Here is a 55,695-nt window from a genome sequence, read left to right as displayed (position 1 = left end):
GACCGTGCAGGGCGAGGAGTCCGTCACCGAGGTCGAAGCGAACGTGGTGGTCGCCGCCAGCGGTGTGTTCGCGACGCCGCGCGAGCTCTCGGTGGAGGGCGTCTCCGACTTCACCGGCCGGATCGTGCACACCGCCCGGTGGAGCGAGGACGTCGAGTACGCAGGCAAGAAGGTCGCCGTGATCGGCAACGGCTCGACCGGCGTGCAGCTGCTGTCGAAGATCGCCGAGAAGGCCGAATCCGTCACGGTGTATCAGCGCACACCGCAGTGGATCTCGCCGCGAACCAACTACGGGGTGCCGATCTCCGACGAGCTGCAGTGGCTGATCCGGAAGATGCCGTTCTACTGGAACTGGAACAAGTACGTCGCCGGCCTGGCCACGATCGACCTGCGCAACGTGCTCATGCCGGACGAGGAGTGGATCGCGAACGGCGGGCAGATCAGCAAGCGCAACGACATGCTGCGCGAGATCCTGGTCGGCTACATCTCGGCCCAGGTCGACGGCAGGCAGGATCTCATCGACAAGCTGATCCCGGACTACCCGCCCATGACGCGGCGTCCGGTGGTCGACAACAACTGGTACGCCTCGCTGACCAGGAACAACGTCGAGCTCGTCACAACTCCGATCGAGCGGATGACCGACACCGCGATCGTCACTGCCGACGGGGAGACCCGCGAGACGGAACTGGTCATTGCCGCGGTCGGTTTCCAGACGGAGAAGTACATCTGGCCGACGCAGTACTTCGGCCTCGGCGGGGTGACTCTCGAAGACGTCTGGACCGCGCAGGGTGCGCAGGCGCACCTCGGCATGACCGTACCCGGCTTCCCGAACATGTTCATGCTGTACGGACCGAACTCGCAGCCGGTGGCCAGTGGTGCGGGCCTGCCGGTGTGGTTCGAGGTCTGGACCGGCTACATCGCCGAGTGCATCGTGGGAATGCTCGAGAAGGGCCGGGCGTCGATGGTCATCCGCAAGGACGCCTTCGACGAGTACAACGAGCAGTTGCACGAAGAGGCCAAGAAGCTCATCTACCTGATGCCGAACTCGGCGATGGAGAAGAACTACTACGTCAACGAGTTCGGTCGGCTGCAGATGAACGCACCGTGGAGCGGCGAGAAGTACTACGAACTGTGCGAGAAGCCGGACGAGTCGCACTTCGAATTCACGGACGCGCAATAGCACGTCTGCCTCCGGGTGGCCGAGCGAGCCCGAACCGACTGTGCCGGAACCGCATACGGTATCCGCTGGCGACACAGGCGGTTCGGGCTCGCGTGCTCGTGCGGTCGTACGCGGTGTGCTCGTTCTCCGGGTGCGCCGACTCCGGTCGATCGAGTCCGTGCCGGAATTCGTCGCCGGATTCGGGAAGTGACCAGCGCATCCCGCCGGGGGTTGACGCCGAGGCGGACGGGGTGCACCCCGAGAGTGACCGTCGCCGCGTCGTGTGCTCATACCGCCGCGGAAATGTCAATGGACACTGCCGGGCTCTTCGGTTGCTCGCTCCTAAATGCTCGCCGGCAGTCGCTATTTCGCGGTCACAGCTGCGTCAGGCGATGAATGTCGGCACTGACCGAATTGTGCGGAATCGAATCGGACAGAGCTGTTGACGCAAACGTAGCCGATGGCTACAGTGAGTCCGGTCACAAAGCGGATGGGTATATGTCGTCGCTTACGGATTCGTTTCGTGCTCGGTTACCGACACGTCCCGAGCCGACCGACAACCACCCCGAACCTCGCTACCGAGGACACAAGTTGAGGAGTCGATGTTGAGCACGCGTAAGTCGAACTGGGGCCGCTGGGGCGAAGCGGATGAGCTGGGCGCCCTCAATCACCTCACGCCGGAGCGGGTGCTCTCCGCGCTCCGCCTGCCCAAGACGGGCAAGACCTACAGCCTCAGCATTCCGATCCAGCGATCGGGCGTGCCGAACCTCGAATACCGTGGCATCCCGCAGCGTCTCACCCTCACCAACCATCAGGACGAGGCGATGGCCCTCGCCAACGGCGGTGTCCCCGGTGTCGGTGCCAACGAGGACCAGCTCGTCATGCCGTCGCACACCTCGACGCACATGGACGCCCTGTGCCACGTGTACGCCGACAACAAGATCTACAACGGTTACCCGGCCGACCAGGTCACCCCGTACTCGGGCGCGGCCAAGTGCAGCATCGACAAGGTCGGTGGCATCGCCGGCCGCGGCGTCCTCATCGACGTCGCCGCCTCGAAGGGGGTCGATCTGCTCGAGCCCGGCTACGTCATCACCGTCGCCGACCTGCAGAAGGCGCTGGACGAGCAGGGCGTCGAACTGCAGACGGGCGACCTGGTGCTCATCCGCACCGGATGGCTCGAGGACTACCTGACCAACCAGGGCGAGATGATGCCGCAGCCGGGCATCGGCCTCGAAGCTGCCGCCTTCCTCGCCGAGAAGGACGTCGCGTTGGTCGGATCCGACAACGCGGCGATCGAGCCGATCCCGTTCGACCAGAACATCTACCTCGGCGGACACATCATCCTGCTCGTCGAGCACGGCATCTACCTGGTCGAGAACATGAACCTCGCAGAACTCGCCGCCGACCGGTGCTACGAGTTCCTGCTCACCATCGGCGCGCTGAAGATCACCGGCGGTACGGCGAGCCCGGTTACCCCCGTCGCCGTCGGCTGACCGTACCCCCTCACACGAACAGGATTCTCGGATGACTGCGAACACCGAAGCTGCCGCGCACACCTACCGCACCTCCCATGTCGGGCTGTGTGTCTCCGATCTCGCCAAGAGCCTTCGCTTCTACTGCGACGGACTGGGTTTCACCAAGATCATGGAATACGACATCGACGAGCAGATCCCCGAGGTGGATGCACCGTGCAGCCTCACCTCGACCTTTCTGGAGAAGGACGGCCTGCGTATCGAACTGCTGTCCTACCGGCAGCCCGGCGTGATCGGCACCCCGCCCACCCGCCGTAACCATCTGGGCATGACCCACCTGTCGTTCTTCGCCGACGACATCGACGCCGCGGCAGAGGCGTTGTGCGAGTATGGCGGAGCGCTGGTGCCGGAGACCCGCGCCGGTCTGGGCGATCCGACCGCCCCGCAGTTCGTGTTCGTGGCCGACCCCGACGGCAACCGCGTCGAGCTCATGCACATCCCTGCCGGCACCCCCTGGTGACCGGACCTGCGCCGGATCACGGCTTCCCCTCGAACTATCGCTGAATGCGTTGCGGCGACGAGCCCCCCGTCGCCGGATCGCACATTCCGACGCAGTGACGACCAAAGGACTTTCATGACCGCCCCCGACACCACCGCCCGCGATCCACACCTCTGGGAACCCCAGCGCAAGGTCGACGACCTCGAATGGTTCCGGAAGAAGTACGCCGAAGAGCGCGACAAGCGCCTGCCGAACACCGGTGCCGACACCTTCCAGGCGATCGATTTCGAAGGCAAGTTCGCGGACTTCGACGCCGACCCGCACGCGGACGGCCCGCGCACCACGCCGCCGCAGACCGCCGATCTCGACATGCTCGTCATCGGCGCCGGTTTCATGGGCATCAGCACCGGCATCGAGCTGAAGAAGATCGGCGTCACCGACTTCAAGATCCTCGACGTCGCAGCCGATTTCGGTGGCACCTGGTACTGGAACCGCTACCCGGGCGTGCGTTGCGACATCGAGTCGTACATCTACCTGCCGTACCTCGAGGAGACCGGCTACGTCCCCACCGAGCGATACACCCGCGGCAGCGAGATCTTCGCCTACACGCAGTCCCTCTGCAAGCAGTTCGGCCTGTACGAGCACGCCCTGTTCCAGACCCGGGTCACCGAGATGGAATGGGACGAGGACACCGCGCGGTGGACGGTGCGCACCGACGGCGGCGATGTGTTCCGCGCCCGCTTCGTCTCCACCCAGAGCGGCCTGTTCAGCCGTCCCCAGCTGCCCGGCATTCCGGGGATCGAGAAGTTCGCCGGCCACAGCTTCCACACGAGCCGGTGGGACTACGACTACACCGGTGGCGACGCCACCGGAAACCTGACCGAACTGCGCGACAAGCGTGTGGCCATCATCGGTACCGGTGCCACCGGTGTCCAGGCCATCCCGCATCTCGCCGAGCACGCGAAGTCGCTGGTCGTCTTCCAGCGCACGCCCAGCCAGATCGCGCCGCGCGAGAACGCCCCGACCGATGTCGAATGGTTCAAGTCCCTGCCCGCCGGCTGGCAGAAGGAGCGCCGCGTCTCCTTCGACAAGTGCGCGATGGACCGCGCCACCGCCGACTGCGACGTCGACGACGGCTGGATCAAGTTCGCGAAGTACCAGCTGCACGCGATCTACGAGGCCGGCGGCGCGGAGCCGACCCTCGAGCAGTACATGGACGCGATGGAGCGCTCGGACTACGAGTGGAACGAGATGCTGCGCGACCGTGTCGATGCTATCGTCACGGACCCGGTCAAGGCCGAGAAGCTGAAGACCTACTACCGCACCATGTGCAAGCGGCCGGGCTTCAGCGACGACTTCCTTCCGGTCTTCAACAAGGAGTCCGTCGACATCGTCGACACCTCCACCACGCCGATCGACCGGATCACCGAGAAGGGCATCGTAGTCGGCGACCGCGAGTACGAGGTCGACCTCATCATCTACGCGACCGGCTTCCAGCAGGGACGCACCTGGACCGACAAGGCCGGCTACGACGTGCTGGGCCGCAACGGCAACCGGCTGTCGAAGAAGTTCGCCGAGGGCGCCAGCACCTACCACGGCTTCCTCAGCAAGGACTTCCCGAACCTGTTCTTCCTGGGATTCGTTCAGTCGACGCAGGTTTCGAACATCTCCAACCTCATCGACAACCAGGCCCGGCACATGGTCTACATGGTCGGCAAGTGCCTGAACGAGGGCATCCGGGCGATCGAACCGACCACCGAGGCCGAGGCCGGCTGGAACGCGACCATCGCCGAGCACGTGGAGATGCGACGGGAATGGAACCTCTCGTGCACGCCGGGTCACTACAACAACGAGGGCCGCATCGACGACAAGCGCAGCATCCTCGCGGGCGGTCTGTACGGACCCGGCTACGAGTACTTCGAGATGCTCCAGAAGTGGCGTGAGGACGACACTTTCGACGGCATCGCCGCGACTCGCTGACCGGCGGCATACCGGCAGGAATTCTCGAGGACCGCGGGCAGCCGGCCTTCCGGCTGCCCGCGCGTCCGGTTCACGAAAGTAGGAGAGAGCAATGACGTTGACTCCTGTGCGACTCGGCTACGCACTGTTCACCATGGTGGATCCGTCGCGCGGTCACGAGGTCGAGTACAACCGCTGGTACGAGCGCGACCACCGCTACTCGGGCTGCATGGTCGGTCCGGGTTGGTTCGCCGGCAGCCGCTGGGTCGCCACGAAGGCCCTGAAGGACCTGCGCTTCCCGGCGACCGGACCGGTCGCGACCAGGACCGAGGACGGTTCGTATCTCGCGATCTACTGGGTTCACGAGCCCGATGCGGAGGTCGCCGACGCCTGGGCTCAGAAGCAGGTCGGCGAACTCTACGCTGCCGGACGCGGTTTCGCCGAGCGTGAGCACGTCCACACCGGCCAGTACCTGCCGGATTCCAATATCTCGGCACACGAGGACGGCGTCCCGCTCGAGCTTGCACACGACCATCACTACGGCGGCCTCGTCATCGTCATGATCGAGCCGGCCGACGGCGTCGACCGCGCCTCCGCGCTCGAGACCATCAACAGCGGTCCGGTCGAGAAGCTGCTCGCCACCGGTGCTGTCGATCTCGTGAGCAACTGGCGCATGAAGCCCTGGCCCGCCGACCACAACGTGCCGATGAAGATGGGCAACGACGGCGGATCCACCGAGCGCATCCTGCAGATGTGCTTCCTCGAGGGCAATCCCGCCGAGAGCTGGCAGCACATCGTCGACTACGCCGAGAACATCGAGAACTCCGGTGCCGGTCACGTCACCTTCGCCTCGCCGTTCATCCCGACCGTGGTCGGGACGGACAAGTACACCGACGAATTGTGGTGAGACCCGTGCTGAGCGGTGAGAAGATCCTGGTGACCGGGGTGACCGGTCAGATCGCCTTTCCGATCGCGAGGACACTCGCGGCCGAGAACGAGGTGTGGGGACTGGCGCGGTACAGCCGACCCGACGACCGGCAGCGGGTGAGCGACGCGGGGATCACCCCGGTCACCTGCGATCTCGGAAACGGCGACTTCGACGGTGTCCCTGCAGATTTCACGTACGTCGTGCACCTGGCTGCGAGCCTGGCTCCGGGATGGGATTACGACGCTGCGATCCGCGCCAATGCGGAAGGCACCGGACTCCTCCTGCAGCACTGCCGATCCGCCAAGGGCGCCCTCGTGATGTCGACCCATTCGGTCTACCGACCGCAGGACGACCCGATGTACGTGTTCACCGAGCAGTCGCCGCTGGGGGAGTGCAACAGCACCCACACCCCGACCTACTCGATGTCGAAGATCAGCCAGGAGGCCACCGCGCGATTCGCCGCACGCGCTTTCGGCGTCCCGGTGACGATCGCTCGGATGAACGCCTCGTACGGTCCCAACGGTGGGCTGCCGGCCATGCACGTCGACGCCCTCGCCGACGGCCGGCCGATCACCACCCGCTGGGATCCGTGCATGTACAGCCCGATCTACGAGGACGACATCAACAGCCAGGTCGGTGCCCTGCTCGAGGCGGCCGCCACGCCTGCGCTCATCGTCAACTGGGGTGGCGACGAACCGGTGAGCGTGCAGGAGTGGGCGGCCTACGCCGGCGAACTGATGGGGATCGACCCCGTCGTCGACGTGGCTCCGATCGAGGGAACGCTGCGCGGATCGATCGCGGACACCACGCTGCGTGCCTCCATCACCGGACCGTGCACGGTGGATTGGCGTGAAGGCATCCGCCGGACGATCGCCGCGCGCCATCCGGACAAGCTCGTCGAGGCCGCTCGCTCGTGAGAGTCCTTTCGTAGAAAACTATTTGGGAGACGACATGCCGACAGTGCACGATGCGCTGCCCGCCGAGCGGACCGGTGCGCCGGCGAGCCCGGAACTGCTGGAACGCCGCGCGCTGTTCGCCGCGACCGAGATCGACCCCGTGCTGGAGGTCACGGCGGGCGATGCGGACTTCGCGGGTGTGCCGTGCCGGACCATCCGCGCCGACGGCCGGGCGACCATCCTCTATCTGCACGGGGGCGGATACCGGATGGGCAGCCCGGAGGCGTACAACGCCTACGCGGCGAAGATCGCGGCGGGCGCGGAGGCGACGGTCGTCCTGCCGCGCTATCGGCTCGCGCCGGAGAACCCGTTCCCGGCCGGTCTGCGCGATGCCGTCGCGGTCTACGAGGAACTCGCCTCCACAACCGAGGGACCGATCGTCCTCGCCGGTGACTCGGCGGGCGCCGGTCTCGCCGCCGCGGTGATCGTCGCGGCGAAGGCGGGCGCTCTGCGCACTCCCGACGGGCTGATGCTGCTGTCGCCGTGGCTCGACCTGCACTGCTCGTCGCCGTTCTACGAGACCGCGTCCGATGTGTTCTTCCCGCTGGCGACGGCGGAGTCGGCGCGCGAGGACTATCTGCAGGGTGCCCCTGCAAGCGACCCGCTGGCCTCGCCGTTGCTGGCCGACCACGCGGGATTTCCGCCCACGCTGATTCAGGTCGGGGGCAACGAGGCGCTGGTCGGTGACGCGCTCGGTCTGGCCGAGTCGCTTGCGAAGGCGAACGTCACCTGCACGCTGGAAGTGGTTGCGGAGCAAGGACACACGTGGCCGCTGATCCAGCCCGCTCACAGCGTCTCCGTCGCGTCGATCGAGTCGTGCGCCCGGTTCGTCCGGGCGCGTGCAGACGAACAGTCCACATCCAGCTAGCTGAGGAGACGAGATGACCGACTTCACGAACCGGGTGGCGCTGGTGACCGGTGCCGCAAGAGGACAGGGCCGCTCGCATGCCGTCGCGCTCGCCGAACGCGGGGCCGACATCGTCGTCTGCGACCGCTGCGAGGACAGTGACGCGGTCGCATACCCGTTGAGCACCAAGGACGATCTCGAAGAGACCGTGCGCCTGGTCGAAGCGACCGGCCGGCGGTGCATCGCGGTCCAGGCCGACACGGCAGACCGGTCGGCGATCGAGGCACTGGTCCGTCGGGCCGAGGAGGAACTCGGAAGAATCGACATCGCCGTGGCCAACGCCGGGGTCTCGGCGGCTGCGCCCGTCCAGGACCTTCCCGACAGTCAGTGGTCCGAGGTCCTCGGCACGAATCTGACGGGTGTGTTCCACACCGTGGCTGCCGTTGCACCCGGGATGATCGAGCGAGGCTACGGTCGGATCGTGACGATCGCGTCGATGCTCGGCCGTGGTGCGGCCCCGGGTCAGGTCGCCTACTGTGCGTCGAAGTGGGGTGTCATCGGGATGACCAAGAGCGCGGCGCTCGACCTCGCCCCGCACGGGATCACGGTCAATGCTGTTGCTCCCGGGAATATCTCGACTCCCATGGTGCACAACGACGCTCTGTATCGGATGATGCGGCCCGATCTCGAGAACCCCACGCGCGCCGACATCGAACCGATCTTCGCGAGTCTCCACGGACAGCCCGTCCCGTTCCTGGAGCCGGAGGAGGTGACCCACGCCGTGCTGTTCCTCGCGGCCGAGGCGAGTGCGCACATCACCGGAACCGTGATGTCGGTCGACGCGGGTGCGGCGGCGCGGGTCACCGCCTGACGGCCGATCCTCGGCAGTCCGCGCACGGAAGCAACAGGAACGGCGGGGTCGAGGAATCTGTTTCCTCGACCCCGCCGGTCACTTCGTGGAGATGATCACGCGTCCCTACGGTTGGCGCTCCTGAACCGTCTCGGCCTGAACCTTTTCGGCCGCGGCGCGTCGCCGCGCCAGCACCGTGCAGGTACCGGCGATCGTTGCGGTCAGAGCGCCGGTCGCGAGCAGCTGTGTGCGGGCGGCGGTGTCGAACAGTGCGAGCACCGCGATGCCGGCGAGCAGGCCGAGCGTCGCGTACGACAGGTACGGGAAGCCCCACATCTTCAGCGGCTGTGCATCCTCGGTGCCGTTGCGTCGTGCGCGACGACGGAGCACGATGTGCGAGACCGCGACGAACGTCCACAGCACCAGGATCGTGGAGCCGACGGCGTTGAGGAGCAGCGGCAGCACCCGGTCGGGGTAGAGATAGTTCAGCCCGACCGTGACGAAACCGAACGCCACCGAGGCGAGCACCGCATTGCGCGGGACGCCGTTGGACGACAGTCGCCCGAAGACGGGATGCGCCGATCCTCGGTGCGACAGCGAGAAGATCATTCGGGAAGCGCTGAACAGCATCGCGTTGAGCGACGAGAGCAGCGCGACCACGACGATCACGGTCATCACCGCGGCGGCACCCGGGACGGCCCCGGCCTGCAGCACGGCGACGAACGGACCGGTCGCGAGGTCCTCGGAGGTCCACGGCAGGATCGTCACCATCACGAGCACCGACCCGATGTAGAACACGAGGATGCGCCACACCAGGGTGCGCACCGCGCGGCCCACGTTGCGACGAGGATCGGCGGTCTCCGCGGCGGCGATCGCGATGATCTCGGTGCCACCGAACGCGAACACCACGATGAGCAGGCCGGCGGCGATACCGGCGATACCGGTGGGTGCGAACCCGCCGTGCGCCGTGAGGTTCGCGAAGCCGGTCGTCTCGAAGGTGGGCATCCACCCGGCGATCATCGCGACACCGATCACCAGGAACCCGAGGATCGCGGCGATCTTGATTGCGGCGAACCAGAATTCGACCTCGCCGAAGCGGCGCACGCCGACGAGGTTCACGCCCGTCAGCGCGACCATGTAGAACAGCGCGGACGCCCACTGGGGGATCCCGGGCAGTGCCACCGCGGTGATCGCGGCAGCGCCGGTGGCCTCCGCGGCGATCACGATGATGACCTGCACCCAGTACAACCACCCGATGGTCCGGCCCGCGACGGGACCGAGGGCGTTCTCGGTGTGTTCGGAGAAGGCGCCGCTGGCGGGGTTGGCCGCGGCCATCTCACCCATCATCCGCATCACGAACACGACGAGAACGGCCGCGACGAGGAACGAGATCAGGATCGCCGGGCCGGCGACGGCGATGCCCGCCCCCGACCCGACGAACAGGCCGGCTCCGATGGCGCCGCCGAGGCTCATCATGACGAGCTGGCGGGGCTTCATCGCGCGATGCAGACCGGCGGTGCTCTGGGCACCGGTCGTGGTCGCGGGAGCCAGGGTTTCAGTCATCGATGCGCTCCCCGGCAGGAACCAGCTGGTCGAGGGCGATTTCGAAGGCCGTCGCGGCGAGTCCGGTGAGCTCGGCCGAACGGTCGTGGCACCGACGCAGTGCAGTCTCGATGGTGGTGGACACATCACCGAAGATCGCGGCGTCGGAGACCTCCACGTCGCCTTCCATGAGCTGGGCGAAGGCACGGGCCATGCCGCAGTTGGCGATGAAGTCGGGGATCACGGCGACGGACTTGTCGGCGTGCTCGTAGGTGGGGCCGTAGAAGATCTCGTCGTCGGCGAACGGGACGTTCGCGCCCGAGGCGATCGACTCGAGTCCCGCAGCGACCATGCGGTCGACCTGCTCGCGGGTGACGAGTCGGCTTGCGGCGCAGGGCAGGAAGATCTCGGCTCCGAGATCCCAGATGCGGGCGTTCACCTCGTCGAAGGGGAGCATGCGGTCGCTGCGCAGGGCGTTGCCGTCGCGCTCGAGCAGCAGGGTGCGGACCTCGTCGAAGGAGAGCCCCTCGGGCTCGAGGATGCCGCCGTTGCGGTCGATGATGCCCACGATCGACGCGCCGGCCTGGGCGAGATAGTAGGCAGCGGCGGCGCCGACATTGCCCCAGCCCTGCACGATCACGCGCTTGCCGGCCAGGTCGCTGCCCCGGTAGACGAGCTGGTGGTGACGGACCGACTCGGCGACACCGTAGCCGGTGATCAGATCGGCGACAGTGTATTTCGTGCTGGTGGCGGGGGTGAACCGCGCGTCCTCGACGACCTTCGCGACGCCGAGTCGCAGCTGGCCGACCCGCTGGATCCGCTGGCGCTCGTCCTTGCCGAAGTGACCGTTGACGACGCCTTCCTGTGGGTGCCACAGGCCGTTGGCCTCGGTGAGCGGAACGACCTCGTTCATCTCGTCGACGTTGAGGTCGCCGCCGGTGCCGTAGTACGCCTGCAGCAGGGGAGTGACCGCTGCGAACCAACGGCGCAGCACGCCTTCCTTGCGCGGGTCGGACGGATCGAAATCGATGCCGGACTTGGCGCCACCGATCGCGGGTCCGGAGACGGTGAACTTGATCTCCATGGTCTTCGCCAGCGACTCCACCTCCCGCCGGTCGAGACCGCGGCGCATGCGGGTGCCGCCGCCCGCTGCGCCGCCCCGCAGCGAGTTGATGACGACCCAGCCCCGGGCGGTGGTCTCGGTGTCGTGCCACTCGAAGACGATCTCGGGGGCTTTTTCTTCGAATCGGGTCAGCAGGTTCTTCATGGCGAACGACTGTGACGGCAGTAACAAATGCCGCGCAACTGTGCCTCGGAGAACTGTGCAGCGTGCGGAGGGTCCGGATGCCCGAAGCGCTTTTTTCTGTGCAATCCGGCTAGTCGGAGCGGGATTGTGGGCGTGATCGGCTCAGCGCCGGTACGCGGGTGCTTTCGCGGATCGTTCGGGCTGGAGGGTGCGGAGCAGCGGCATCGCCCGGTAGTGCACGACCTCCGACAGCACCATCACGCTCGTCGAGCGCGCGACGATCGACGAGCGGTTCAGTTCGATGAGGGTCTGCTGGAGGCCGAGATGCGATTCGGCCCCGATGCGGCACAGGACGTCGCCCGCGCCGGTGGTGGCGAACGCTTCGAGCACCCCCGGGATGCGTTCGAGGACCTCCGTGACGTCTTCGAGAGCGCCCTGCACGATCTCCATCGTCACGAACGCCTGGACCTCGAAACCGGCTGCGGCGAGGTTGATCCGGGGTTCGTAGCCGGCGATCACCCCGGTGTCCTCGAGGCGCCGCAGGCGTGCCGAGACGGTGGCGCGCGCGACCTTCAGGCGACGGGACAGCTCGAGCGCGCCGACCTTCGGGTCGGCGTGCAGGGCCTCGAGAAGCGCGAAATCCAATTCGTCCAGCTGCACGGGCTCGCGCATCGCGCTTCCTTCCCATCGGACGCCGAAAACTAGCCTGATTGTATAGGTGAACGTCAGGATTCCAGCGAATTCGAGTCAGTCGGACCAGTTCCCGAAGGCGACGTTGCGTCCCACCGGCGGGTGGGTTTCTCCTGGTGACACACGACACAACGACTGTGCCGCAGTGAGCGGCAGGAGGTTGCAGCGATGACTCTGGAATACACCCTGACCGACAGCGAACGACTCGCTCAGCTCGACGCCGAGGAGCTCCAGCGCCTCGTCGGTCTGGTGGAGTACGACAGCGAACGGGATCCGTTCCCCGTGAGCGGCTGGGACGCTGTGGTGTGGGTGGTCGGCAACGCGACGCAGACGGCGCACTACTTCCAGTCGGCCTACGGCATGGAACTCGTCGCCTATTCCGGACCCACCACCGGCAACCGCGACCACCACGCCTACGTACTGCGCAGCGGCGCCGTGCGATTCGTGATCAAGGGCGCGGTGGACCCGGACAGTCCGCTGATCGAGCATCACCGCCTGCACGGTGACGGCGTGGTCGACATCGCTCTGCAGGTCCCGGATGTCGACAAGTGCATCGAGCACGCCCGGCGCCAGGGAGCGACCGTCCTCGAGGAGCCCTACGAGCTGAGCGACGAGAACGGCACCGTCCGCATCGGCGCCATCGCGACCTACGGCGACACGCGGCACACGCTGGTCGACCGGTCGCGCTACAACGGTCCGTACCTGCCCGGCTACGTCGAGCGCACCTCGACCTACCGCAAGCGCGAGGGCGCGCCGAAGCGGATCTTCCAGGCGCTCGATCACGTCGTCGGCAACGTCGAACTCGGACGCATGGACGAGTGGGTCGACTTCTACAACCGCGTCATGGGTTTCACGAACATGGCGGAGTTCATCGGCGACGACATCGCGACCGACTACTCGGCTCTCATGAGCAAGGTGGTGTGCAACGGCAACCACCGCGTGAAGTTCCCGCTCAACGAGCCCGCGATCGCGAAGAAGCGTTCGCAGATCGACGAATACCTCGACTTCTACCGCGGACCGGGTGCGCAGCACCTCGCCCTGGCCACCAACGACATCCTCACCGCGGTCGACCGGCTGCGTGAGGAGGGTGTGGAGTTCCTCGCGACTCCCGATGCGTACTACGACGATCCGGAGCTGCGTGCCCGTATCGGCAAGGTCCGGGTGCCGATCGAGGAGCTGAAGAAGCGCGGCATTCTGGTCGACCGCGACGAGGACGGCTACCTGCTGCAGATCTTCACGAAGCCCATCGGCGACCGCCCGACGGTGTTCTTCGAACTGATCGAGCGGCACGGATCGCTCGGCTTCGGCAAGGGCAACTTCAAGGCGCTGTTCGAGGCGATCGAGCGGGAGCAGGCCGCACGCGGCAACTTCTGAGTCCGGGCTCCGGACCGGATCCGATCGCTCACCCGGTCGGTGCGGGGCGGGACGGGTCGTCGCCGGGGACGGCGCGGTCGCGGTACGCGCTCGGGGTGAAACCGAGCACGCGACGGAAGTCCGCGCACAGGTGTGCCTGGTCGGCGTACCCGAGCTCGGCGGCGACCTGCCCGATCGGAATCCGCGGATCGTCGCGCAGGCGCTGGGCGGCCTCCTGCAGCCGGTAACGGCGGATCATCGCCAGCGGTGTCACCCCGACGTACCGCTGCGCGAGGCGCTGCACGCTGCGCACGGAGATACCCAGCGTCTGTGCCAGGTCGTCGACACGGGTCGGTCCGAGATCGGCGGCGATCGTGTCCTCCATCGCGTTGGCCAGTTCACCCTCGGCGTCGGGTGGGCCGACGCGATCGAGGAGCCACGCGGAGTACGCCGCGGTCGCGCGAGCCCGCCGGGCGGCGCCGTCACCCTCGGACGACATCGCCGCCGTCACGGCCCGGTGCAGTTCGGGTGCCTCGAACGGGACCTGCCGGTCGCGTGCCGCGCGGGGGTCGCCGACGAGCGCCGGGACAGCGGCGGGGCGCAGCAGCGCACCGACCGCCCAGCCGGTGCCGGTCAGGTCGCGGTGCGACCGTCGCGTCGTCGGACCGGTCAGGGTCACCCCATCGGCTCCGACGGTGAGATTCGAGGCGGGGAAGGACAGGACCTCCTGCCGCGAGGTTCGGCCCGGGGCGAGCTGCCATTCCGGAATCCAGAACCACCGCACCAGGCCTGTGAGTTCGCGCGGCGGCGGTTCGCGATGGAACGTGGGCAGGCGCGCGGGATACAGGACCCCGCGTCGGTCGCTGGTCGTCACGCCGGATCCCTTCTCGTGTGCTGTCGCGAATCTACAAGCCACCCCCGACGGTCCGGTCCTAGCGTCGGGGCATGAACGAGAACACCATGACCGGAGCCGGTGTCACCGGCGACCACACGACCGACGGTATCCCGCACGGATCCACCAGCCTGACCCCGTTCATCGCGGTGCCGTCGGCCCGCGACGCCATCGAGTTCTACCGCTCGGTGTTCGGTGCCCGCGTCGTCGACGTCACCGAGATCGGGGGAATCGTTGTCCATGCCGACCTCGACTTCGGCTGTGGGCGAATGCAACTCGGCGAACCCAATCCGGACTACGGGCTCGTCGCGGCGCCGCAGGGGGACGCCGACTGCTATTCGCTCGGGCTGTACTGCTCGAACGTCGACGAGGTGGTGCTGCGGGCCGAGCGTGCCGGTGCCACCATCCGTGAACCGCTGGCCACGTTCGTCTCCGGCGACCGCTACGCCTCGATCCGCGACCCGTTCGGGGTGCGCTGGTCGATCATGACGCGCGTCGAGGACCTGTCCGAGGAGGAGAGCGTCCGGCGGGTCGCCGAGTGGGCCGCGGAGCAGGCCTCCGCCGGGTGACGTCGCGGCGCCGGGGCGGTGTGCACTACCAGAGGTCGAATGCGCTGTCCGACACGGTGAATCCGTGCAGGCGTGCCGCGCAGGTGACGCCCGTGACGGGATCGACGGTGCACGTGAATCCGGCGGCGTCGAGGCGGTGACCGTAGGGCAGCGGCTGCACGCCGGCTCCGGGACCGTGGAACCGCGTGTCGCCCACACTCGTGAACGCGGCCGGTCCGTCGGCGGTGACGGACACCGAGTTCGGCGGTACCAGGACGTCGGGTGCGCCGCTGCCGGGCACCTTCGGTGCGGTCGCCGGCATGGGTCCGTGGCAGCCGGCGAGCGTCGGTTCCTCCGTGGAGATCATGCACGCGAACTTCCCGCTGGCGCTCGTGAAGTGGTAGACACCCGGCGCGGTCAGGTAGTTCTCGGCATCGACGATGGATCGGACCGGGGAGGACATGCCCGGAGCCCGGGACGATGCGAGCTCGGACTCGGGTGCGGTCGCGTGCGGGGCGGAGACAGGGAACGTCGGCTCCTCGGCCGAGGCGGAGGGAATTCCGGGCACGACGACCGTGCATCCGGTTCCCGCCGTCACCGCGAAGACCCCCAACAGAACAGCCACACCCCCGTGTTTCATGCGGACATGGTGACCGAAGTCTCCGAGCCGGTGTCACGCGGGGGGTCACGCGGGGGTGTGGTGTCCGGGTGTCACGCCGCCAGCAGGCGATCCAGTGCGACGTAACTCGCGCTCAAACCGGACTCCATGCCGGACTGCAGCATGCCGTCGCGTTCCTCGGTCGTGTGGAACAGGCTCTCGGTGACGAGTTTCGTGCGACCGTCGCCGAGGTCGACGAACGTCGCGGTGTCGATCGACACGTATCCGGGCATGCCGTCCCACTCGAAGGTCTGGACGATGCGTTCCTTCGGGGTGATCTCGCGGAATCGTCCTTCGAATCCATGGGTTTCACCGTCGGCGTGCTCGACGAACCGCCAGTGTCCGCCGCGTTCGAATTCGAACTTCTCGACGTCGAGCCGGTTCCCCCGCCCCCACCATCGGGCGAGCAGGTCGGGTTCGGAATGGGCGGCCCAGACCCGGTCGAGCGGGGCGTCGAAGACACGCTCGATGTGGATCACACGGTCGCCGGGGGTGGTGACGGTGAGAGTGGTGTCTGTGACAGCGGGATCGGGGGTGGTCATGATGGCTCCTTGGTTTCGTCGAGGAATGCGGCGAGGCGGTCCATGCGGTCTTCGATCGACTTTCGGTGGCCGCGGATCCATGCCGCTTCGTGGTCGAGTGGGTTGGCGCCGAGGGTGCAGTACCGCACACGGCCCTTCTTCTCCGTCAGTACCAGGCCGGCCTCCTCCAGGAGTCGGATGTGTTTGGTGATGCCGGGCAGGCTCATCTCGAATCGCGCGGCCAGGTCGCTGATCGACGCGGGGCCGTTCGCCAGGTGCTCGAGGATTCCGCGGCGGGTGGGGTCGGCCAGTGCCGCGAACGTCGAATCCAGATCCGAATACTGAACCATTTGGTTAAGTGTTGCACCGCGGGTGGGTGCAGTCAACACCCGCGGTCGCGTATTCGCGGATCGTTCACCCGATGGTTCCGCACACGTGACCGCCTCGACGCGCACACCGGGCACGCTGATGGCATGCCGACACTCGTTCCCGACTCCCTGTTCGGCTTTCTGCAGGACAGCGGCCTCGCCGGATCTCCCGGTGAAGCCGCGGCCCTGCTCATGGAGGGCCTGGTCCGGATCAACCACTTGCCTGTCCGCAACCCCCGCGTCCACCTGGTCCCCGGCGACGTCATCACTCTGGCCGACGACACCGGGTACGCGGTGTTCGCGGCACCGGCCGGATTCCGCTGCGCGCATCCGCTGCGTCCCCGGTGACCCAGGGGGCAGACTGATCCGCGTGACCGGACACCCGCTGCCCAAGACCTCCGCTCCCGCACAGCGCGCGCTCGACGGTATCGGCGTCGCGACCCTCGAGGACCTCACGCGGTACACCGAACGGGACCTGCTCGCGCTGCACGGCATGGGACCCAAGGCCGTTCGTATCCTGCGCGAAGACCTCGAACGCCACGGCCTGAGCTTCGCCTAGCGGGCCCGCGCTCCCGTTCCCCTGACGCGATCGCCGGAACGCAGTACCGTCCGAACGGTGCCGAAGAAATTCGAGTTCACGGCAGTCCTCGACCATCCGGCCCGCGACGTGCACGCCGCGCTGACCGACGAGCGGTACTGGCGTGACCGCGTCGCCGCCAGCCCCACCGCGACCGTGCGGATCGAGAACCCGGACGGTCCCGGCACGCTGCTCGTCGTCGTGACCGAACGGGCCGAACCGGCCGACATGCCCGCGCTCGTCCGCAGCGTCGTGCGCGGTCCGATGATCATGGAACGCACCGACCACTGGGGCATCCTCGGCGCCGACGGCGCGACCGGCCTCGTCGTCGGCGGTGCCAGCGGCATCCCCGTCGACTTCCGGGGCACCTCGCATCTGCGGCCCGCCGCGGACGGAACCGTCCTCGCCGTGCGCGGCGAGGTCACCGTGAAGATCCCGCTCGTCGGCAGGCAGATCGAAGGTCTGGCCGCGAAGATGATCGGCCGGATCGTCGAGAACGACCGCGACGCGCTCGCCGCCTGGCTCACCCGCTGAACCACTCGCCGCGCCGCCCTCGCCCGGGGGTCGCGCGACGGTGCTCGATGTCCGACCGGTGTGATAGACCGCAGGAGGAACACCGGACGACATCGAGGAGGACACGCGTGCTGACGCTGCACCGCGCCGAGCGCGCCGACACCCTCGCCGACACCCTGGCCGTACTGCTCGCGACACCGCCCGCCGATCCGTTCGCGCGAGAGGTCGTGGCCGTCCCCGCCCGCGGCATGGAACGGTGGCTCACCCAGCGGTTGTCCACCGCGCTCGGCACGACCGGTGGTGACGGGGTCGCGGCCAACATCGACTTCCCGTCACCCGCGCGACTCGTCGACGAAGCGCTGTCCGCGGCCTCCGGGACCACCGCCGACGACGATCCCTGGCATCCGTCCCGCGTGCTGTGGGCACTGCTCGCCGTGATCGACGAGTGCGTCGGCGAGCCGTGGTGCGCGGTGCTGTCCCGGCACCTCGGGTACGGCACCGACGACTTCCGCACCGGCCGCCGGTACGCGACCGCCGCGCACCTGGCCGACCTCATGCGCAGCTACGGTGCCCAGCGACCGCAGATGCTCCTGGACTGGGCCGACGGCCGCGACACGGACGGCACCGCCGCGCCGCTCGACGAGCACCTGCTCTGGCAGCCCGAACTGTGGCGCCGCCTGCGCGAGCGCATCGGCAGCGACAGCCCCGCCCAGCGACTCGACGCCGCCTGCGCGCGGCTGCGCGCCGAACCGGGCGTCGTCGACCTGCCCGAACGACTGTCGCTGTTCGGGCCCACCCGGCTCACGACGGTGCAGCTCGCGGTCCTGTCCGCGCTCGGCGCCGGCCGCGACGTGCACCTGTGGCTGCCGCACCCGAGCCCGGCGATGTGGCAGGCACTCGCCGAGATCCCGGCGACGCTGCGGCGCGCGGACGACGACAGCGCCCTCGCGGTCCGGCATCCGCTGCTCGCCGCGCTGGCCCGCGACGTCCGCGAGTTCCAGATGCGCCTGAGCGTCCTCGGCGCCGTCGACGTCCACCACCCTTCGGACGAGCCTGCCGGCACGCTGCTCGGCCGGCTGCAGGCCGACATCCGCGCCGGCCGTGCCCCGGTCGCCGGTTCCGCCCCCGCCGACGGCACCGTCCAGATCCACGCGTGCCACGGACCAACCCGGCAGGTCGAGGTGTTGCGCGAATCGCTGCTGCACCTGTTCCGTGACGACCCGACGCTCGAACCGCGCGACGTGATCGTCATGTGCCCCGACGTCGAGACGTACGCCCCGCTGGTCCACGCCGCGTTCGGGCAGGGCGTCGACGGTCATCCGGGTCACGGCCTACGGGTGCGTGTCGCCGACCGCGCACTGCGCCGCACCAACCCGGTGCTCGCCGTCGTCGCGACGCTGCTCGACCTCGCCGACGCCCGTGTCACCGCCAGTCAGGTCCTCGACCTGGCCGCGGCGCCGCCGGTGCGCAGGCGGCTCCGCTTCACCGACGACGACCTCGAGCGCCTGCAGGAATGGATCGTGGCGACCGGTGCGCGCTGGGGCCTGGCCAAGGGACAGCGCGCGGCGGTCGGTCTCGCCGACTACCCGCAGAACACGTTCGGCACCGCACTCGACCGGCTCCTGCTCGGTGTCGCCGCCGACGAGTCGCAGAGCGAATGGCTTTCGCTCGCACTGCCGTTCGACGACGTGGACAGCAACGACATCGACCGCGCCGGGAGATTCGCCGAGTACATCGACCGGCTGCATTCGGTGCTGCACAGCCTCCGTGGTCCCAAACCCGCGACCCGGTGGGCCGCGGACCTGGCCCGTGCCGTCGACCTGCTCACCGATGTCGCCCCGGCCGACGGTTGGCAGATCACCCAGGCGCACCGCGAACTGGTCGCCGCCGTCGAGCACAGCGGTGACGCGCAACTGCGTCTGCCCGACGTGCGGGCCATGCTCGCGAGCCGGCTCGCGGGCCGGCCGACACGGGCGAACTTCCGCACCGGTGAGCTCACCGTCTGCACGATGGTCCCGATGCGGTCGGTGCCGCATCGGGTCCTGGTGCTGCTCGGGCTCGACGACGAGCACTTCCCGCGCGGCACCCACATCGACGGCGACGACGTCACTGCACTCGATCCCGTTGTGGGAGAACGTGATCCGCGCAGCGAGGATCGGCAGTTGCTGCTCGACGCGCTGATGTCCGCCCGCGACCGTGTCCTGCTGTTCCACACCGGCGCCGATCCCGTCACCGGTGCGCACCGGCCGCCCGCCGTGCCGCTGAGCGAACTGCGCGATGTCGTCGCCGTCATGACGGGAAGCGAACCGAACAAGGTGGTGAGGCGGCATCCGTTGCAGCCCTTCGATGCCCGCAACTTCCGTGCCGACGCGCCGTTCAGCTTCGACACCGCTGCCCTCGCGGGGGCGCGGGCCGCGGCGCGACCCGATCCCGAACCACCCCGATCGGTCGGGGTGGCGTGTGCGTCGCTGGCTCCGCGCGGCGCCGACGGCGACGTGGACCTCGCCGAACTCGTCGCCTTCCTCACGCACCCGACCCAGGGTTTCCTGCGGCAGCGACTGGGACTGCGCATCCCCGAACTCGACGAGGACATCGCCGACGCTCTCGACATCGAACTCGACGGCCTGGCCCGCTGGGACCTCGGCGAACGCATGCTCGAGGCACGCCTGGCCGGTGTGGATCCCGCCGACTTCCGCGCCGCCGAATGGCGTCGGGGGACCCTGCCTCCGGCCGCGCTGGGCGAGCAGGTTCTCGGTGACGTCACCCGCACCGTCGAGGAACTCGTCGCGACGTGCGGGCCGGTGCACGCCGGGGCCGCCGGCACCGCCGACGTCGTCGTCGACCTCGGCGACGGCCGCCGCCTCACCGGCACCGTCGGCGGCATCCACGGCACGACGATCGCGCGAAGCACCTTCTCGCGCCTGGCTCCGAAACAGCGCATGACGGCGTGGGTCCACCTGCTCGCCGTCGCCGCGTCCGGCCGGCCCGGCACGTGGCAGGCGGTCACCACCGGCCGCGGTCGCTTCCGCACCCCCGCCTGGCGTTCCACCCTCATCGCGCCCGCCGATGCGCGCGATCAGTTGCTGCGGCTGGTGAGCCTGCGCGATCGCGGACTGCACACGCCGCTGCCGATCACCACCTGTGCCTCCGCCGAATACGCGAACCGGCGGTACCGCGGCGACTCGGTCGAGATGGCCCTCGAATCCGCCGCCAAGGAGTTCGGCGGCGCGTTCGGCGACGGCAAGGACCGGCACCTGACCTACCTGTACGGAACGGGAGTGAGCCTGAACGCGTTGACCACCGCCCCGCCGCTCGACGACGAACGCGCCTGGTACGACGACCCGAGCCGCTTCGGAGTGCTCGCCCGGCGGCTGTGGGAACCGTTGCTGGCCTCGGAAACCCAGGGGAGGCCGTGATGACGGCGCCGACCTCGCCGGCGACGGCGTTCGATCTGCTCGGTCCGCTGCCGCGCGGCACCACGGTGCTCGAGGCCAGCGCCGGCACCGGCAAGACCTACGCGATCGTCGGCCTGGCGACCCGGTTCGTCGCCGAGGGCCACGCCGACCTGTCGGACCTGCTGCTCGTGACGTTCAGCCGCGCCGCCACCCAGGAACTGCGCGAACGCACCCGGGAACGGTTCGCGACCGTCGCGGCGGCGCTCGCCGAGCCGGACAGCGCGCGGCGCAGCGCCGACGAGCTGATCCGGTATCTCGCCGAGGGCGACGTCGCCGCGTACCGCACCCGGCTGCGTCAGGCCCTGTCGGATTTCGACTCCACCACCATCGCCACCACCCACGGCTTCTGCCAGCGCATGCTCGACGAACTCGGCATCGCCGGGGAACGCGAACCCGACGTGGTGCTCGTCGAGGACGTCGACGACCTGACCACCGAGGTCGTCGCGGATCTGTATCTGCGCACCTACGGCCGGGTCCCGAGCCCGCCGATCGGTCTCGCCGAGGCGACCGCCGCCGCCCGCGCCGCGATCTTCGATCCGCAGGCCGATCTCGTCCCGGAGGGCGCCGAGGGCACACCGGCGGGGGAGCGGGTCGCCTTCGCCCGCGCCGTGCGCACCGAGGTCGAACGCCGCAAACGCGCGGCGGGCGTGCGCGACTTCGACGACCAGCTCGCGTTGCTGCACCGGGTACTCGGCGACCCTGACCACGGCGAGGCGGCATGCCGGCGGATCCGGTCGCGGTTCGCGGTGGTGCTCGTCGACGAATTCCAGGACACCGACCCGAAGCAGTGGGAGATCCTGCGCCGCGCCTTCCACGGTCACACCACCCTCGTGCTCGTCGGCGATCCCAAGCAGGCGATCTACGCGTTCCGTGGGGCCGAGGTCCTCAGCTACCTCGAGGCCGTCGCGGTCGCCGACTGTCACCTGGAGCTGACGACCAACTGGCGCAGCGACGGCAACCTGCTCGCGGCGCTGAGGCAGCTGTACGGCGGTGCCGCCCTGGGGGATTCGCGGATCGTCGTGCACCCGGTCGATGCTGCGCGACCGTCCACGCGCCTGACCGGGGCACCCCCGATTCGGTTGCGTTACCTGCCGCGGACCGGTGCCGGACCGTACGGCAGTTCCGGATTCCCCGCGGTCGGTGCGCTGCGGTCCCGGGTCGCGCGCGACGTCGCCGCGGACATCGTCCGCTTGCTCGACAGCGGCGCCGCCATCGATCACGGTCACGGCCCGCGCCGCATCGAACCGGGTGACATCGCGGTGCTGGTGCGCACCCACACCCAGGTGTCGCTGGTGTACGACGCGCTCGTGCGCACCGGCGTGCCGTGCGTGCTGGCCGGGGGTACCAGCGTGTTCGCGACCCCGGCCGCGCAGGACTGGCTGTGGGTGCTGCAGGCGATCGAACAGCCGCACCGATCCGACCGGGTGCGACTGGCCGCGCTGACCCCGCTGCTCGGATATACCGTCGACGACGTCGACACCCGCGGCGACGAGCTTGTCGCCGAGGTCGGCAGCATGCTGCGTGAACTGGCCGCGGTGTTCGCCCGGTCCGGGTTCGCGGCGTTGTTCGAACAGCTCGCGACGCTGAGCCGGCTCGAAGCGCGGCTGCTCGCGACCGTGTCCGGCGAACGTGCCCTGACCGACGTGCGGCACATCGCGCAGTTGCTCGATCGTGTTGCCGCCGAGGAGTTCCTGGGCCCGGCGGCACTGACCCGGTGGCTCGAGGAGCGCATACTGGATCCGCGTCCCGGGAGCACCGACCGCAGCCGCCGCCTCGACAGCGACGCCGCGGCCGTGCAGATCCTCACCGTGCACGGCAGCAAGGGGCTCGAATTCCCGGTCGTGTACGTGCCGTTCGGGTGGGACTCGGCGAAACACCCCAATCCCGATCCGTTGTTGCTGCACGAGGACGGCCGCCGCATCCTCGACGTCGGCGGCGAGGGCAGTCCCGGATACGGGCAGCGCCGCGCCCGGCACGACGAGGAGGCGGCCGGGGAGGAACTGCGGCTGCTGTACGTCGCGCTGACCCGCGCACGCAACCATCTCGCGCTGTGGTGGGCGCCGTCCTTCGGCACCGGGTCGTCGCCGCTGCACCGCATGCTCGCCGGTCGCGTCGACGGCACCGCCGATCTCGTGCCGAACGTGAAGATCCCCGCCGATGCGGTCGTCGCCGAGCAGTTCGCGGCGTGGGCCGAACGATCCGACGGACTGATCGTGACCGAACCGGTCGCGCCCGGCCCGATCGCCGTGCCGACGTGGAGCCCCGAGCGGGATCGTGACGACGCCCTCGCCGCCGCCCGGTTCGACCGGACCCTCGACGAATACTGGCGTCGCACTTCCTATTCGGCGCTGACCGCCTCCGCGCACGAACATCCCGGTGTGGCAAGTGAAGTCGAGACGCCGGACAAGGACGACGAACCGGAGGAGCCGCCGCTGCCGACCGGCGGACCGGAACCGGTGCCGGGCGTGGCCGGCACCGAGTCGCCGATGAACGGGTTGCCCGGCGGCACCGTGTTCGGCACCCTCGTGCACGCCGTCCTCGAGGTCGTGGACACCGCCGCCGCCGACCTCGACGCCGAACTGCTCGATCGATGCCGCGAGGTGATCGTCGCGCAGCACTCGGATGTCGAGCCGGCGGCCCTGGCCGCGGCCCTGACGCCGGTGCTGCACACCCCGCTCGGTGCCCTCGGCACGACCCTCGCCGGGATCGCGCCGTCGGATCGGTTGGCGGAGCTGGACTTCGAACTGCCGCTCGCCGGCGGCGACAATCCGGTCTCCACGATCGTGACGCTCGACGCGGTCGGTGCGCTGCTGCGCCGGCACCTGCCCGCCGACGACCCGATGCGGCCCTACGCGGAGCTGGTGCGGACCCTCGAGCCGATTCCGTTGCGCGGTTACCTCACCGGCAGCATCGACGCGGTGCTGCGGGTGTCCGGTGAGCGGAGCGCCGGGGGCGAGCGAAGCGACGGGGAATGTCGTTACGTCATCGTCGACTACAAGACGAACCGGCTGGCACCCGACGAGGTGCTGACCACCGAGCACTACACCCGCGACCGGATGGCCGCGGAGATGCTGCGCGCCCACTATCCGATGCAGGCGCTGCTGTATTCGGTTGCACTGCACCGGTATCTGCGGTGGCGACTGCCCGGCTACGATCCGGCCGTGCACCTCGGGGGAGCGCAGTATCTGTTCGTGCGCGGCATGGTCGGGCCGGACACGCCGGCGGGAGTCGGCGTGTTCGACTGGACGCCTCCGGCCGCCCTCGTCACCGAACTGTCCGACCTGCTCGCCGGAAAGGCCCAACCGTGATCGATGTCCTGGTGGCCCAGCGCGGCAAAGGCGCCCTGCGCGCGTTCAACGAGGCCGGGGTGCTCGCCGCCGCCGACGTCCACGTCGCGCTGCGACTGGCGAGCCTCGGCGCCGAACCCGACGAAGACGTGCACCTGGCCACCGCGCTGGCCGTGCGGGCCGTGCGGTCCGGGTCCGTGTGCCTGGACCTGACCCGGTTGCGGGACGTCGGCGTCGACGAGAACGCCGAGGTGGACCCGGCCACGCTGCCCTGGCCGGACGACGACGCGGTGATCGCGGCCCTGCGGCGCAGCCCCCTGATCACCGGATCCCCGACCGGGCCCCTGCGTCCGCTGCGGCTCGTCGACACCGACGCGGGGCCGCTGCTGTACCTGGACCGCTACTTCCGGCAGGAGCAGACCGTGCGGCGGGCGCTGGATGCGCGATCCCGCGACTACCCGGACGTCGACGAGGACCTGCTGGTGCGGCGGCTCGACGAACTGTTCCGTGACCCGGCAGACCCGTCCCGGCCGTCGTCGGCACCGGACCGTCAGCGAGTGGCCGCCGCGCTCGCCGCCACCCACTGGACCACCGTCATCGCCGGTGGACCCGGCACCGGCAAGACGCACACCGTCGCGCGGATCCTCGCGCTGCTCACCTCGCTGCACGGGCCCGGCGTGCGGATCGGTCTGGCGGCCCCGACCGGCAAGGCCGCGGCACGGCTGCAGGAATCGGTGCGCGACCAGGCCGGGCCGCTCGGGCTCGCACCCGACGTCACCGCCATGACACTGCACCGCATGCTCGGCTGGCAGCGGGGACGCACCCGCTTCCGCTACCACGCCGGCAACCACCTGCCGTTCGACACGATCGTCGTCGACGAAACCTCCATGGTGTCGCTGACGATGATGAGCTGCCTGCTCGAAGCGGTCCGCCCCGACACGAGGCTCGTGCTCGTCGGCGACCCGGACCAGCTGACGTCCGTCGATGCCGGTGCGGTCCTCGCGGATCTGGTGGCGCGGCCCGTCTCCGGCACACCGAACCCGGTGTTCGTGAACATCGCCGCCCGCGACCTGACCGCCGTCACCGACGATCCGGCCGAAACCGCCTTCGGAGCCGGCGAGCGGGAACGACTGCGCGGCAGCGTGGTTCGCCTTAGCCGCGGCAGGCGGTTCGGTGGGGACATCGCCCGGCTCGCGGTTGCGGTGCGCGACGGCGACGACGACGAGACGATGCGCATCCTGCTCAGCGGCGTGCCCGAGGTGACCTTCCACGCCCCCGGCGACCTGACCGCCCTGCACGACGACGTGGTCCGGTCCGCCGAGGAGGTCACCGCGGCGGCGGTCGCGGGGGACGCCCACACCGCGCTGGCCCGGTTCGAGACGCACCGGCTGCTGTGCGCGCACCGCGACGGCCCGTACGGCGTGCAGCACTGGGCGCGGCAGGCGATGGAATGGATCGGGGCGTCCTCCGGGCGTCGCCTCGACCCCGATCGCTGGTATCCGGGGCAGCCGCTGATGGTCACCGCGAACGACCACGACCTGCGCATCTACAACGGCGACACCGGGGTCGTGGTGCGCCGTGAGGACGACGCGCTGGTCGCGGCGTTCGCGCGCGGCAAGGATCCGTTCCTGCTGCACCCGAGTCACCTGTCGGCGGTGCAGACGGTGTATGCCATGACCATCCACCGCAGCCAGGGCAGCCAGTACGACACCGTGTCGGTGGTGCTGCCCGACGAGACGTCGTCGCTGCTGACGCGGGAGTTGCTGTACACCGCCATCACCCGCGCCCGGAAACGCGTGCGCATCATCGGCACCGAGGCCGCCGTGCGCGCCGGAGTGGGACGCCAGGTACTGCGCGCGAGCGGGTTGCGTCGCACTCTTCTCACCGAGAGCTGACCGTCGCGAAGACCTGGCTCACGCCGACGGATTGGGGCGCACGAACCGTTCGTCGATCTCGTCGACCGACCGCGCCCCCGCCAACGCCATGGTGAGATCGAACTCGGCGATCACATTGCGGATCACCTCCTCGACCCCGCGCTGCCCCGCGAGCGCCAGCCCGTACATGTAGGGCCGGCCGAGCAGCACCGCGTCGGCGCCGAGCGCGAGCGCGACGAATACGTCTGCGCCGCTTCGGATTCCGCTGTCCAGCAGGAGAGTCGGTCCCCGCCCGACCGCGGCCCGGATGTCGAGGAGCGCATCGAGCGAGGCGAACGAACCGTCGATCTGGCGGCCGCCGTGATTCGACACCACGATCGCGTCCACACCGAGATCGACGGCGCGGCGCGCATCGTCGGGATGCAGAATCCCCTTGAGCACCACCGGCAACCGGGTGCGGTCGCGCAGCGTCGCCAGATGATCCCAGCTCAGGCCCGGATTGGAGTAGATCTCGAGGAACGTTTCCGCGGCGGCACGCGGCACGGGGGAGCGCAGGTTGTCGAGGAACCGGCCCGGATGGTTCCGGGTCATCGCCAGCAGCGTGCGGATCGCACCCCACGTGATGTCGGGCCGCTCCGCGACCGTCTCGCGTGCCGCGTCGATCCGCCGCCGCACGATGTCGCGGAAACGCGGATCGGACGTGTACTGGGCGATGCCCTCGCCACGCGCGAACGGCAGCGAACCGAGATTCAGATCCTGCGGACGCCACCCCAGCACGGTCGTGTCGAGGGTGACGACGACGGCTTCCGCGCCGATCGTCTCGGCCCGGTGCAGCAGGCTGTCGACGAGGTCCTCGTCCGAGCTCCAGTACAGCTGGAACCAGCGCGGTGCGTCGCCCATCGCGGCGGCGCAGTCCTCCATCGGCGTGCAGCCCTGGTTGGAGAAGATGTACGGCACCCCCGTTGCCGCGGCGGCCCGCGCGATTGCCAGGTCGCTGTCGGGGGCCATCAACGCGCCCGCACCGACGGGCGCGAGCAGCAGCGGCGACGACAACGCGGTGTTCACCACCGTGGTGCCGAGACTCCGTTCGGTGACGCCGTGCGCCATGCGCGGCACGATCGCCCACCGGTCGAACGCGCGACGGTTGTTGCGCATCGTCCGGCCCTCACCGGCACCTCCCGCGACGTACGCCCAGGCACGCTTCGAACTGGCCCGGCGCGCGGCGCGCTCCAGATCGGCGAAGTTCGTCGGGACCGCGGGGCGGCGGCCGAGCGCCCCGTCGCGGTAGACGACACCCTGACGTTCCCGCCCGGGACCTGCGGCGGGGGAGGCGGCGATTTCGGTCACGGGTTCTCCTCTCGGGGCGCACACACATCGACGACGGTAGCCGCGACCCGTGGGCGGCAGGTCGTTTACCGGGAAGGCAGCAGCGCGCGCACCGCGTCGATGGTGTCCGCGTCGGCGGCGTCCTTGTCGGGCCGGTACCGCAGCACCCGCGCGAACCGCAGGGCCACCCCGCCGGGATAGCGGGGGCTGATCTGCACCCCGTCGAGCTCGATCTCGACGACCAGCTCGGGACGCAGGTAGACGGTGTGCGCGTCGCGGGCACGTTCGCGGCGTGGGAACTCCTCGGTCTGCCAGCGCAGCAACTCGTCGGTCAGGCCCTTGAACGTCTTGCCGACCATGATCGGTTCGCCGCCGTCGGGGTCGCGGGCGCCCAGGTGCAGGTTCGACAGGAACCCGGTGCGCCGCCCGTAGCCCCACTCGGCGCCGAGTACCACCAAGTCCAGGGTGTGTTCGGGTTTGACCTTGAGCCAGGTGCGGCCACGCCGTCCGGCCGCGTACGGGTCGGTGAGGGACTTGACCATCACGCCCTCGTGGCCGTCGGCGAGGGCAGCGTCGAAATGCGCCGCCGCCGCATCCGGATCGGGCTCGATCAGGGACGGGATCCGGTAGAGCGCTGCGACCGAGTCGAGGGCGGCGATCCGGTCCGTGAGCGAGGCGTCGAGCAGATCGGTGCCGTCCAGGTGCAGGCAGTCGAAGAAGTACGGGCGCAGCAGCAGGTCGTGGGCGCTCGCCGCCCCGAAGCGGCTCATCGTCTCCTGGAACGGGCGCGGCCGCCCGCTGTCGGTCAGTGCCAGGGTTTCGCCGTCGAGCACGACACTCGAACACGGCAGCGCCGCAACCAGTTCGACGAGCTCGGGCACGCTCGACGTGATGTCGCGCAGCGTGCGGGTGTACACGCGGACGTCGTTGCCGTGCCGGTGCACCTGGATGCGGGCGCCGTCGAGTTTGTACTCGACGCTCACCGCCGGGCCGAGCTGGGTGAGCGCCTCGGCGAGCGACCCGGCGGGGGACGCGAGCATCGGCCGGACCGGCCGTCCCACCTCGAGCCGGAACACGCCCAGCGCCTCCACACCGCCCGCGAGCGCCGCCGCCGCGGTCGCGGGGAGGCGGCCCGACAACATGAACGCGCGGCGCGCCGCCTCGACCGGTACCGACGAGGCCGCGGCGACGGCGTCGGTCATCACCCCTTCGAGCGCGCCCTGCCGCAGATCTCCGGTGAGCAGGCGGACCAGGAACTGCTGCTCTTCCGCGGTCGCGGCACAGAACAAGGAGGTCAGCAGCGTGCGGCGGCGTTCCGTGGAGCCCGCGCCGGTGGTCGCGGCGAGGGTGGTGAAGGTCGCGTCGACGTCACCGACCGACAGGGTCGGCTCGGGTGCCGGGCCGATCTGCAGGCCGGTGAGGGTGCGCCACCCGACGCCGATCCGGCCCTGCTGCACCTCGCCCGACAGCCACGCGACGACCGGTTCCACCTCGTCCGGGTCCAGGTCGGCGAGCAGCTCCCGCAGCAGCGCGACCTTCTCCCGCCGTGAGCGGGTGGCACCCACGGCGTCCGACACGGCGACGATCCGGGACACACGCACAGTCCGACGGTAGCCGCGTCCGGGCGGTGGGGACCGATATTCGCTCCGGACGGACGACGGTGCCCTCTCGGGGAGGCGCGGGTTTTCAAAGCGTCGCAGCGGTGGGATCCTCGGAATCGGTGAGGGCGGTGGACTGGTTCGATGCGGACGGTTACACGTGGGGCCGGTTGTTCTTCACGCGGGGACTCGCGGCCCTGTACTTCGTCGCGTTCCTGGTGGCGTTCAACCAGTTCCGGGCGCTGCTCGCGTCCGATGGGCTGCTCCCCATCCCGGACTTCGTGCGGGCGGTGCCGTTCCGGCGGTCGCCGAGCCTGTTCCATTGGCACTATTCGGACCGGTTCTACGCCGCGGTCGCGGCGACCGGGGCGGTGCTCGCCGCCGCCACGATCCTCGGGGTCACGGACCTGCTGCCGCTGCCGTTGACGATGCTCGTGTGGTTCGTCCTGTGGGCGCTGTACCTGTCCATCGTCAACGTGGGGCAGGTGTGGTACTCGTTCGGCTGGGAATCGTTGCTGCTCGAAGCGGGTGTGCTCGCGATCTTCCTGGGCAATGCGGAGATCGCGCCGCCGTTCGTCGTGCTGATCCTGCTGCGGTGGCTGCTGTTCCGCCTCGAGTTCGGAGCGGGTCTGATCAAGATGCGCGGCGACCGCTGCTGGCGGGACCTGACGTGCCTGTACTACCACCACGAGACCCAGCCGATGCCCGGCCCGTTCAGCTGGTACTTCCATCGCCTGCCGCGACCGCTGCACAAGGTGGAGGTCCTCGGCAACCACTTCACGCAGCTCGTCGTGCCGTTCGGGTTGTTCCTGCCGCAACCGGTCGCCGGGATCGCCGCCGGGATCATGATCGTCACCCAGTTGTGGCTGGTGGCCAGCGGCAACTTCTCGTGGTTGAACTGGATGGCGATCATCCTCGGGTTGTCCGTGATACCGAATGCGGCCTACGACCTGGTGTTGCCTTTCGGCGCCCCCGGCGGCCACAAGGACACACCAGCGGCCTTCACTGCGGCCGCATTGGCCCTGGCCGCCGTGGTGGTGGTGCTGAGCTACCAGCCGATCCGGAACATGGCGTCGGGCAAGCAGAAGATGAACGCCAGCTTCAACAAGTGGCATTTCGTCAACACCTACGGCGCGTTCGGCAGCGTGACGCGAGTACGACGCGAGGTCGTCGTCGAAGGCACCTCCGATGCGACGATCGGCCCCGACACGGAATGGAAGGAATACGAATTCAAGGGCAAGCCGGGCGACCTGCGGCGCCGGCCCCGCCAGTTCGCGCCCTACCATCTGAGGCTGGACTGGCTCATGTGGTTCGCCGGGATCTCCCGGGACTACGCGGCCGCCTGGTTCCCGCAGCTCATGGCGAAACTGCTCAGCAACGACAAACACGTCCTGAAGCTGCTGCGGCACAACCCGTTCCCGGACGAACCGCCGCGCTTCGTGCGCGCCCGCCTGTACCGGTACCGGTTCACCACCCGCGCGCAGCGGCGTGCGACGGGTGAGTGGTGGGAGCGGAGCCTGATCGGCGAGTTCTTCTACCCGGCCGAGCTGGTCGGCCGATGAGTTTTCCCGCGCCGCGGGGTCTGTGTAGGCGACGATGGAAACCCGAGACGAGGAGAAACCGATGCCCGCGATCACCCCGTGGCTGTGGTTCGACATGAACGCGCAGGAAGCAGCCGAGTACTACATCACGGTGTTCCCCAATTCGCGCATTCTGAAGGTCACCCCCTATCCCGAGGACTCACCGGTTCCGGCGGGCACCGCCCTGACCGTCGAGTTCGAACTCGACGGCACCCGATTCAGCGGGCTCAACGGCGGTCCCCAGTTCCGGTTCAACGAGGCCGTGTCGTTCGCGATCGACTGCGCCGACCAGGACGAGGTGGATCACTACTGGGACGCCCTCACCGCCGACGGCGGCGAGGAATCGCAGTGCGGATGGCTGAAGGACAGGTTCGGGGTGTCCTGGCAGGTGGTGCCCCGCAGGCTCGAGGAACTGATGTCCGACCCGGATCTGGGAGTCGTGCAGCGGGTCAGCGACGCGCTGATGAAGATGCACAAGATCGAGGTGCCGGTGCTCGAGGAGGCGGCGCGCGGCTGAACGTGCCGGGTGTCATCCGGGCCGGGTGTCGTGCGGGCGGACAGGAAACGGGGTGGCCGGATGGACTCCGACGAGGTGTGGGACGCGATCGACGACCAACGTCGACGCACGGCCGACCTGCTCGAACAGCTTTCCGACGACGAGTGGTCGCACCCGTCGTTGTGCGAGGGCTGGACCGTGCGCGACGTCGCCGCCCACCTGACGCTGCAGCAGATCACGCTCGGTCAGGCGATCCGGATGGCGCTGCGGCATCCCGGCAGTGTCAACACGATGATCCGCGAATCCGCCCGCAGCCGCGCCTCGTCACCGCCCGAACGGCTGGTCGCGGACATCCGGGCCACGATCGGCTCGCGCCGGCACAACATCGGCCTCACCGAGCTCGAGACACTGATCGACATCCTCGTCCACAGCCAGGACATCGCGGTGCCGCTGCAGCGGGACCTCCCGATGCCGACCGCGGCGGCGGCCACCGCCGCGGATCGGGTCTGGTCCACCCGCGGCACCGGCAAGAACCGGGTCTTCGCGTCCGTTCCGCTCGACGGATTCCGCTTCACCGCAACCGATGTCGACTGGTCGGTCGGGGAGGGTCCGGAGGTGCGCGGACCGATCTCCGCGATTCTGCTGCTGCTCACCGGCCGGCGCGCGGCACTGTCGCGTCTGAGCGGGGAGGGGGCAGAGGCGTTGCGTGGGCAGTCGATGCCTTCCTGACGGCCTCCCGGGTGTGCGAAACCCCATCGCGTCGCTCACTGCGAATCGAGCGGCCCGGCCGGTACGTTGCGCTTCATGACCACGCGCGCCCAGCGGCTCGACGAACTGCCGTTCACCCGCAGACACACCAGGCTGGTGCTCGGCTCCGGCATCGGCTGGGCGCTCGACGCGATGGACGTCGGGCTCATCTCGTTCGTGATGGCCGCCCTCGCCGTGCAATGGAACCTCAGCAGCACCCAGCTCTCGTGGATCGGCTCGATCGGGTTCGTCGGCATGGCCGTCGGGGCGGCGCTCGGCGGGCTGCTCGCTGACCGCATCGGACGCCGGCAGGTGTTCGCGACCACGCTGCTCGTCTACGGCCTGGCGACCGGTGCGTCGGCGCTGGCCGGATCGGTCGCGGTGCTGTTGGTGCTGCGGTTCGTCGTCGGACTCGGATTGGGGGCGGAACTCCCGGTCGCATCGACGCTGGTCAGCGAGTACGCGCCGCGCAAGGTGCGTGGTCGCGTGGTGGTGGCGCTCGAAGCGTTCTGGGCGGTCGGCTGGATCATGGCCGCGCTGATCGGCTACTTCGTCGTGCCGATCAACGACGACGGCTGGCGCTGGGCACTGCTCGCCGGTGTCGTCCCGACGCTGTACGCCGTGGTGATCCGGTTGGGTCTTCCCGAATCGGTGCGCTTCCTCGAGCGGAAGGGCCGATTCGCCGAAGCGGAAGCCGCGGTGCGGGCGTTCGAGCGGTCGGCGGGCGTCGCCGTCGCCACGCCCCCGCTCGACGAACCGGTTGCGGAGCCGACACCCGTCGTCGCGGAATCGATCTGGTCCCCGCGGTTGCGGGGGCGCACCGCGGCACTGTGGATCGTGTGGTTCGGCATCAACCTGTCGTACTACGGCGCGTTCATCTGGCTGCCCAGCCTGCTCGTCAATCAGGGCTTCGACCTGGTCAAGTCGTTCGAATACACCCTGATCATCACGCTCGCGCAGCTACCCGGCTACGCGGTCGCGGCCTGGCTGATCGAAGTGTGGGGCCGCCGCGCGACCCTCGCGACGTTCCTCGTCGGCTCGGCGGTCGCGGCGGGACTGTTCGGGCTCGCGGACACTCCGACCACGATCGTCGCGGCGGGAATGATGCTGTCGTTCTTCAACCTCGGCGCGTGGGGCGCGTTGTATGCGATCGGGCCGGAGCTGTATCCGACGTCGGTGCGCGGGGCCGGCACCGGCGCCGCCGCGGCGTTCGGCCGGATCGCGTCGATCCTCGCGCCGCTCATGGTGCCGTGGCTGCTGCACGGCGGGAACGGGCTCGTGTTCGGGGTGTTCGCGGCCGCGTTCGCCGTCGCCGCGGTCGCGGCCTACACCCTGCCGGAGCGGGCGGGGACCGTGCTCGACGCCTGACCGTCGGCGGTGTGCGCTCCGCGCGTCCGAGCGAATGTATCGCTCGTCTCCTTCGATCGATCGAATGTACCGCTCGCTCGGAAAAGGTAGGGGGACTCGCTCGGAAAAGGTAGGGGGACTCGCTCGGAAAAGGTAGGGGGACGCGGCGACGTCAGTCGTCGACGAACACGATGTCGAGCGCGGCGATCTCGTCGGGATCGACCACCACGTCGATCGCTGCGACCCGGCCGTCGTCGATCGTGAAGACGAACACGGACCGCGGCATGCCGCCCGGTGCCCAGGCCGCGCCGGGCATGCCATCGACGAGGACGGTCTGCGCCTTCCGGGCGCGTCCGGAGAACGCGGTGGCCACCGCCTTGGCCCCGACCAGTTCGCGGTCGAGCAGGGGCGCCCCGGCCGCGGCGGCGTCCTGCGCGGCGGCGACCGCGGCGTCGTCGGCGTGCAGGCGCACCTCGGGGTCGAGCAGCGTCAGCAGGTCGTCGAACCGGCCTTCCCGGGACGCGGCGAGGAACGCGTCGACGACCTGCCGCCGGCGCGACAGGTCCGATGGGGTGAGGGTCGCGCCCTGCACCCGGCGTCGCGCGCGGCTGGCGAGCTGCCGGGGCGCGGCAGGGGCGCGGTCGACGATGGGGGCGATCTCGTCGAACGGCACACCGAACATGTCGTGCAGCACGAACGCGAGCCGTTCCGCCGGGCCGAGGGTGTCGAGGACGACGAGCATCGCGACTCCGACGGAATCGGCAAGAACCGCTTCGTGTTCCGGCCCGGTCGCAGGCTGGGGGAGTGCGGGCTCCCGGGGGTGATCGGGATCGTCGAGGGAGACCTCGGATCGTGATCGGCGGGCCCGCAGCTGATCCAGGCATACACGGCTCACGACGGTGGTCAGCCAGCCGGCGAGGTTGGCGACTTCACTGGTGTCGGAACGGCTCAGCCGCAGCCACGTTTCCTGCAGTGCGTCGTCGGCGTCCGCCCCCGATCCCAGCATGCGGAAGGCGACGGACCACAGGTGTGTTCGGTGGGTCTCGAACTGCCGCGCCAGGAAATCCTCGTCGCTCATCTGTCACATCCTTCCGCCCTGTTCCGTCGATGTGGTGATGAACCGGAACGACCCGATGTGACAAGGAGCGAACCGATGCAGGCTCGAATGAAGAATCCGGTGATGGTCCTGCCCGCGGCGATGCAGGCGATCCACGCGCTCGGACAGTCCACCGACGACGTCGACATTCCCGTGAAGACGTTGCATCTGATGCACCTGCGGGCCAGTCAGATCAACGGCTGCGGCGTGTGTGTCGATCTGCACCCGCGGCTCGCGTTGAAGGACGGCGAGACGGCCGAGCGGCTGTTCGCGGTGGCCGCCTGGCGCGAATCCCCGTACTTCACGGACGAGGAACGCGCGGCGCTGGCGCTGACCGAGGCGGTCACCCGGCTCGCGGACCGGCCGGACCCGGTTCCCGACGAGGTGTGGGACGCGGCCGCCGATCTCTACACCGAGGAGCAGCTCGCGGCGCTGATCGTGCAGATCGCGACGATCAACGTCTGGAATCGGATCAATGCCTCGGTGAAGCAGGTGGCGGGAGCGGCAGTGCTGTGAGGGACGGTTGCCGGCCCTCGACATAATCTGGAATAATTCCAAATTATGAACGTCCAGAGGAACTCGGTCACGATCCGCCCCCTGGTCCTCGGCGGGTTGCGACCCCTGTACCGGCAGATGCGTCACAACCGCGTGCGGACCGTCCGTTTCGAGCACGACGCCGACGTCGCGCGCTTCGACGTCTGCCTGACCGACGGGCACGCGGGCGCGGCACTCGAGATCCGCTCGCCCCGGCTTCCGGGACCGCTCACGCTCGCGCTCGGCACCAACTTCCGGGCCGAACCCGCGCTCGACCCCGACGTCTGCCGGGCCCTGTGCGCGGTGCTGAAGCCCGGAGAACCCGCCTCGGCGGCCACCGTCGTGCGGTTCCTGCAGGACGTGGTCGCGCAGGCACCCGCGGTGCTCTCCCGCACCGAGCCGTGCGCGGCCTGCGCCTGACGGCCGCAGACGAAACAACGCATCCGCGAACCGAAACGGTCCGCGGATGCGTTGGGGTGCAACCGATCAGAGGCCGGGGCGCTTACCGATCGTCAGCGTGACCTCGCCGGTACCGGCGAAGAAGTCGTTGCCCTTGTCGTCGACGACGATGAAGGCCGGGAAGTCCTCGACCTCGATCTTCCAGACCGCCTCCATGCCGAGTTCCTCGTACTCGACGACCTCGACGCTCTTGATGCAGTCCAGCGCCAGGCGGGCGGCCGGGCCGCCGATCGAGCCGAGGTAGAAGCCGCCGTGCTTCTCGCACGCGTCGGTGACCTGCTTGGAGCGGTTGCCCTTCGCGAGCATCACCATCGAGCCACCCGCGGCCTGGAACTGCTCGACGTACGAGTCCATGCGACCCGCCGTGGTCGGGCCGAACGAGCCGGACGCCAGGCCGTCGGGGGTCTTGGCCGGACCCGCGTAGTAGACCGGGTGGTCGCGCAGGTACTGCGGCATCTCCTCGCCGGCGTCGAGCCGTTCCTTGATCTTGGCGTGCGCGATGTCGCGGGCGACGACCAGCGGTCCGGTCAGCGACAGCCGGGTCTTGACCGGGTGCTTGGACAGCTCGGCCAGGATCTCCGGCATCGGCCGGGTCAGATCGATCTTGACGGCGGCACCCTTGCCGGTGCCGGACACGCCGTCGGTCTCGGCATCGAGGCGCTCGTCGGTGATCTCCGGCAGGAACCGGCCCGGGTTGAATTCGAGCTGCTCGAGGAACACGCCCTCGGGGGTGATCTTCGCCTTCGCCTGGCGGTCCGCCGAGCAGGACACGGCGATCGCGACGGGCAGCGACGCGCCGTGGCGGGGGAGGCGGATCACGCGGACGTCGTGGCAGAAGTACTTGCCGCCGAACTGCGCGCCGATGCCGATCTTCTGGGTGAGCTCGAAGACCTTCTTCTCGAGCTCGTGGTCGCGGAACCCGCGGCCGGTGATCGCGCCCTCGGTGGGCAGCTCGTCCAGGTAGTGCGCCGATGCGTACTTCGCGGTCTTGAGCGCGAACTCGGCGGACGTGCCACCGACGACGATCGCGAGGTGGTACGGCGGGCACGCGGCGGTGCCGAGAGAGCGGATCTTGGCCTCGAGGAACTGCATCATCGAGTCCGGATTCAGGATGGCCTTCGTCTCCTGGTACAGGTACGACTTGTTGGCCGATCCGCCGCCCTTGGCCATGAACAGGAACTTGTAGGAGTTCTCGTGGCCCTTCGCGGTGTCCGCGTACAGCTCGATCTGGGCGGGCAGGTTGTTGCCCGTGTTCTTCTCGTCCCACATGGTCAGGGGAGCGTTCTGCGAGTAGCGCAGGTTCAGCTTCGTGTACGCGTCGTACACGCCGCGCGCGATCGACTCCTCGTCGTCGCCGGGGGTGAGCACGTGCTGGCCGCGCTTGCCCATGACGATGGCGGTGCCGGTGTCCTGGCACATCGGGAGCACGCCGGCCGCGGCGATGTTCGCGTTCTTCAGGAGATCCAGGGCCACGAACTTGTCGTTGTTCGACGCTTCCGGGTCCTCGAGGATGCTGGCGAGCTGCTTCAGGTGATCCGTGCGCAGGTAGTGGGAAATATCGTGCAGCGCGGTCTCGGTGAGCAGGCGGAGAGCCTCGGGTTCGACCTTCAGGAAGGTGCGGCCGTCGGGTCCTTCGACGGTGGACACCCCCTCGCTGGTCAGCAGCCGGTATTCGGTGGGGTCTTCCCCGATGGGCAGCAGGTCCTCGTAGAGGAAGTCGGCCATGATTACTCCTGGAGAGGGGCTGGGTTCGGCTAACAGGCTAGCGGCGACGACGCAAGACCTTGACAACGGGGCGTGTGACCCAGCCGATTCCTGATCGCGAAGTGACGTGCGTCACCTGCGGTTTTCCGGCTCTCGGTGACGGGTGGTACGCCGTTGCAGTGATGTGCGTCATGCCGCGACGGGGCCGCAATCCGTACACTTGTGAGGATGCTTCTCGCGAATATGCCCGGCGGAGTCACCGCGGGTCTCGTACGCCTCCACCGCGCTCACGCGTGGCTCGACGTTCTCGTCGTCGTCGCCGTGCTCGTCGCCACCAACATGGTGGCCCACTTCACCACCGTGTGGGCGTCCATCGCGACCGTGCCCATCGCTGCGCTCGTGCTCGTCGCGATGATGCGGCACCGCGGAATGCGCTGGTCGGAACTCGGACTGTCGCCCCGGCACTGGAAGCGCGGGACGCTCTACTCGCTCGGGGCCATCGGGCTCGTCGTCGGCGTCGTCGCCGTCGGTATCGCGCTGCCGTTCACCCGGCAGTTCTTCCTGTCCGAGCGGTACGCGACCATCTCCGGTGCCCTCGTCGCATCGATGATCGTGATTCCCCTGCAGACCGTCATCCCGGAAGAACTCGCCTTCCGCGGGGTCCTGCACGGCGCGCTCGAACGCGCGTGGGGAGCCCGCGGCGTCTTCGCCGCCGGCTCGCTGCTGTTCGGCCTGTGGCACATCGCGTCGTCGCTCGGCCTCACCTCCGGGAACGCGGGCCTGAGCGCAGTGCTCGGCGGTGGCGTGTGGGGGCAGGTCCTCGGCATCGCGGGCGCCGTCGTCGCGACCGCGGCCGCCGGATTCGTCTTCACCTGGCTGCGTCGTCGCAGCGGCAGCATCCTCGCCCCGATCGCGCTGCACTGGTCGCTCAACGGTGTCGGTGCGCTCGCGGCCGCGCTGGTGTGGCACGTGACCGTGGCCTGATCGGCACCGAAGTCTCCCGCATTCGCCGATAATTTCTCTTCAGGACTGTGTCCGGACGGGGTCACCGGCTCCGACGTATCCGATGCAGCACCCATCCGGGGTGCCACGGAGGAGGAACGGCCATGAAATTCATGATCCAGAGTTACGGGACCCAGCAGGACTACGACGGCATGGCGGGCAAGAGCACGGGGACGCCCGCATGGTCGCAGGAGGACTTCGCGGCCATGGCCGAGTTCATGACCAAGTTCAATGCCGAACTCGAGGCCTCCGGCGAACTCGTCGAGACCCGGGGACTGGCCGCGCCCGTCCACACCCGGCGCGTCGGGCCCGGCGCGCTCGTGACCGACGGGCCGTACGCCGAGTCCGAGGAAGTGCTCGCCGGTTACTGGATCGTCGAGTGCGACAGCTTCGACCGCGCCACCGAGATCGCGCTCCGGCTCGCCGAGTGCCCGGCGCCGCCGCATGTCCGTGCCGCCGCCTACGCCGACGTCCGTCCCATCGAGGAAGGCGTGCCCCCGGAACCCGAACCGTAGACATGCACGACACCGCGCTCGAGGACGTGCTGCGCAACGAAGCGCCGCGCGTCCTCGGTGCGGTCGTCCGGCGTTACGGGCGCTTCGACCTGGCCGAGGACGCGGTGCAGGAAGCGCTGCTGGCGGCCGCGACCGGATGGCCGCGCTCGGGGCTTCCGGACGATCCGGGGGCGTGGCTCGTCACCGTCGCATCACGACGGTTGACCGACCTGCTGCGCAGCGAGCAGGCGCGGCGGCGCCGCGAGGATGTCGTCACGCAATGGACACCGTCCGATCGATGGCGAGCACCCGCGGCGGATGCGGACGTCCCCTCCGACGACACGCTCGTGCTGCTGTTCCTGTGCTGCCACCCGTCGCTGACGCCCGCATCCCAGGTCGCGCTCGCGTTGCGGGCCGTCGGCGGCCTGACCACCGCGGAGATCGCGCGGGCGTTCCTGACCTCCGAGGACACGATGGCCCGCCGGATCAGCCGCGCGAAGAAACGTATCGAGGACAGCGGCGAGCCGTTCCGGATGCCCGCGGCCGACGGATACGCCGAGCGACTCGCAGCGGTGCTGCACGTGCTGTACCTGATCTTCACGGAGGGCTACGCCGCGACCTCGGGCACGGACCTCGTCCGCCACGACCTGTCGTCGGAGGCGATCCGGCTGGCCCGCATCGTCCACAGGGTGCTCCCGTCCGACCCCGAGGTGGCGGGACTGCTGGCATTGATGCTTCTGACGGACGCGCGGCGCGGCGCGCGGGTGTCCGCCGACGGAGCGTTGATCCCGCTGGACGCGCAGGACCGCTCGCTGTGGGATCGCGACGCCGTCGCCGAGGGCACGGCACTGGTTGCCGGGGCACTTCGTTCTGGGGCACTTCGCCGCCGCGAAGCCGGCCCGTACCAGCTCCAGGCCGCGATCGCCGCGGTGCACGATCGTGCGTCTCGTGCGGAGGAGACGGACTGGCCGCAGATCGTGCGGCTCTACGAACTGCTGCTGCGGATGTCGGACAACCCCGTCGTCGCGCTCAATCACGCCGTCGCCGTCGCGATGGCACGCGGTCCCGAGGAGGGGCTCGACCTCCTCGCGCGGCTCGCTGCCGACGACCGTGTCGCGGACGGCCGGCGGTTCCATGCGGTGCGGGCGCATCTGCTCGAGATGCTGGGCGACGAGGCGGCAGCCCGGGCGGAATACGGCGAGGCCGCGCGACGCGCCACGAGCCTGCCCCAGCAGCGGTATCTGTACGCGCGAGCCGAACGTCTCGGCTGATGGCTCTCGCGGTGTGCCTGCTCTTCGACAGGGAAACCGAACGCGCGTTGCGCCGCCTGTGGGACAGGCTCGAGGACCTCGACATTCCCACGCTGCTCACGCACACCCACCGCCGTCACGTCCCGCACCTGTCCTATGCGGTACTGCGGACCTTCGTCGTCGACGAGGTCGCGGCCGCTGTCGAGACGCTGGCGGACGGAGGTCCCATGGTCCTGCACTTCGACGCGCTCGGCACCTTCCGGCGCGGGCGCATCTGGCTGGCGCCGGCACCCACCGCAGACCTGCTCCAGCGGCAGCGCCGCGTCGTCGACGCGGTCGTCGCCACCGGCGCGGACCTGCACAAGCACTACCGCCCCGACGTCTGGATGCCCCACTGCACGCTGAGTCCGCGTACACGGTTGACCGACCTGCCGCGACTTGCCGCCGCGATCTACGACGTGCTGCCCGTCGCCGCGGTCGTGGATGCGGCGGCACTCGTCGACAGCAGGACAGGGGAGCGCTATGCGCTCCGGATCATTCCGTGAGCCGGATGGTTCCGTGACTCCGGATGATGCCGTGGCTCAGGATGATTCGGTGAGAGTTCAGTCTTCCGGGTTCTCCACCCAGTGCCCGTACGGGGGCGGACCCTCGCTCTGGATCTGCACACCGAACACGTGCGAGTGCTTCCACACATAGCCGTGCAGCACGTGCTCCTCGGACGTCGTCGTGTTGACGACGACGATGTCGCCGCTCGGTCGTTCCTCGAGGACGAAACCGTTGTTGCGTCCGTCCAGAACCCACCACTTTGCAGTGCTCATGATCGGTGTCCTCCGGATCCGGTTTCACGATGATGGGGCCGTTTCGACGTTACCGCGCGGCGGTGCGACTCGAGAGCGGTTCGGTGCCGACCGGTTCACTTGCCGAGCAGCACACGGGCGGTCGCGTCGTCGGCGGGATAGAACGCCTCGATCGCCAGTTCAGACACCGTCACATCGAGCGGGGTTCCGAACAGTGTGGTGGTACTCAGCAGCGACAACTCGACGTCGCCGACCCGCAACCGCAGCGGTACCACGAGCGCTGCGCTGTCACCGGCGTCCGCGTGCCCGGCCTCCGCGGTCCCGTCCCCGGGGTAGCCCTCGAGTTCGGCGTGCAGGCGCATCAGCTCGGGGTCGCCGGTCGCCCCGATCTGGTGGCGCAGTCGTGCCAGCAGATGCGCCCGCCATTGGCCCAGATTCGAGATCAGCGGGGCGAGCCCCTCGGGATGCAGCGTCAACCGCAGCACGTTCACCGGGGGCTCGACGAGGGCCGGTGCGGAGGCTGCGAGGAGTCCGGTGACAGCGTCGTTCGCGTCGATCATCGTCCAGTGCCGATCCACCACCAGCGCCGGAAACGGCATGTGCGACGTCAGGATCCGGCCGATCGCGTCGGCCACGGCGGCCATCGGCACGTCGCCGAGCCGATGCTCCGGATACGCCGGGGCCAGACCCGCTGCGAGCAACAGCGCGTTGCGTTCCCGCAGCGGAAGATCCAGGTGTTCGCCGAGTGCGAGCAGCATCCTGCGGGACGGCTTCGACCGGCCGGTCTCGACGAAACTGAGGTGCCGCGCCGACACCCCCGCGAGGTTGGCGAGGGCGAGCTGGCTCAGCCCGCGACGTTCCCGCCAGTGCCGCAGCAGCGCGCCGGCCGATTCCTGCTGCACGGTTGTCATGTATTCGACGGTAGGGGAGGCCGGGAAGGGCTGCCATTACCTCACAGGTAATCGATTCGTGTCGCCGCGACCGGGAGTCTCGTCTGTGTACCCACCGGCCAACGAACCACGGGAGAAGAAAATGACCGCATACGCCGTCGCCCACCTGCGCTCGGTCGATTTCGGACCGGAGATCGTGCGCTACCTCCAGGAGATCGACGCGACCCTCGACGAATTCGGGGGCCGGTTCCTCGTCCACGGCACCGATCCGGTGGTCGTGGAAGGAACGTGGCCCGGACATCTCATCGTCATCGAGTTCCCGGACGCCGAGCATGCCCGCGCCTGGTACGAATCGCCCGCGTACCAGGCGATCCTGCCGCTGCGCACCGAGCACTCCGACGGCTCCGCAATCCTCGTCGAGGGGGTCGGGCCGGGCTACCGCGCCAGTGACTACCTGGCCAAGGTCCGCTAATCGCTGGTGTGCCTTTCCGGCGCCCCTGGCCGCCACAAAGGCACACCGGCGCGGAGCGCCGGCTCGGCGTAGGCGGTGGCGAGCGAGTCGACCGTGTCGTGGGCGTTGAGTCCGCTCGGGTTCGGCACCACCCACAGCGGGACGCCGCCGATCGTCTCGTCCTGCAGGCCCGTCACCGCCTTACGCCGTCCGAAAGCGGTGCGGTAGGCGGTGATTCCGGCGACCGCGACCACCCGTGGCGTGAACTCGGCGACGACGGCGGCGAGCCGTTCGGCACCCGCGCGCAGTTCGGCGGTGGTCAGTTCGTCGGCGCGGGCGGTCGCGCGCGGGACCAGGTTGGTGATCCCGACACCACGGTCGAGCAGATGCTGCCGGTCCTCCGGGCTCATCCCCGCGCCGGGATCGATCGGGCGCGTGATGATCCCGGCGCGCAGCAGCGCGGGATAGAACCGGTTTCCGGGGCGCGCGAAATGCGCGCCGGTCGCCGCCGTCCACAGACCCGGATTGATCCCGACGAACAGCAACCGGCATCCGGGCCCGATCAGATCGGGGACGAGGGCGTCGCGAAACGACTCGAGTTCTGCGCGTGTGAATCCCACGCGACCACCGTAGGCGGTGTCAGGAAGCCGGAATCCACGCCCCGTGCAGACCCGCGGGAACCCGGATCGGCAGCCGCACCCGCGTGAGCGGACCCGACGCGGGATCCTCCGCCGGGAAGATGAGGAACCAGCTGGTCAGGTCGTTGCGATCGGTGGCGATGGTGCCCCAGTATCCGGGTCCGCCGTTGCTGCTCGGCAGGTAGGCGGGTTCGCCCGGTGCCAGCGATCCGCCGAGCCACACGGACTCGGTGCCCGCGGCGACGTCGAACCAGAACAGTGCGTCCGCATCACCCGCCGGCAGCTCGGTCGCGCCGGATTCGCCGACCGTGGCCACGACCCGATGGGTCTCGGTGAGCCGGCGGTCGTCCACGCGGGGGAATTCGATGTTGCGCTCGTGCAGCGTCGTCCGGGTGATCCCGTTGCGTCCGATCACCGCGCGGCGCAGGGCGCTCGGGTTGGGATCGGCGGAGTCGACGAGCCCACCCGGGTACTGCCATTCGACGTAGTCGACGGCAACCGAGCCGTCGGGTAGGTCGAAGGCGTTTGCGGTGTGCCACACCCAGAACGCGTCGGTGGTGTGCCACTGGATTGCGCTGCCGTCGCGAGGAATCAGTGCGATCCGCACACCCAGTTCGGGCTGCCAATCCAGCGGCGAAGCTCCCGTGAAGATCCGGCCGAGCTCGAACACGAACGGCGCCAGGATCAGGACGACGTACCGCTCGGTGAGAGCCATGTCGTGGATCATCAACGGGCGATCGGCACCGTCGACCGGTGTCGGGCCGCGCGTCACCGTGCCGTCGGCGCCGATCACCGACCAGGTCAGGTACGGCGCGTCCAGCACGTAGCAGAACGACACCATCTCGCCGGTGCGGGGATCGACCTTGGGGTGCGCGGTGAGTCCGACCGGCAGGGCGCCGTCGAAGGTTTCGCGCCCGAGCGTCTCGAGGTCGGAACCCAACGCGTAGGGGGGAGCGGCCTCCGCCAGCGCGAGCAACCGGCCGCCGTGCCGGATCACGTTGATGTCCGGGAGTTCCCGGATCGTGTTCGCCAGGTCGGGGCCGACCTCCTCGGCAGGCGGAAAGTAGGGATCGGTCAGTCCCGACCACAAGGCGCGGCCGGCCTTCTCCTCGGCGAGCACATTCGGTGTCCGGACGAACCGGTTCGTGTATCGCGCTGTACCGTCGGTCAATTCGACTCGGTGCACCATGCCGTCGCCGTCGATGGGGTAGACGTAGCTGCCGATCGGATCGAAGCGCGGATTGGGCCCGTTGCGCAGATAACTGCCGTGCAGATCGTCGGGGAGTTCGCCGACGATCTCGAGGCCGCGGACGTCGACCTCCTCCCGCTGGGGAGCGAACAGTCCGCTCAGATGCGGGTGGTGAGCCATGTCGATCGGTGTCGGACGGGCCACGGACCTGATCGTAGTCAACGGGAAGCGCGGACGAGGGCGATCCGGCTCGACATTTGTCGACACGATGTCGATATGATGTGCCGCGGCGGCCTCGGAGGGCCCGCCCGAACGGAAACAAGGAGCATCAATGTTCATCGTCACCAACCGCATCCCGGTCCCGGCCGAGACCGCCGAAGCGTTCGAGAAGGTCTTCGTCGAGAGCATGAACACCACGCTCGCCGGCGTCCCGGGTCTGCACCGGACGACGCTGCAGCGTCCCGTCGGCGACGACGCCCCCTACGTCTCGACGATGGAGTTCGACACCCGCGAGGACTTCCTCGCGTGGCTGAAGTCGGACTCGTTCCGCGCCTCCCATTCCGACCCGAACGCGCCCGGCATGCAGGCCCCGAGCGCGGTCGAGCAGCACGAGCTCATCGCGGACGTACGGAACTGAGGGCTCAGCGTCCGTATCGGTTCCACCAGATGCGGGCGTCCTCGGGCAGGGTGCCCGCCGCCTCCGCGGCGCGGCACCAGCCCTGGGCCATGCGCAGGAAGTTCATCGGGTTGTAGGCGTCCTCCTCGTAGCACCACAACCCGTCGCCGCCGTAGTGCAGGATCGTGATGTTCGCGGCCGCGTGGTGCGAGCCGTCGCCCGGATCCTCCATCGGGTTGTCGATCTCGGCGATCACCCACCCGCGGTCGGCGTCGATCACCGACCAGGTCGCGGGGAACGCGGTCATCCGGTTGCCGGGGAACGCGCCCATCGTGCGGATCACCCACTCGCGGATCGCGATGCGGCCCTCGAACCGGCCGTACGCGTGCTCGTAGTAGCGGGCGTCCTCGGTGAACCGGTCCGCGAACAGTCCCCAGTCGCCGGTCCGCCGCGCATCCGCGGACGCCTGCTGGTACAGCGCGAACGCATCCTCGAGTTCGCTGTGACTCCATCCCATGCCGTGACCCACCCCGTCTCGAACACCGCCACTCGCCGGTGACCCGGCGTGGTCCGGGTCACTATCGCACGCCGATGCCCGCTCGCGGCGGGTCGTCCCACGCGGTGGGAGCGTGTGCGTGCGCCGCTGTGCTCGGGCGATCCGCTAGGGTAATTCCGACGTGCAGGATCGAGAGCGGTGCGGAGACAACCCGCACGCGATTGGGGAAGGTGTGCAGCGCCGGAACGTGGTCGGAACCTCTGCCGAAAGTTCGGCCGGTGACGAGGTCGCCCTGCCGCCGTACACGGATCTGTTGTGGCCCACCCTGCAGGCGGTCATCGCCCTCGGCGGGTCCGGCGTCATCGAGGACATCGACAGCGAAGTGATCGACCGTGCCGGCCTGCCCGAGGCGGTGCGCACCGTGCTGCACGGCGACGGTCCCGGTACCGAGATCGAATACCGGGTGGCGTGGGCACGCACCTATCTCAAGGGCATGGGCCTGCTCTCGAACACCCGCCGCGGTGTCTGGAGCGTGACCGACCGGGGACGGGCGGTGCGCGAATCCGAGATCAAGCCCATGCAGGTGGCGTACACCGCGGAGAAGCGCCGCAAGCGGCTGGTCCGCAACGCGTCGTCGGGCGCTCAGGTCGTTCCGCTCGTGGCGGCACCCGAGGATCCCGAACTCTGGCGCGAACCGGTCCTGGCCGCGATCGCCGAACTGCCTGCCGACGGCTTCGCCCGGATGGTCACCTCGGTGTTGCGCGCCGCCGGATTCACGACCCTGACGATCCCCGCGCCCGGTTCCGTGCCGGACAGCGAACCCGACGACGCGGACGCCGCCGTCGAGGGCACCGGTGTGCTGCGGGTCTCGCTGCTCAGCTTCTCCGTCTTCTTCCGGTTCGTGCGCGGCCCCGAGCGGGCCGGCGCCGACGTCGTCCGCGAGTTCCGCGCCGCAATGGTGGGTCGCGGCGACAAGGGGCTGCTCGTCTCCACCGGTTCGTTCACCGACGACGCCCGCGCGGAGGCACACCGGCACGGCGCACCGCCGATCGACCTGATCGACGGCGACGGCCTGTGCGACCTGCTCAAGGAACACGGGCTCGGCGTGCGCACCACGGTGCGGACGGTCGAGGACGTCGCGCTGGTGCCGGCCTACTTCGCGGATCTCGCCGGCCGATAGCCGGGCGACAGCCGGACACCTCGGTTTCGCGTGTTACCCCTGTGACGGCTGGGGGGTGTGGTGCAATACCCGATGGTGCCCACCCCGGACCTCGGGGGCGGTGATCTTCTCGACCGAACCGGCTGAAGCGAGGTGCGATGAGTATTTCTCGTCGGGAACTGTTCCGATACGCGGCGATCGGCTCGGGAGCGGTGTGGCTGTCCGCCGTGACCGCGCCCGGCGTCGCGCAGGGCCGGGAGGTCCTGGGCACGATCGTCGACTATTCGGCGGATGTGCCGTCCCCGCAGTCGATCCGCGCGGCCGGGCACATCGGTGCGATCCGGTACGTCTCGGATCGGCGGCCCGGTGCGGAGTGGATGCTGGCCAAGCCGCTGACCGAGGACGAGGCGACGGACCTGACCGACAGCGGGCTCGAGGTCGTGTCCTGCTACCAGTTCGGCAAGGCGGACACCGCCGATTGGCGAGGCGGCTTCGACGCCGGCGTCGAGCACGCGACCCGCGGCCTCGAACTGCACCGGGCAGCCGGTGGTCCCGACGACCGTCCGATCTACGCGTCGATCGACGACAATCCGACGCCGCTCGAATTCGCCACCCTGATCGCGCCGTATCTGCTGGGCTGGCAGTCCGTGGTCGGCCGCGAGAACACCGGGGTCTACGCGAACTCGCCGACGATCGACCTCGCCGTCGTCGCGCAGCTCGGTTCCTTCTACTGGCAGCACGATTGGGGCACCCCCAAGGGGTACGTGCATCCGCTGGCGAACCTGCACCAGATTCCGGGGCAGAGGACGATCGACGGTATCGGCATCGACGTCAACCACGTGCTCACCGAGGACTACGGGCAGTGGTCCCTCAGCGCGGGTTAGAGGCCGGGTAGAGCCGCGGGGCACTCAACTCTGGCAGTGCTGCGCCGGGTCCTCCTCGGCGGCGGTGACCACCAGCGAGGGATGCTCGGCGTCGGGGGCGTCGTGGTCGCCGCGCCACGACAGCAGGGACCACCGGGACAGCCCGGACAGCGCGGATCCGAGGCTGCCGAACGACAGCGACGACAGGGCCGACCCCGCGGAGCCGACGGATCCGATGGACAGGATCGAGCCGACACTGCCGATCGACAGGATCGAATAGGCGGAGCCGATCGAGAGGATCGAGCCTTCGGACCGGATCGACAGGATCGAGCGGTGCGATGCGATCGAGCGGATCGACCGGGAGCGGTCGCTCCGGCACTGCTTTCCGGCACGGGACGGGAATTCGGCCATGCCCCGGTCTACCACGTGCCGACGGTCGCCCGGACGGATACGCGAAACGACGAGACCGCCGGGGCGAGTGCCCCGGCGGTCTCGAACGACACGGTGTTGCGCGTCAGCGCACCGTCACCAGGCCGATGGTCGGCAGGAAGGAGCACGAGCGCGGCTCGGCGTCCGGCTTCTGGGTGGTGATACCGCCCGAGATCACCGCGACGACATTGCCCGAGCCGGTGTCGGCGATCGCGCTGAGCGTGGCCGGGCCGTCCGGGTTGATCTTGGCTTCACCGGTGAGCGGCTGGGAGCCGGTCCGGCCGTTGGAGACGTTGATCCAGCTCACGGTGAGCGGGCTCTCCTGCTTCTCGGCGAGCGGAGCGGTGCCCAGCGCGGTGAACACGAAACCGGTCTGGCCGGCGCCCGGTCCCGGAGGCGGCAGCTTCGACGGTCCGGCGACGGCCAGCGCGGTGCCGACCGAGTCGGCGGTGTCGCTGATGCAGCCCTCACCGAGGGTCGGGTACAGGAACTGGGTGATCACGACGCTGTTCGGATCCGGGATGTCCGGACCGCCGCCACCGCTGCCGTCCAGGAACGTGATGACCCGCTGCAGCGTGGACTTGATCGACTCGGGCAGCTCGGAGTTCTCGAGCAGCTCCTTGGCCTGTGCGAGCAGGTCGTTCTTGCCGTCGTCCGCGATATCGGAGGGGCCCGCAGCGGCACCGATGATGGCCGGGGCGAGGGAGGCGAGCGCCTCGATCTCCTCGGGGTTGGCGACCTGGTTCGCGAGCAGGTTCGTGAGCGTCTCGATGGACAGATCCGCAGGCACCTGGAAGGGCAGGGCACTCGTGATCTGGGCCAGATCGGGAATGACCGGGGCCGGTGGAAGCGGTTGCGCGACCGCGTGCGTGGGCACGATCAGTCCCGCGGTGGCGGCGAGTGCGCACGTGATGAGCGCCCGTCGCATTCCTCGAGTACGAAGCACTGTTCCCCATCCTTGTCGTTGAAGCCCCCGGCGGTCCGTTACGGGCCGCGGGAGCTGACGGCTCGAGGAGACACTCTATGTAGGCCCCCCGTCCGGTACAAGCCGTGGCGCTTGATTTGCGCCGATGGCAGGACCTGCCGGGAGTGTAGCTACCGTGTCTTCCGAATGGTGGTATCCGGTAGACCGTAACCCCAACCGGGTGTTGCTGCTGGGGTTGGAGATAAAACTGTTACTCCTGGGACCAGCGTTTTCCGGGCGGAACCCGCGAGCCGATACTGTGTATCTCCGGTCCTCGGGCGAGCCGGGGCCCTCGGATGCGCAGTGCTCTTACGGATGCGCCCGGGCCGACGACCACGGGAGGCTGCACCCCAGTGCCACGATCCGCCCGCCTCCAGCGCAGTCACGATTCGCAGCGTCTGTGGTGGTGCGCGGCGCTGCTGCTCGTGTCCGTCGTGGCCCGGCTGCTGTGGGCCTTCCTCACCCCCAACGGTCTGAACCTCGTCGACCTGCACGTCTACGTCGAGGGCGCGGCGAGCCTGCTGCAGGGCGATCTCTACGACTTCACGTACTCGCGGGACACCCCCGACTTCCCGCTGCCGTTCACCTACCCGCCGTTCGCCGCGCTGGTGTTCTTCCCCCTGCACTACCTGCCGTTCGGTTGCGTGGGCCTCGCATGGCAGCTGCTCACGGTCGCCGCGCTGTTCGGCATCGTGCGTATCGCGCTCGAGCTGCTCGTCGGCGCCGACGCCCGCAACACCCGGTGGACGGCGGTCGCGCTGGTGTGGACGGCGATCGGCGTGTGGACCGAACCGGTCCGGATGACCCTCGACTACGGGCAGGTCAACGTCTTCCTGGTGCTGGGCACCATGATCGCCGCCCGCAGCAGCCGCTGGTGGATCTCCGGCGGCCTCGTCGGGCTCCTGGCCGGCATCAAGCTGACCCCCGCGATCGCGGGGCTGTATCTCGTCGCGCGCCGGCGATGGTCCGCCGCCGTGTTCTCCGCCGTCGTGTTCTTCGCGACCGTCGCGGTGAGCGTGCTGGTCCTCGGCGAACAGGGCCGCAAGTACTTCACGACGTTCTTCGGCGACGCGAATCGGATCGGACCCGTCGGATCGGTGTGGAACCAGTCGCTGCGTGGGGCGCTCAGCCGCATCGTCGGTCACGACGTCGGTACCGGACCGCTGTGGCTGATCGCGGTCGCGCTCTGCGCGGCCCTCGCCTACGCGGCGTGGCGGGCACTGGGCCCCGACGACCGCCTCGGCACGCTCGTCGTCGTCGAGCTGTTCGGACTGCTCGTCTCGCCGATCTCGTGGGCCCACCACTGGGTGTGGGTCGTGCCGATGCTCGTGTGGCTCGTGTACGGCCCGCTCGCCGCGCGCCGCGGAACCCGCGTGATCGCGGCGTGCTGGACGGTCACGACCCTCGTCGGCGTGCCGTGGCTGCTCGGCTGGGCCCAGGACTCCATCTGGGACATCTCGCGCCCCGCGGTCCTGTCGTGGCTCGGCGCCGCGAACGTGATCGGCGCGCTCGCGGTCTACGCGTGGATCGTCCACGCGGGGCGGACGCAGCCGCCGGCGGATCCGGTTACTGTCCCGCCAGGGAGTCGATCCGGCGGGCGAGAGCCGGATCCGACGCCGTGATCCCGCCCGCGGAGTGCGTCGAGAGCGTGTACGTCACCTTGCGCCACCGGATGTCGATGTCGGGATGGTGATTCATCACCTCGGCGGCCTCGGCCACACGGGTGACCAGGGCGATCGCGTCCGGAAAGGTTGCTGATTCGATGGTCCTCACCAGAGAATTCCCCTTCCGGGACCAGCCCGGGAGTTCGGCGAGGGCGGCGTCGATCTCGGCGTCGGAGAGAAGGTCGGCCATGACTCATTCTGGGACGACGCAGCACAGGACCGCAACGACAGGAGGAGCATGACCGACGGCCCGGGTGAAGTGGTGGCGGCCGCGCTGTTCCGCAACGGGCGGCTGCTGCTCGCGCAACGCACCGGACCCGCGGAACTCGCGGGCCTGTGGGAACTGCCCGGCGGCAAGGTCGAACCCGGCGAAACCGTCGAGGACGCGCTGCGGCGCGAACTGCGAGAGGAACTCGGCGTCGACGTCTCCGGGGGCGAACGCATCGGAGCGGCGGTACCTCTGCCGGACGGCCGGATGCTGTGCGCCTACCGCGTCGAACTGGTGGACGGAGTCCCCGCCCCGCTCGAACACTCCGCGCTGCGGTGGGTCGATGCGGCGGAACTGGCGATGCTGCCGCTGGTGCCGAACGACCGGGAATGGCTACCGGACCTGCAGGAACACCTGCTGCGGAGGTCCTAGAACCCGGAGTGCAGAACCCGCGCGGACCGGTTCCGGGCTCAGGCCGCGCGGGCCTTCTTCAGCCGCTTCTCGAGTTCCTTCTTGCTGAGGTCCTCGCCCTCGAGCTTCTTCATCCGCATGATCACGACCGGGCACTTGATGCAGCGGGTCTTCTTACGGCAGCACTTCTTCTTCGGGGTGAGACGCGCAATCTTGCTCACCTTGACCTTGCCCATTCGCGTCCCCATCCTGCCTTCCACGGACGTGCTCCCGACCGTGGAAGGCAGGTTAGCATTCCCTTACCGAATTGCGGGAGAGCCGTGCACCGGGAAATTTCCGCGCACGACGCACCGCGGATCCGTCGATTCCTTGACGTCGCGCAGGCGGCGCAGCGTGTCGGGTGCGAACGCGATGTCGGCGCCGTCGTGGTGACCGAGCATCGACAGGGGCAGCGGGCCGCCGTGCCACGGCTTCAGGACGTCGAGGGCCGCGTCGATCGCCGCCTGCGCCGGCTCGATAACCTCCGGGACCGGCGCCATCGCCAGCATCATCGCCATGTACTCGGCCTCGACCCGCCCGCACGCCGCCGGTCGCGCGGGATCGTCCCGGAAGGCGCCACCGAGATGCCGGACCTGGGCCTGCATCAGTCCGCACGCGGGGTCGGACACACGGTCCAGCAGCGCGGTGAGCACCTCGTCGTCCAGCGAGACCAGTGACCCGGATCCGGTCAGCGCGGGCGACGGATCGACCGGTTCCTCGCACACGTCGCCGATCGTGCTCGGCCGCAGCGGACCGATCGTGCTGCGCAGCACCGTCCCGGCCCCGGCGATCGGGCGGAGCAGCGACTCCAGGGCCGCGGTGCCCCCCAGCAGCACCGCGTCCACCGCGCAGAACGACCGCCCGCGGATCTCCTCGGGCAGCTCCGGGATCGGCGGAAAGTGCAGCACAGACGCGAACAGCGTCAGCTCCCACGGCGCCACCGTCGTGACCTCGGCGAACGCCCGCCAGACGCGCGGGGCATCCTCGACCGGGAAGAGCAGGCGCCCCCCGGCCAGTTCCGGTGCCGGCACCAGCGCGATCTCCACGGCCGTGACGATTCCGAACTCGCCTCCGCCGCCGCGCAACGCCCACATCAGCGATGCGTCGGTGGAATCGTCCACCCAGCGGTGCGTTCCGGCCGCGTCGACCAGTTCCACCGCCCGGAGCGAGGCGGCCCCGGTGCCGTGGGCGCGACCGAACCAGGACAGGCCACCGCTGAGGCAGAACCCCACGACCGTGACGTCGGGACTCGAACCGAGCATTCCGGTGAGGCCGGTGCCGTCGAGCGCGGACTGCAACTGCCCCCACTTGACGCCCGCGCCGACCCGCGCGACCCGGGCGTCGGCATCGATCCAGATGTCGTCCAGGGCGGAGGTACGGATCAGCAGCGCCCCGTCGAGCGCGGTCGTGGCGCCGTGCCCGCCGGGCTGCGCGGTCACCGGCAGCCGGTGCTCGATCGCGAAGCGCACGGCGTGCACCACGTCGGCCGCGGTCCGGGCGTGCAGCACCGCGCGCGGACGCTGCGGAACCGCCAGGTTCCAGGCCTGAGCGGCGTGCGGGAACTCGTCGTCGGTGGGCAGGATCAGCGCGCCGTCGATGCGGGCGGCGAGGTCGGGGAACGGGATCCGCGGGACGGTCGTCGATGTTGTCGTCATGCGGAGAAGCGTGTCCGCGTCCGGCCGGCGGAAAAATCCCCGAAGTGCGGGGAATCGCGACCCCCAGAATTCTGGGGTATACCAAGATCGGGTGCGTCCTGCACACTTTTCAGGTGAGAACGTTCCGCGCCGAGGCTGCCCGCGCCGGCATCGAATCCTTGTCCCGCGCCGGACTTCCGTGGGACGCGTTCGGGATGGAAGCGCTCGACATCCTGGAAAGGGCGGTGCCGTTCGAAGGGGTGTGCTTCGCCACCATCGATCCGTCGACCACCCTGGTCACCAGCTCGATCAAGGTCGGGATCGAGGATCCGTGCGAGGAACTCTTCGCGTACCACGAATACGTGGAGGACCGGGTGAGTCTGTTCACCGATCTCGCCCGCCGCGACGTGGGCGTGAGCATCCTGCACGACGAGACCGCGGGCGACCCGTACCGCAGCTCCCGGTTCCGCGACCTCATCGAACCCCACTTCGGATTCGGGCACGAGTTGCGTGCCGCGATGAAGGCCGGCCGCAGGACCTGGGGCGGGATGGCCGTCTACCGGGCCCCCGAATCCAGCGGTTTCAGCCCGGCCGAAGCCGACTTCGTGCAGAGCGTGTCCGGGCTGCTGGCGCGCGGCGTCCGGGCCGGACTGATCGCCACCACCGCCGAGGCCAGGGCGGAGTGGACGGAACCGCTCGACGGGCCCGCCGTGGTGGTCTTCGATGCCCACGGCGAAGTGGAGATGGCCACACCCGGCGCCGAGCAGCGCGTCGAGGAACTCGGCGGCTCGCTGTGGGCGGATCCGCCGCCCGCGCTCACGTCGACCGTCGCGGCCGCACGCTCGCTGCAGGCCGGCCGGACCGGCTCGGTGCCCCGCCTCACCGTGCGCTCGCGGACGGGGGAGTGGCTCGTCGTGCACGCGTCGCCGCTGGCCGGTCGCGGTGAGGGCACGCGGATCGCGGTGACGATCGAGCAGGCCGGCGCCGCGGCGGTGTTTCCGCTGGTGGTGGCCGCATTCGGATTGACCGGGCGCGAAGGCGAGGTCGTCGAACGGGTGCTCCGCGGCGACAGCACCGCGGAGATCGCGCGGCGTCTGCACATGTCGCCGTACACCGTGCAGGACCACCTCAAATCGGTGTTCGCCAAGGCCGGGGTCACCAGCCGCCGCGAACTGATGTCGACGGTGTTCTTCGATCACTACGCCGCCCGCAAGAACAGTGCCGTGCGGTGCGACGGATGGTTCGACGGCGCCACACCCGACGGCGAATAGGCGTGGCGAACATCACGTCGGGCGGGCTGAGCTGGGGTAACCGCGGTCCATCGGCGCGGACACGGTTCGGCGGCCTGTAAGATATACAAGGCCGCAGTGCCTGCGCGGGCCGGTTCACGGTCACGTCGGGTGTCTCGCATTCGCGTCGCGGCCACCGAGACGAAACGCCGTACGGGCGAGGTGCCGACCGGGTCCAGTGCCGTGTGGCCGGACTACAGCCAGGAGAGCCATCGCGTGAGCACCGCTGATTTTCGGAACGTCGCCATCGTCGCGCACGTCGACCACGGAAAGACCACCCTCGTCGACGCCATGCTGCGCCAGTCGGGCGCCTTCGCCGAACGTGCGGAACTCGTCGACCGGGTCATGGACTCCGGCGACCTCGAGCGCGAGAAGGGCATCACCATCCTCGCGAAGAACACCGCCGTGCACCGTCACCACCAGGACGGTTCCGTGACGGTCATCAACGTCATCGACACCCCCGGCCACGCCGACTTCGGTGGTGAGGTCGAGCGCGGCCTGTCGATGGTCGACGGTGTCGTGCTGCTCGTCGACGCCTCCGAGGGCCCGCTGCCGCAGACCCGCTTCGTGCTGCGCAAGGCGCTCGCCGCGTCGCTGCCGGTGATCCTGGTCGTCAACAAGACCGACCGCCCCGACGCCCGGATCGCGGAGGTCGTCGAGGAGAGCCAGACGCTGCTGCTCGACCTCGCCTCCGACCTCGACGACGAGGCCGCCGAAGCCGCCGAACTCGCGCTCGAGCTGCCCGTCCTCTACGCCTCCGGCCGCGAGGGCAAGGCCAGCCGGAAGCAGCCGGAGAACGGCCAGGTTCCCGACGCCGAGAACCTCGACGAGCTCTTCGAGGTCCTGCTCGAGTGCATCCCCGCCCCGAAGGGCAACCCCGAGGCTCCGCTCCAGGCGCACGTCACCAACCTCGACGCGTCCGAGTTCCTCGGCCGCCTCGCGCTGCTGCGCATCCACAACGGCAAGCTCCGCAAGGGCGACACCGTCGCGTGGATGCACGCCGACGGCGTCAAGAACGTCAAGATCACCGAGCTGCTCAAGACGATCGGTGTCGAACGCCAGCCGGGTGACGAGGCCGTCGCGGGCGACATCGTCGCCGTCGCCGGCATCCCCGACATCATGATCGGCGACACCCTCGCCGACACCGAGAACCCGGTGGCGCTGCCCACCATCACGGTCGACGAGCCGGCCATCTCGATGGTCATCGGCACCAACACGTCGCCGCTGGTCGGCCGCGTGCAGGGCCACAAGCTCACCGCCCGCATGGTCAAGTCCCGCCTCGATTCCGAGCTCGTCGGCAACGTGTCGCTGCGCGTCCTCGACATCGGACGCCCGGACGCGTGGGAGGTGCAGGGCCGCGGCGAGCTCGCCCTCGCCATCCTCGTCGAGCAGATGCGCCGCGAGGGCTTCGAGCTGACCGTCGGCAAGCCGCAGGTGGTCACCCGGACCGTCGACGGCAAGCTGCACGAGCCCTACGAGGAGCTGACCATCGACAGCCCCGAGGAACACCTCGGTGCGATCACGCAGCTCCTCGCGAACCGCAAGGGCAAGATGGTCCAGATGACGAACCACGGGACCGGCTGGGTCCGTATGGAATTCATCATCCCGTCCCGTGGCCTGATCGGGTTCCGCACCGACTTCCTCACCGAGACCCGCGGCACCGGCATCTCCAACGCGATCTTCCACGGCTACGCGCCGTGGGCCGGTGAGATCCGTGCCCGCCACACCGGTTCGCTCGTCTCCGACCGTTCCGGCTCGGTCACCCCGTTCGCGATGATCCAGCTCGCCGACCGCGGAACGTTCTTCGTCGAGCCCGGCAGCGACACCTACGAAGGCCACGTGGTCGGCATCAATCCGCGTGCCGAGGACCTCGACATCAACGTCACCCGCGAGAAGAAGCTCACCAACATGCGCTCTTCGACCGCCGACGTCATGGAGACCCTCGCCAAGCCGATCGAGCTCACCCTCGAGGCCGCGCTCGAGTTCTGTGCCGTCGACGAGTGCGTCGAGGTCACGCCGGAGGCGGTCCGCGTGCGCAAGGTGCACCTGTCCGCGACCGACCGTGCCCGCGCGCGTTCGCGCGAGAAGGCCCGGAACAAGTAGCAGTCCGGGTGGTGGCCCCGGTTCG

General features: G+C 69.3%; 55 protein-coding genes (1 of these 55 only partly in view). 34 read left to right on the top strand and 21 right to left on the bottom strand.

Annotated elements, in window-relative coordinates:
* From ACWDUD_RS02205 to ACWDUD_RS02170, 8 genes are all read left to right on the top strand, one after another.
* On the top strand, window positions 1-1,180 hold the 3' portion of the coding sequence (locus tag ACWDUD_RS02205) for a flavin-containing monooxygenase (protein ID WP_450108186.1). 719 nt of this gene lie to the left of the window's left edge; only the last 1,180 of its 1,899 coding nucleotides appear in the window; its start codon lies off the left edge, out of view; its stop codon occupies window positions 1,178-1,180.
* 581 nt (window positions 1,181-1,761) lie between these two features.
* A complete protein-coding gene (locus tag ACWDUD_RS02200) occupies window positions 1,762-2,655 on the top strand; it encodes a cyclase family protein (RefSeq protein ID WP_450108185.1) in 894 nt (297 codons plus the stop codon).
* Between the two features lie 31 nt (window positions 2,656-2,686).
* Entirely contained in the window at window positions 2,687-3,154 is a 468-nt protein-coding gene (locus ACWDUD_RS02195; protein ID WP_450108184.1) for a VOC family protein, read from the top strand.
* A 114-nt stretch (window positions 3,155-3,268) separates the two neighbouring features.
* Window positions 3,269-5,113, top strand: a complete 1,845-nt coding sequence (locus ACWDUD_RS02190) for a flavin-containing monooxygenase (RefSeq protein WP_450108183.1) — start codon at window positions 3,269-3,271, stop codon at window positions 5,111-5,113.
* Between the two features lie 91 nt (window positions 5,114-5,204).
* Window positions 5,205-5,999: a hypothetical protein gene (locus ACWDUD_RS02185; protein ID WP_450108182.1), complete on the top strand. Its 795-nt coding sequence runs from the start codon at window positions 5,205-5,207 to the stop codon at window positions 5,997-5,999.
* Complete coding sequence (locus tag ACWDUD_RS02180) at window positions 5,996-6,937, top strand: NAD-dependent epimerase/dehydratase family protein (RefSeq protein ID WP_450108181.1); 942 nt, start codon at window positions 5,996-5,998, stop codon at window positions 6,935-6,937. Before ACWDUD_RS02185 ends, ACWDUD_RS02180 begins: the two co-directional genes overlap by 4 nt.
* A gap of 34 nt (window positions 6,938-6,971) precedes the next feature.
* Complete coding sequence (locus tag ACWDUD_RS02175) at window positions 6,972-7,844, top strand: alpha/beta hydrolase fold domain-containing protein (RefSeq protein WP_450108180.1); 873 nt, start codon at window positions 6,972-6,974, stop codon at window positions 7,842-7,844.
* A 13-nt stretch (window positions 7,845-7,857) separates the two neighbouring features.
* On the top strand, window positions 7,858-8,694 hold the full coding sequence (locus ACWDUD_RS02170; RefSeq protein ID WP_450108179.1) for a mycofactocin-coupled SDR family oxidoreductase: 837 nt from the start codon (window positions 7,858-7,860) through the stop codon (window positions 8,692-8,694).
* A 105-nt stretch (window positions 8,695-8,799) separates the two neighbouring features.
* Here ACWDUD_RS02170 and ACWDUD_RS02165 read toward each other — a convergent pair whose 3' ends face one another.
* The 3 genes from ACWDUD_RS02165 to ACWDUD_RS02155 all read right to left on the bottom strand — a co-directional run bounded on the left by ACWDUD_RS02165 (window position 8,800) and on the right by ACWDUD_RS02155 (window position 12,133).
* Window positions 8,800-10,236 carry an amino acid permease gene (locus tag ACWDUD_RS02165; protein WP_450108178.1) on the bottom strand — a complete coding sequence of 479 codons (1,437 nt, stop codon included), beginning with the start codon at window positions 10,234-10,236 and terminating at the stop codon, window positions 8,800-8,802.
* Complete coding sequence (locus tag ACWDUD_RS02160) at window positions 10,229-11,482, bottom strand: Glu/Leu/Phe/Val dehydrogenase dimerization domain-containing protein (protein ID WP_450108177.1); 1,254 nt, start codon at window positions 11,480-11,482, stop codon at window positions 10,229-10,231. Before ACWDUD_RS02160 ends, ACWDUD_RS02165 begins: the two co-directional genes overlap by 8 nt.
* A gap of 141 nt (window positions 11,483-11,623) precedes the next feature.
* Window positions 11,624-12,133 (bottom strand): Lrp/AsnC family transcriptional regulator, encoded by a 510-nt coding sequence (locus ACWDUD_RS02155; RefSeq protein WP_197258001.1) that lies wholly within the window; start codon window positions 12,131-12,133, stop codon window positions 11,624-11,626.
* 186 nt (window positions 12,134-12,319) lie between these two features.
* Between ACWDUD_RS02155 and hppD the strand changes: the two genes are divergently transcribed.
* The gene (gene hppD, locus ACWDUD_RS02150; protein WP_197258003.1) at window positions 12,320-13,525 is read left to right on the top strand and encodes a 4-hydroxyphenylpyruvate dioxygenase; all 1,206 of its coding nucleotides are present in this window, start codon (window positions 12,320-12,322) and stop codon (window positions 13,523-13,525) included.
* Window positions 13,526-13,553: 28 nt separating this feature from the next.
* Here the strand turns inward: hppD and ACWDUD_RS02145 are convergent, their stop codons facing one another.
* Complete coding sequence (locus tag ACWDUD_RS02145) at window positions 13,554-14,378, bottom strand: helix-turn-helix domain-containing protein (protein ID WP_450108176.1); 825 nt, start codon at window positions 14,376-14,378, stop codon at window positions 13,554-13,556.
* Between the two features lie 71 nt (window positions 14,379-14,449).
* On the opposite strand from ACWDUD_RS02145, the gene ACWDUD_RS02140 reads away from it, so the two are divergent.
* Window positions 14,450-14,965, top strand: coding sequence for a VOC family protein (locus ACWDUD_RS02140; protein ID WP_450108175.1), 516 nt, complete (start codon window positions 14,450-14,452; stop codon window positions 14,963-14,965).
* A 25-nt stretch (window positions 14,966-14,990) separates the two neighbouring features.
* Here the strand turns inward: ACWDUD_RS02140 and ACWDUD_RS02135 are convergent, their stop codons facing one another.
* The 3 genes from ACWDUD_RS02135 to ACWDUD_RS02125 form a co-directional block, all read right to left on the bottom strand.
* Window positions 14,991-15,584 carry a hypothetical protein gene (locus ACWDUD_RS02135; protein WP_450106559.1) on the bottom strand — a complete coding sequence of 198 codons (594 nt, stop codon included), beginning with the start codon at window positions 15,582-15,584 and terminating at the stop codon, window positions 14,991-14,993.
* A 71-nt stretch (window positions 15,585-15,655) separates the two neighbouring features.
* Window positions 15,656-16,144, bottom strand: coding sequence for an SRPBCC family protein (locus ACWDUD_RS02130; RefSeq protein WP_450108174.1), 489 nt, complete (start codon window positions 16,142-16,144; stop codon window positions 15,656-15,658).
* The gene (locus tag ACWDUD_RS02125) at window positions 16,141-16,473 is read right to left on the bottom strand and encodes an ArsR/SmtB family transcription factor (protein WP_450108173.1); all 333 of its coding nucleotides are present in this window, start codon (window positions 16,471-16,473) and stop codon (window positions 16,141-16,143) included. Before ACWDUD_RS02125 ends, ACWDUD_RS02130 begins: the two co-directional genes overlap by 4 nt.
* A 123-nt stretch (window positions 16,474-16,596) precedes the next feature.
* On the opposite strand from ACWDUD_RS02125, the gene ACWDUD_RS02120 reads away from it, so the two are divergent.
* The 6 genes from ACWDUD_RS02120 (at window position 16,597) to recD (ending at window position 26,218) form a co-directional block, all read left to right on the top strand.
* On the top strand, window positions 16,597-16,839 hold the full coding sequence (locus tag ACWDUD_RS02120) for a S4 domain-containing protein (protein WP_450108172.1): 243 nt from the start codon (window positions 16,597-16,599) through the stop codon (window positions 16,837-16,839).
* A gap of 22 nt (window positions 16,840-16,861) precedes the next feature.
* On the top strand, window positions 16,862-17,050 hold the full coding sequence (locus ACWDUD_RS02115) for a helix-hairpin-helix domain-containing protein (protein ID WP_307846683.1): 189 nt from the start codon (window positions 16,862-16,864) through the stop codon (window positions 17,048-17,050).
* A 57-nt stretch (window positions 17,051-17,107) separates the two neighbouring features.
* The gene (locus ACWDUD_RS02110; RefSeq protein WP_450108171.1) at window positions 17,108-17,602 is read left to right on the top strand and encodes a DUF2505 domain-containing protein; all 495 of its coding nucleotides are present in this window, start codon (window positions 17,108-17,110) and stop codon (window positions 17,600-17,602) included.
* A 107-nt stretch (window positions 17,603-17,709) separates the two neighbouring features.
* Window positions 17,710-20,997, top strand: a complete 3,288-nt coding sequence (gene recC, locus ACWDUD_RS02105; protein ID WP_450108170.1) for an exodeoxyribonuclease V subunit gamma — start codon at window positions 17,710-17,712, stop codon at window positions 20,995-20,997.
* A complete protein-coding gene (locus tag ACWDUD_RS02100) occupies window positions 20,997-24,344 on the top strand; it encodes a UvrD-helicase domain-containing protein (RefSeq protein ID WP_450108169.1) in 3,348 nt (1,115 codons plus the stop codon). Before recC ends, ACWDUD_RS02100 begins: the two co-directional genes overlap by 1 nt.
* Complete coding sequence (gene recD, locus ACWDUD_RS02095; protein ID WP_450108168.1) at window positions 24,341-26,218, top strand: exodeoxyribonuclease V subunit alpha; 1,878 nt, start codon at window positions 24,341-24,343, stop codon at window positions 26,216-26,218. Before ACWDUD_RS02100 ends, recD begins: the two co-directional genes overlap by 4 nt.
* 18 nt (window positions 26,219-26,236) lie before the next feature.
* On the opposite strand, the gene ACWDUD_RS02090 is transcribed toward recD, so the two are convergent.
* Together ACWDUD_RS02090 and ACWDUD_RS02085 are read right to left on the bottom strand one after the other, a co-directional pair.
* A complete protein-coding gene (locus ACWDUD_RS02090; RefSeq protein WP_450108167.1) occupies window positions 26,237-27,544 on the bottom strand; it encodes an alpha-hydroxy-acid oxidizing protein in 1,308 nt (435 codons plus the stop codon).
* 65 nt (window positions 27,545-27,609) lie between these two features.
* Window positions 27,610-29,124, bottom strand: coding sequence for an ATP-dependent DNA ligase (locus ACWDUD_RS02085; RefSeq protein ID WP_450108166.1), 1,515 nt, complete (start codon window positions 29,122-29,124; stop codon window positions 27,610-27,612).
* 128 nt (window positions 29,125-29,252) lie between these two features.
* Between ACWDUD_RS02085 and ACWDUD_RS02080 the strand changes: the two genes are divergently transcribed.
* From ACWDUD_RS02080 to ACWDUD_RS02065, 4 genes are all read left to right on the top strand, one after another.
* Window positions 29,253-30,683 carry a lipase maturation factor family protein gene (locus tag ACWDUD_RS02080; RefSeq protein WP_450108315.1) on the top strand — a complete coding sequence of 477 codons (1,431 nt, stop codon included), beginning with the start codon at window positions 29,253-29,255 and terminating at the stop codon, window positions 30,681-30,683.
* A 61-nt stretch (window positions 30,684-30,744) separates the two neighbouring features.
* Window positions 30,745-31,218, top strand: coding sequence for a VOC family protein (locus ACWDUD_RS02075; protein WP_450108165.1), 474 nt, complete (start codon window positions 30,745-30,747; stop codon window positions 31,216-31,218).
* A gap of 60 nt (window positions 31,219-31,278) precedes the next feature.
* Window positions 31,279-31,926, top strand: a complete 648-nt coding sequence (locus ACWDUD_RS02070) for a maleylpyruvate isomerase family mycothiol-dependent enzyme (RefSeq protein ID WP_450108164.1) — start codon at window positions 31,279-31,281, stop codon at window positions 31,924-31,926.
* A gap of 75 nt (window positions 31,927-32,001) precedes the next feature.
* Window positions 32,002-33,312 (top strand): MFS transporter, encoded by a 1,311-nt coding sequence (locus ACWDUD_RS02065; protein WP_450108163.1) that lies wholly within the window; start codon window positions 32,002-32,004, stop codon window positions 33,310-33,312.
* A 151-nt stretch (window positions 33,313-33,463) separates the two neighbouring features.
* Here the strand turns inward: ACWDUD_RS02065 and ACWDUD_RS02060 are convergent, their stop codons facing one another.
* A complete protein-coding gene (locus ACWDUD_RS02060) occupies window positions 33,464-34,369 on the bottom strand; it encodes a sigma-70 family RNA polymerase sigma factor (protein ID WP_450108162.1) in 906 nt (301 codons plus the stop codon).
* A gap of 75 nt (window positions 34,370-34,444) precedes the next feature.
* Between ACWDUD_RS02060 and ACWDUD_RS02055 the strand changes: the two genes are divergently transcribed.
* A complete protein-coding gene (locus ACWDUD_RS02055) occupies window positions 34,445-34,903 on the top strand; it encodes a carboxymuconolactone decarboxylase family protein (protein WP_197253913.1) in 459 nt (152 codons plus the stop codon).
* A gap of 45 nt (window positions 34,904-34,948) precedes the next feature.
* Window positions 34,949-35,341 carry a hypothetical protein gene (locus tag ACWDUD_RS02050; protein ID WP_197253911.1) on the top strand — a complete coding sequence of 131 codons (393 nt, stop codon included), beginning with the start codon at window positions 34,949-34,951 and terminating at the stop codon, window positions 35,339-35,341.
* A gap of 66 nt (window positions 35,342-35,407) precedes the next feature.
* Here the strand turns inward: ACWDUD_RS02050 and ACWDUD_RS02045 are convergent, their stop codons facing one another.
* Window positions 35,408-37,105, bottom strand: coding sequence for a fumarate hydratase (locus tag ACWDUD_RS02045; RefSeq protein WP_197253909.1), 1,698 nt, complete (start codon window positions 37,103-37,105; stop codon window positions 35,408-35,410).
* 207 nt (window positions 37,106-37,312) lie between these two features.
* On the opposite strand from ACWDUD_RS02045, the gene ACWDUD_RS02040 reads away from it, so the two are divergent.
* The 4 genes from ACWDUD_RS02040 to ACWDUD_RS02025 all read left to right on the top strand — a co-directional run bounded on the left by ACWDUD_RS02040 (window position 37,313) and on the right by ACWDUD_RS02025 (window position 40,375).
* A complete protein-coding gene (locus tag ACWDUD_RS02040) occupies window positions 37,313-38,068 on the top strand; it encodes a CPBP family intramembrane glutamic endopeptidase (protein ID WP_450108161.1) in 756 nt (251 codons plus the stop codon).
* A gap of 122 nt (window positions 38,069-38,190) precedes the next feature.
* Window positions 38,191-38,601 (top strand): YciI family protein, encoded by a 411-nt coding sequence (locus tag ACWDUD_RS02035; RefSeq protein ID WP_450108160.1) that lies wholly within the window; start codon window positions 38,191-38,193, stop codon window positions 38,599-38,601.
* A 2-nt stretch (window positions 38,602-38,603) separates the two neighbouring features.
* On the top strand, window positions 38,604-39,851 hold the full coding sequence (locus ACWDUD_RS02030; RefSeq protein ID WP_450108159.1) for an RNA polymerase sigma factor: 1,248 nt from the start codon (window positions 38,604-38,606) through the stop codon (window positions 39,849-39,851).
* Complete coding sequence (locus ACWDUD_RS02025) at window positions 39,851-40,375, top strand: 2'-5' RNA ligase family protein (RefSeq protein ID WP_248673890.1); 525 nt, start codon at window positions 39,851-39,853, stop codon at window positions 40,373-40,375. Before ACWDUD_RS02030 ends, ACWDUD_RS02025 begins: the two co-directional genes overlap by 1 nt.
* Window positions 40,376-40,432: 57 nt before the next feature.
* On the opposite strand, the gene ACWDUD_RS02020 is transcribed toward ACWDUD_RS02025, so the two are convergent.
* Both ACWDUD_RS02020 and ACWDUD_RS02015 read right to left on the bottom strand, forming a co-directional pair.
* On the bottom strand, window positions 40,433-40,648 hold the full coding sequence (locus ACWDUD_RS02020) for a maltose regulon activator MalT (protein WP_420752866.1): 216 nt from the start codon (window positions 40,646-40,648) through the stop codon (window positions 40,433-40,435).
* Window positions 40,649-40,743: 95 nt separating this feature from the next.
* Window positions 40,744-41,538: a helix-turn-helix domain-containing protein gene (locus tag ACWDUD_RS02015; RefSeq protein WP_450108158.1), complete on the bottom strand. Its 795-nt coding sequence runs from the start codon at window positions 41,536-41,538 to the stop codon at window positions 40,744-40,746.
* Between the two features lie 121 nt (window positions 41,539-41,659).
* Here ACWDUD_RS02015 and ACWDUD_RS02010 point away from each other — a divergent pair, with 121 nt between their 5' ends.
* Window positions 41,660-41,989 (top strand): DUF1330 domain-containing protein, encoded by a 330-nt coding sequence (locus tag ACWDUD_RS02010; RefSeq protein WP_450108157.1) that lies wholly within the window; start codon window positions 41,660-41,662, stop codon window positions 41,987-41,989.
* On the opposite strand, the gene ACWDUD_RS02005 is transcribed toward ACWDUD_RS02010, so the two are convergent.
* Window positions 41,986-42,588, bottom strand: coding sequence for a mismatch-specific DNA-glycosylase (locus ACWDUD_RS02005; RefSeq protein ID WP_450108156.1), 603 nt, complete (start codon window positions 42,586-42,588; stop codon window positions 41,986-41,988). The genes ACWDUD_RS02010 and ACWDUD_RS02005 overlap by 4 nt on opposite strands.
* A gap of 19 nt (window positions 42,589-42,607) precedes the next feature.
* Window positions 42,608-43,999, bottom strand: coding sequence for a carotenoid oxygenase family protein (locus ACWDUD_RS02000; protein ID WP_450108155.1), 1,392 nt, complete (start codon window positions 43,997-43,999; stop codon window positions 42,608-42,610).
* Between the two features lie 127 nt (window positions 44,000-44,126).
* On the opposite strand from ACWDUD_RS02000, the gene ACWDUD_RS01995 reads away from it, so the two are divergent.
* The gene (locus tag ACWDUD_RS01995) at window positions 44,127-44,432 is read left to right on the top strand and encodes an antibiotic biosynthesis monooxygenase family protein (RefSeq protein WP_197253895.1); all 306 of its coding nucleotides are present in this window, start codon (window positions 44,127-44,129) and stop codon (window positions 44,430-44,432) included.
* Between the two features lie 4 nt (window positions 44,433-44,436).
* Here ACWDUD_RS01995 and ACWDUD_RS01990 read toward each other — a convergent pair whose 3' ends face one another.
* Window positions 44,437-44,928 carry a nuclear transport factor 2-like protein gene (locus ACWDUD_RS01990; protein ID WP_248673894.1) on the bottom strand — a complete coding sequence of 164 codons (492 nt, stop codon included), beginning with the start codon at window positions 44,926-44,928 and terminating at the stop codon, window positions 44,437-44,439.
* Window positions 44,929-45,139: 211 nt separating this feature from the next.
* Here ACWDUD_RS01990 and ACWDUD_RS01985 point away from each other — a divergent pair, with 211 nt between their 5' ends.
* Both ACWDUD_RS01985 and ACWDUD_RS01980 read left to right on the top strand, forming a co-directional pair.
* Window positions 45,140-46,087, top strand: a complete 948-nt coding sequence (locus tag ACWDUD_RS01985) for a restriction endonuclease (protein WP_197253891.1) — start codon at window positions 45,140-45,142, stop codon at window positions 46,085-46,087.
* A 137-nt stretch (window positions 46,088-46,224) separates the two neighbouring features.
* Window positions 46,225-46,950 (top strand): DUF1906 domain-containing protein, encoded by a 726-nt coding sequence (locus tag ACWDUD_RS01980; RefSeq protein ID WP_197253889.1) that lies wholly within the window; start codon window positions 46,225-46,227, stop codon window positions 46,948-46,950.
* A 24-nt stretch (window positions 46,951-46,974) separates the two neighbouring features.
* Here the strand turns inward: ACWDUD_RS01980 and ACWDUD_RS01975 are convergent, their stop codons facing one another.
* Window positions 46,975-47,340: a hypothetical protein gene (locus ACWDUD_RS01975; RefSeq protein WP_197253888.1), complete on the bottom strand. Its 366-nt coding sequence runs from the start codon at window positions 47,338-47,340 to the stop codon at window positions 46,975-46,977.
* Window positions 47,341-47,443: 103 nt separating this feature from the next.
* Entirely contained in the window at window positions 47,444-48,286 is an 843-nt protein-coding gene (locus ACWDUD_RS01970; protein WP_248673902.1) for an Rv1157c family protein, read from the bottom strand.
* A gap of 332 nt (window positions 48,287-48,618) precedes the next feature.
* Here ACWDUD_RS01970 and ACWDUD_RS01965 point away from each other — a divergent pair, with 332 nt between their 5' ends.
* Entirely contained in the window at window positions 48,619-49,944 is a 1,326-nt protein-coding gene (locus ACWDUD_RS01965; protein WP_450108154.1) for a mannosyltransferase, read from the top strand.
* Here ACWDUD_RS01965 and ACWDUD_RS01960 read toward each other — a convergent pair.
* A complete protein-coding gene (locus tag ACWDUD_RS01960; protein WP_197253885.1) occupies window positions 49,889-50,176 on the bottom strand; it encodes a 4a-hydroxytetrahydrobiopterin dehydratase in 288 nt (95 codons plus the stop codon). The two genes, ACWDUD_RS01965 and ACWDUD_RS01960, sit on opposite strands and share 56 nt — an antisense overlap.
* Before the next feature lie 48 nt (window positions 50,177-50,224).
* Between ACWDUD_RS01960 and ACWDUD_RS01955 the strand changes: the two genes are divergently transcribed.
* The gene (locus tag ACWDUD_RS01955) at window positions 50,225-50,626 is read left to right on the top strand and encodes a (deoxy)nucleoside triphosphate pyrophosphohydrolase (RefSeq protein ID WP_450108153.1); all 402 of its coding nucleotides are present in this window, start codon (window positions 50,225-50,227) and stop codon (window positions 50,624-50,626) included.
* Between the two features lie 38 nt (window positions 50,627-50,664).
* On the opposite strand, the gene ACWDUD_RS01950 is transcribed toward ACWDUD_RS01955, so the two are convergent.
* Window positions 50,665-50,853 (bottom strand): hypothetical protein, encoded by a 189-nt coding sequence (locus ACWDUD_RS01950; RefSeq protein ID WP_197253938.1) that lies wholly within the window; start codon window positions 50,851-50,853, stop codon window positions 50,665-50,667.
* 51 nt (window positions 50,854-50,904) lie between these two features.
* Entirely contained in the window at window positions 50,905-52,299 is a 1,395-nt protein-coding gene (locus ACWDUD_RS01945; protein WP_450108152.1) for an FAD-binding oxidoreductase, read from the bottom strand.
* 113 nt (window positions 52,300-52,412) lie between these two features.
* Here ACWDUD_RS01945 and ACWDUD_RS01940 point away from each other — a divergent pair, with 113 nt between their 5' ends.
* Entirely contained in the window at window positions 52,413-53,549 is a 1,137-nt protein-coding gene (locus ACWDUD_RS01940; RefSeq protein ID WP_197253878.1) for a LuxR C-terminal-related transcriptional regulator, read from the top strand.
* Between the two features lie 234 nt (window positions 53,550-53,783).
* The gene (gene typA, locus ACWDUD_RS01935; RefSeq protein ID WP_197253876.1) at window positions 53,784-55,670 is read left to right on the top strand and encodes a translational GTPase TypA; all 1,887 of its coding nucleotides are present in this window, start codon (window positions 53,784-53,786) and stop codon (window positions 55,668-55,670) included.
* The last annotated feature ends 25 nt before the right edge of the window (window positions 55,671-55,695 follow it).

Source organism: Rhodococcus sp. NPDC003382, assembly GCF_053589135.1.
Note: the sequence above shows the minus strand (reverse complement) of the source record. Positions and strands in the feature narration are given on the sequence as shown.

What these genes read in the sequence shown, in the direction of transcription:
- ACWDUD_RS02200 (WP_450108185.1), top strand. Translation starts at nt 1,762, where the DNA reads ATGTTGAGCACGCGTAAGTCGAACTGGGGCCGCTGGGGCGAAGCGGAT.
- ACWDUD_RS02195 (WP_450108184.1), top strand. Translation starts at nt 2,687, where the DNA reads ATGACTGCGAACACCGAAGCTGCCGCGCACACCTACCGCACCTCCCAT.
- ACWDUD_RS02190 (WP_450108183.1), top strand. Translation starts at nt 3,269, where the DNA reads ATGACCGCCCCCGACACCACCGCCCGCGATCCACACCTCTGGGAACCC.
- ACWDUD_RS02185 (WP_450108182.1), top strand. Translation starts at nt 5,205, where the DNA reads ATGACGTTGACTCCTGTGCGACTCGGCTACGCACTGTTCACCATGGTG.
- ACWDUD_RS02175 (WP_450108180.1), top strand. Translation starts at nt 6,972, where the DNA reads ATGCCGACAGTGCACGATGCGCTGCCCGCCGAGCGGACCGGTGCGCCG.
- ACWDUD_RS02170 (WP_450108179.1), top strand. Translation starts at nt 7,858, where the DNA reads ATGACCGACTTCACGAACCGGGTGGCGCTGGTGACCGGTGCCGCAAGA.
- ACWDUD_RS02165 (WP_450108178.1), bottom strand. Translation starts at nt 10,236, where the DNA reads ATGACTGAAACCCTGGCTCCCGCGACCACGACCGGTGCCCAGAGCACC.
- ACWDUD_RS02160 (WP_450108177.1), bottom strand. Translation starts at nt 11,482, where the DNA reads ATGAAGAACCTGCTGACCCGATTCGAAGAAAAAGCCCCCGAGATCGTC.
- ACWDUD_RS02155 (WP_197258001.1), bottom strand. Translation starts at nt 12,133, where the DNA reads ATGCGCGAGCCCGTGCAGCTGGACGAATTGGATTTCGCGCTTCTCGAG.
- hppD (WP_197258003.1), top strand. Translation starts at nt 12,320, where the DNA reads ATGACTCTGGAATACACCCTGACCGACAGCGAACGACTCGCTCAGCTC.
- ACWDUD_RS02140 (WP_450108175.1), top strand. Translation starts at nt 14,450, where the DNA reads ATGAACGAGAACACCATGACCGGAGCCGGTGTCACCGGCGACCACACG.
- ACWDUD_RS02135 (WP_450106559.1), bottom strand. Translation starts at nt 15,584, where the DNA reads ATGAAACACGGGGGTGTGGCTGTTCTGTTGGGGGTCTTCGCGGTGACG.
- ACWDUD_RS02130 (WP_450108174.1), bottom strand. Translation starts at nt 16,144, where the DNA reads ATGACCACCCCCGATCCCGCTGTCACAGACACCACTCTCACCGTCACC.
- ACWDUD_RS02125 (WP_450108173.1), bottom strand. Translation starts at nt 16,473, where the DNA reads ATGGTTCAGTATTCGGATCTGGATTCGACGTTCGCGGCACTGGCCGAC.
- ACWDUD_RS02120 (WP_450108172.1), top strand. Translation starts at nt 16,597, where the DNA reads ATGCCGACACTCGTTCCCGACTCCCTGTTCGGCTTTCTGCAGGACAGC.
- ACWDUD_RS02100 (WP_450108169.1), top strand. Translation starts at nt 20,997, where the DNA reads ATGACGGCGCCGACCTCGCCGGCGACGGCGTTCGATCTGCTCGGTCCG.
- ACWDUD_RS02075 (WP_450108165.1), top strand. Translation starts at nt 30,745, where the DNA reads ATGCCCGCGATCACCCCGTGGCTGTGGTTCGACATGAACGCGCAGGAA.
- ACWDUD_RS02070 (WP_450108164.1), top strand. Translation starts at nt 31,279, where the DNA reads ATGGACTCCGACGAGGTGTGGGACGCGATCGACGACCAACGTCGACGC.
- ACWDUD_RS02065 (WP_450108163.1), top strand. Translation starts at nt 32,002, where the DNA reads ATGACCACGCGCGCCCAGCGGCTCGACGAACTGCCGTTCACCCGCAGA.
- ACWDUD_RS02060 (WP_450108162.1), bottom strand. Translation starts at nt 34,369, where the DNA reads ATGAGCGACGAGGATTTCCTGGCGCGGCAGTTCGAGACCCACCGAACA.
- ACWDUD_RS02055 (WP_197253913.1), top strand. Translation starts at nt 34,445, where the DNA reads ATGCAGGCTCGAATGAAGAATCCGGTGATGGTCCTGCCCGCGGCGATG.
- ACWDUD_RS02050 (WP_197253911.1), top strand. Translation starts at nt 34,949, where the DNA reads ATGAACGTCCAGAGGAACTCGGTCACGATCCGCCCCCTGGTCCTCGGC.
- ACWDUD_RS02045 (WP_197253909.1), bottom strand. Translation starts at nt 37,105, where the DNA reads ATGGCCGACTTCCTCTACGAGGACCTGCTGCCCATCGGGGAAGACCCC.
- ACWDUD_RS02040 (WP_450108161.1), top strand. Translation starts at nt 37,313, where the DNA reads ATGCTTCTCGCGAATATGCCCGGCGGAGTCACCGCGGGTCTCGTACGC.
- ACWDUD_RS02035 (WP_450108160.1), top strand. Translation starts at nt 38,191, where the DNA reads ATGAAATTCATGATCCAGAGTTACGGGACCCAGCAGGACTACGACGGC.
- ACWDUD_RS02030 (WP_450108159.1), top strand. Translation starts at nt 38,604, where the DNA reads ATGCACGACACCGCGCTCGAGGACGTGCTGCGCAACGAAGCGCCGCGC.
- ACWDUD_RS02025 (WP_248673890.1), top strand. Translation starts at nt 39,851, where the DNA reads ATGGCTCTCGCGGTGTGCCTGCTCTTCGACAGGGAAACCGAACGCGCG.
- ACWDUD_RS02020 (WP_420752866.1), bottom strand. Translation starts at nt 40,648, where the DNA reads ATGAGCACTGCAAAGTGGTGGGTTCTGGACGGACGCAACAACGGTTTC.
- ACWDUD_RS02015 (WP_450108158.1), bottom strand. Translation starts at nt 41,538, where the DNA reads ATGACAACCGTGCAGCAGGAATCGGCCGGCGCGCTGCTGCGGCACTGG.
- ACWDUD_RS02010 (WP_450108157.1), top strand. Translation starts at nt 41,660, where the DNA reads ATGACCGCATACGCCGTCGCCCACCTGCGCTCGGTCGATTTCGGACCG.
- ACWDUD_RS01995 (WP_197253895.1), top strand. Translation starts at nt 44,127, where the DNA reads ATGTTCATCGTCACCAACCGCATCCCGGTCCCGGCCGAGACCGCCGAA.
- ACWDUD_RS01990 (WP_248673894.1), bottom strand. Translation starts at nt 44,928, where the DNA reads ATGGGATGGAGTCACAGCGAACTCGAGGATGCGTTCGCGCTGTACCAG.
- ACWDUD_RS01980 (WP_197253889.1), top strand. Translation starts at nt 46,225, where the DNA reads ATGAGTATTTCTCGTCGGGAACTGTTCCGATACGCGGCGATCGGCTCG.
- ACWDUD_RS01975 (WP_197253888.1), bottom strand. Translation starts at nt 47,340, where the DNA reads ATGGCCGAATTCCCGTCCCGTGCCGGAAAGCAGTGCCGGAGCGACCGC.
- ACWDUD_RS01970 (WP_248673902.1), bottom strand. Translation starts at nt 48,286, where the DNA reads ATGCGACGGGCGCTCATCACGTGCGCACTCGCCGCCACCGCGGGACTG.
- ACWDUD_RS01965 (WP_450108154.1), top strand. Translation starts at nt 48,619, where the DNA reads ATGCGCAGTGCTCTTACGGATGCGCCCGGGCCGACGACCACGGGAGGC.
- ACWDUD_RS01960 (WP_197253885.1), bottom strand. Translation starts at nt 50,176, where the DNA reads ATGGCCGACCTTCTCTCCGACGCCGAGATCGACGCCGCCCTCGCCGAA.
- ACWDUD_RS01955 (WP_450108153.1), top strand. Translation starts at nt 50,225, where the DNA reads ATGACCGACGGCCCGGGTGAAGTGGTGGCGGCCGCGCTGTTCCGCAAC.
- ACWDUD_RS01950 (WP_197253938.1), bottom strand. Translation starts at nt 50,853, where the DNA reads ATGGGGACGCGAATGGGCAAGGTCAAGGTGAGCAAGATTGCGCGTCTC.
- ACWDUD_RS01945 (WP_450108152.1), bottom strand. Translation starts at nt 52,299, where the DNA reads ATGACGACAACATCGACGACCGTCCCGCGGATCCCGTTCCCCGACCTC.